We start from the raw sequence: 57380 nt of genomic DNA, 5'->3' as shown, positions 1-57380 counted from the left end.
CCTCGACGCCGTTGCCGCGGCGGAGGGCGTCCTGCGCGAGGTCCAGGCACTGGTCGAGGCCGTAACTGCCCCAGATCAGGTCTTCCTCGTACTTGTCCTCGTCGGGGTGGAGCGGGTCGCCCTCCGTCACCGCGTTGATCCGGCGGAGGTCGAACGGGTCCATCCCCAGCTTCTCAGCGAGAGCGTCCATCGCCGACTCGACCGCGAACACGACCTGCCCCAGCCCGTACCCGCGGAACGCGCCCGAGGGCGGGTTGTTCGTGTAGACCGCTTCGGCGTCGATCCACTTCGTCGGCACGCGGTACAGCGTCGTCGACTCGGCGCACGAGTGGAACAGCACCCCGATCGCGTGGTTGCCGTACGCGCCGGTGTCGCTGAGCACGTCGATCTTCATCGCGGTCAGGGTGCCCGCGGCATCCGCCCCCAGAGACACGCGGACGCGCATCGGATGCCGCAGCGACGCGCGCACGAACTGGTCGGTGCGCGAGAACTCGTACGCCACCGGGCGGCCGAGCTTCAGTACGGCCAGCGCCGTGAGGTCTTCGGTGAAGAGCTCCTGCTTGCCGCCGAAGCCGCCGCCGACCCGGTTCGCGAACACGCGGATGCGGTCGCGCTCGAGGCCGAAGACGTGCGCGAGTTCGTTGCGGGCGAGGAACGGCACTTGCGTCGACGAGCGGATCACCAGGCGGCCCTCGTCGTCGAGCCACCCGACGGATCCGTGCGTCTCGAGCGCCGCGTGGGTGACGCGCGACGAACGCCACTCGCCGGTCACCGTGGCGTGGCTCGCGGCGAGGGCTTCGTCGATGTCGCCGCCGTGGCCGGTGTGGAAGCCGGCGACGACGTTGCGTCCCGCCTCCATCACGCGCTCCTCGGGCGTGCGGTCGGGGTGCAGCAGCGGAGCGCCGGGGCGGCGCGCGTCCTCGGGATCGAAGACGGCGGGGAGCACGGCGTACTCCACGCGGACTGCGCGGCAGCCGGCATCCGCGGCCTCCGCCGTCTCCGCGACGACCGCCGCGACCCGCTGGCCGACGTGGCGGACGACGTCGTCCAGCATCCGCGTGTCGTCGGGGTCGTCGGTGCGGTGTTCGTGACGGCCGGTGGAGTAGAGGGTCTCGGGAACGTCGAGGTGGGTGAAGACCGCGACGACGCCGGGCAGCGCCAGCGCGGCGGTGGTGTCGATCGAGGTGATCCGGGCGTGGGCGTGGGGTGAGGTGACGACGCGCAGCACGAGCGGCGGGCCGCCGGGCACGGGCTCGTCGAAGGTGAACGGCTCCGTGCCCTGGACGATGCGGCGGGCGGCCTCGGGTACGACGGAGGTGCCGACGCGGCCGGCGTCTGCGATGCTGCCGTCCCGTGCTAGTGCGAGCGCGGGGTGGCCGTTCGGCGCGGTGGCGGGTCCCGTCTCGCGCACCGGGCCGAGCACGGACTCCCGGATCGCCTCACGGATCGGCCGGTATCCCGTGCAGCGGCACAGGTTCCCCTTCATACGGCGGTCGAGGTCGTCGAGATCGCTCTCGCAGAGCGTGGATGCCGTGACGCTCATGCCCGGGGTGCAGAACCCGCACTGGAACCCGAATCCGGATGCCAGCGCCTCCTGCACCGGGTGCAGTTCGTCGCCCGGTGCGAGCCCGGCGGCCGTGGTGATCGCGCGACCCTCGAGTCGCATCGCGGGGACGATGCACGAGTGCGTCGGCTCACCGTCGATGAGCACGGAGCACGCGCCGCAGTCACCCGCGTCGCACCCCTTTTTCACCTCGACGTGGCCGGTCTCACGCAGCAGCGTCCGGGCGCACTGGCCCGGACGGGGGTCGGCATCGACGGCGGATCCGTTGACCTCGAACCTCACGCGGTGCCCTCCTGGCGGACGTGTGTCGGGCGGGGCCGGTGCCGCGCTCCGGAGAAAGCGGTCCGCGGGGCGACGTCGGGGTGCGCGGCGAGCGCTTCCCGGCGCAGAACTCCCGAGCGTGGGACGGCACTGCGGAACCCGGCGTTCACGCGGCGCCCTCGTGCATGGTCTGCACGAACCCCGCGCGCAACCGCTCGGCGAGCACCACGCTCACCCCGCGGCGCCAATCGGCGCTGCCGAGCGGATCGGTGTAGAAATCGGTCGCGGATGCCACGGCATCCCGCAACTCTCCCGCTCCGGGCACCCGCGCGAACCGCAGCACGCGCGGCCGACGCACCGCGGCCGTGACGACGAACACCGCCGCGCCGTCGGGGTCGACGCGAGCGGTGACGACGGCGCCCGAGCGGCCGAGTTCGGCGAGGGCGATCTTCTGCAGCGCCACTCGGGAGGTCAGCGCCGCGAGCGGGACATCGAGGGCACGCAGCACCTCGCCGGGCTCCAGCGAGGTTGCGGCGTTGTCGATCACGAGGTCGGCGACGGCGATCCGGCGTTCGCCGCCGTCGGGGGTCCACACCAGGGCCGTGGCATCCAGGGTCGAGAGGAACGCGATCATCGCCCCGGCCGCGAACGCGCGGCAGACGTTGCCGCCGACCGTGGCGGTGTTCCAGATCTTGAACGACGCCAGCAGCGCGTCAGCAGCGGGGCGCGCGAGCGCGAGCGACGTCCATTCGGCGGGAGCCTCACGGTCGACCCACGCGAGCAGGCGCGCGATCGTGCACGTCGCGCCGATGCGGAGCCCGGCGTCGGTGACCTCGACGTCGGGCCAGCCGAGGGTCGTGAGGTCGACGAAGCCGGTGGTCGCGGGCTGCGGCTCGCTCATGAGCCACGTGCCCCCGGCCATCACGACCTCGCCCGGAGCCAGCGCGAGATCGTCGCGCGTCCGGGCGGCGCGGTAGGAGGTGACGGTGGTGATGTCCACGCTCAGCCCGCCAGGATCTCGCCCGACCACGCGCCGTCGGCGAGCCGGTAGTGCTGGCGCGTGCTCTGCCCCGCCGGGTCGCCCCGCCAGAACGTCAGCGTGAGGGGACGCAGCCGAAAGCCGACCCAGCGTTCCGGCGGGTCGAGGACGGGGTGCGCGGAGTCGAAGTCGGCCCAGACGCGTCGGCGCTCGTCGGTGGGGAGCTGGGCGTTGTCGAGCGTGTTCATCCACGCCAGCAGCTGCAGGTAGCGCGAACGCTGGGCGTACACAGCGGCGGCCTCGGGCGCGCTCACGCGTTCGACGATGCCGCGCACGACGAGCTGCCGTCCCACCTCGGGCCACGCGACCGACATCGCCGCGACCGGGTTGGCCGCGATCTCGGCGACCTTCGCGCTGGCGGAATCGGTGTGGAAGTACAGGCCCGTGGCATCCCGATCGCTCACGAGCACGTGACGCAGCGACGGCAGACCGTCGCGGCCGATCGTCGACAGGGCCGCGAGCGGGCGCAGTTCGCTGTCGTGCGGCGGGAGCCACCGCACCATCAGCGCGAGCGGGTCGGCGACGAGGGCGTCGGTCTCGTCGAGATCGGAGCCGAACGTGGTGCCTGCCGTGATCATGGCCACCTCCGGGTGTGCAGCGTGCACCGCCGAGCGTAGGGACCGCGCGTTTCGGCGATGTTGCCGCCATGAACATTCGCTGAAACACGCGCTCCGTACACTCCCGGGCGTGGGGCCACGGCGCCCCGGAACGGAGGCGCCCCGTGCAGGTCCTGCCCCTTCTCGATGCGTGCCCCAAGCGCATGGAATACGGTCCGTGCGGCGGCGTCGGCTTCGGCGGATCGTGCGAGATCGACGCTTCTCGCGCGTGCACGTTTTTGCCGCGGTCGACGGTGACGTGGGCCGGCGTCGACCGGGTCTCGGCACCGCCCCCCGGCCCTCGCACCGCCGCCGCCGCAGAGACCCTGGCCTCTCTCGGCACGCGCCCGTGGGTCGTGGCCGATCTTCCCGCGCGGGCGTTGAGCGTGGCATCCATCGATTCCTGCGCCGCGGTGCTCGCGGGAGAGGTGGATGCCGTCCTCGCCGGCGACGCGGGATCGGCGCGTGTGCAGTTTCCTCCGGCCTACCGGGCGTACCTGCTGCGGCGCGCGGGGCTGCGGGTGTGGACGGGGCTGAACATGCGAGACCGCAACCGCGTGGCGATCGAGGGGGAGCTGGCGGCCCTGGCCGTCGAGGGGGTGGCCGGGGTGCACTGCGTGACCGGCGACCACACCCGCACGGGGCACCGGCCCGATGCCGCACCCGTGTTCGACCTCGACTCGACCGAGGCGACCGCGCTTGCCCGGGCCGCGGGACACGTCGTTTCGGTCGCGGCGTCGCCGGTCGCGCCCCCGGTGGACCGCCGCGCGGCGCGGTTGCGCGAGAAGCTGCGCGCCGGCGCCGACGTCTGCTTCGTGAACCACGCCGGGGGAGCAGAACCGGTGCGGAGGTTCATCGACGAGGTCGGGGTTTCGGCGGCGTTCGTGCCGTGCGTGCCGGTCGTCGTCGACCACGCCTCGGCGGATCTGCTCGAGTCATTCACGACGCTCGTGCTGCCGGACGGGTTCCTGTCGCGCGTGCGCGAGGCGCGGGATCCGCGGGCCGAGGGCATCGCGCTGGCGGTCGCGCTCGCCGAGGAGATGCTCGCGATCCCGGGCGTCGTGGGGGTGAACCTGTCGGGCGGCCGGGAGGGCGCCGAAGAGTCCTTCGCCGAGGCCCAGGCGGAGGTCGCGCGGCGGCTGCGGTGATGCGGCGGCGCCGCGCAGAACACAACGAAGGAAGACTGCACGCGCGCGCGGGGCGCGGGGCGGAGTGCCGGCGTCCGGGGTGCGCAACTCCTGCGTTGTGTCCGCGGGGCGGGGGGATGCCGCGGACGCGGCGGGTTCTGCAGGAGTTGTGGCGGGGGTGGCGGTGACCGATCGGGGGTCGGGCCGGCGGGCGGGCTGGCGGCGCGCCGGCGGGCGGGGTGTGGCATTCGGGTTGCACAACTCCGGCATGCCGGGGCGAGGGAGCGGGGATGCCGTGGCGGCGGCGGGTTCTGCAGGAGTTGTGCCCGAGGTGGAGGCGGTGTCGCGGCGCGGGGTGTGGCATCCCGGCTGCATAACTCCGGCATCGGGGCCCCGAGATCCCGGGGATGCCGCGGGCACGGTTGGTTCTGCAGGAGTTGTGGCGGGGGTGGAGGTGACCGATCGGGGGTCGGGCCGGCGGGCGGGCTGTGGCATCCGGGTTGCATAACTCCGGCATCGGGGCCCCGAGATCCGGGGATGCCGCGGGCACGGTTGGTTCTGCAGGAGTTGTGCGGGTCGAAGCCGGGCGGGCGGCGCGCGGGTCGCGGGTCGAAGCCGGGCGGGCGGCCGCGCGCGTCGCGACCGGAGCCGCGGGTCAGGCCGGAGTGCGGGCCGCGGCGAAGCGGTTGATCCGGCGCAGCGTGAATCCCAGACGCTCGTAGGCGGCGATCGCGCCGACGTTGCTCGCCGCCGCGTGCATCATCGCCCGGTCGCCGCGCTGCTGGATGTGGAACGCGACGTCGAGGACGAGGCGCGAGGCCAGGCCCTGCCGGCGGTGGTCGGCGTCGACGGCGACGGCGCTGATCTCGGTCCAGCCGGTGGGGTGCAGCCGCTCGCCCGCCATCGCGACGAGCCGGCCCTCGCGACGGATGCCGATGTACCGGCCGAGTTCGTACGTGCGGGGCCGGAAGGGTCCGGGCTGATTCCGCTCGACGATCGCCATCATCTCGGCTGCATCGTCGGCGTCGAGTTCGATCGCCTCGTCATCCGGTCGCGTGCGCAGGGCGTCGGTTTCCACCAGCTGCACGCCCTCGCCCCCGCCGAGGAGCTCCCAGCCCGCGGGCAACTCGCCCTCGTAGCCCGACAGGCCCACCTCGGCGCCGGGGCCGACCAGCTCGCGCAACGCGTCCCACACGCCGGGGTCGTCCCACGTCCGGACGGCGACGAACGGTGCCACCTCTTCCGGGTACCGGCGCACGAGGTCGCCGCCGATGGCGAAGTCCGCGTGCGGACCCGCCAGCGAGTGCCACGCGGCGTTGTCGAGCACCGAGGCGTCCCGGTCGCGGGCATCGGTCGGGGCGAGGGGCGTCGAGGTCATGGCATCCGTTCGAGGTGGTCTACGCCGCTTTCAACGCCCACAGCGGTGTCGCATTCCCGCGGCGCTCGCCCCGTGGCGCGCGCGACCCGGTCCGAACTCCGGAGAAACCGTGGGAAGGGACTCCAGAACAGGTGGATGCCGGGCCTCGAGCGACATTTCTCAGGAGTTCGGTACGTCGGCGGCGCGGCCGGCGACCCGGTACCCCGGCGACCCGGCGCCCCGGTACCCCGCGTCAGTGCATGATCATGCCGCCGGTGACGTTGATCGCCTGGCCCGTGAGGTAGCCGCCGGCGTCCGAGGCGAGGAAGTGCGTCACCCCCGCGACGTCTTCCGGGATGCCGAGCCGACCCAGCGGCGATTTTGCGCTCCACGCGGCGACGTCTTCCGCGGAGCGGGTATCGGCGCCCATCTCGGTGAGCACGTACCCCGGGCACACGGCGTTGACGGTGACGCCGTGGCATCCCCACTCCTGCGCGCCCGCGCGCGTGAGCGCCACGACCGCGGCCTTCGACGCGGCGTAGTGCCCTTCGCCGCCGCCGCCGTGTTTGGCCGCCATGCTCGCGATGTTGACGATGGAGCCGCTGCGCGCCTCGAGCATGACCGGCGCGACCGCCTGCATCGTGACGAGGGTCGCCCGCGCATTGATGTCGAGCACGCGGTCCCAGTCGTCGACGGTGATGTCCAGCAGCGACACGTTCTGGAAGATCCCCGCGCAGTTCACGAGGACGTCGACGCCGCCGAGGGCCTCGATCGCCTCGCCGACCGCGCGGCGCGTGTCGAGCGGGTCGAGCAGATCGACCGGGAAGAAGGATGCCGATCCACCCGCGGGCGCGCGACGGTCGAGCACCGCGACGCGGGCGCCGTCGGCCGCGAAGCGCTCCACGATCGCGGCGCCGATGCCGCCGGATCCTCCGGTCACGATGACGCGCTGAGACATGGCACTCCTCCCCGAGCGTCGGGTGCGCCCGTTCGGCGTCACCGTACGCCCGGGCGCGAACGCCGCCGCGACGCCGGTGTTTCGGGGGCGTAACGCTCTCTCGTGCGGCGCCACGTCGTCGCCCCGGTGCCCCTACGCTCGGTCGCGGTCCCGGGCGGCGGCATCCGCGTGTCTTGGACACTCGACCACTCCACCCCGAGAGGAGCCCCGTGAGCGACGGCGTCCACCCCGCCATCACCGACCCCGACGTGCGCGCGCACCTCGCCCGGCTCGCCGCGCAGGCGGGCACGATCCCCTCGGGCGCGACGGATGCCGAGGGCGACGACGCCGCGCGGATTGCCGAGCTCCGCGCGAACCCGTCGTGGGTGCGGCTGCCCGACGACGAGGTCATCGAGTCGCTCGACACCGCGACCGGCGACCTGGCGCTGCGGATGTACCGGCCGCGCGCGGGACATCGCGGAACCCTCGTCTTCGCCCACGGCGGAGGGTGGGTCGCGGGCGACCTCGACAACAACGACGCCCTGTGCCGCGCACTCGCCGCCGCCACCGGCGCGCAGGTGCTGAGCGTCGGCTACCGGCTCGCGCCGGAGCATCCCTTCCCCGCCGGGCTCGACGACCTCGATCGCGCGCTGCGCTTCGCCGCCGACGGCGCGGGCGGTCTGGTCGAGGATCCCGCGGCTCTGGGCGTCGCCGGACACAGCGCGGGCGGCAACCTCGCCGCCGCGCTGGCGCTGCGCTCGCGCGAGGGCCGGGCTCCCGGCATCCGAGTCCAGGTGCTGCTGTGCCCCGTGCTCGACGCGCCCGACCCCGACCGCTCGAGCTACCGCGCCCACACCGAGAACCTGCCGCTGACCGCGAAGGGTATGCAGTGGTACTGGGGGCTGTACGTGCGGGATGCCGCCGCAGCGGGTGGGGTCGCACGGGAGCGTCGGTCCGATGCGCAGGTCGGGACCGCGGCGGTGCCCGTCGAAGCGGCGCCGCTGCGGGCCGCGGATCTCACCGGCTCCGCGCCGGCGGTGATCGTCGCGGCGGGCGTCGACCCGCTGTCCGATGAAGCGGAGGAGTACGCCGCGCGGTTGGCGGCATCCGGAACCCCCGTCGAGTTCGCGCGGCGGGAGGGCGTCCCGCACCTGTTCCTGGTGTTCCCGTCGACCCCGGCGCGCGACGCGGTGCTCGCGGGGATCGCGCCCGCGGTGCGGGCGGCGTTCGCCTGACCGCCCGGGGCGGCCGCGACGGGAGGAGATTTGGCGGCGGGAGGACGTTCGCGCGCGGAACGATCCTCCGCCGGCCGAAAATCCTCCCGCGCCCGCGTCGGTCCCTCTCCCGCCCCCGCAAACCACCCGCCGCACGCTCGGAACACCGCGGAAACACGCGATTGTTACCGTCATCAACATGTCGCTTCTGGTCACGAACGCACGTCTCATCACGGTCCCCGCGGGCACCGACGACCCCGGCTACATCGAGCGCGGATACATGCTCGTCCGCGACGGCCGCATCGCCGCGATCGGCGCCGGCGACCCCGATCCGGGGGTCACGGCCGACGAGATCCTCGACGTCGACGGCAAGTTCGTCGCCCCGGGCTTCGTCTCCTCCCACAGCCACCTGTTCACCAGCGGTTCCCGCGGTCTTGGCGTCGACCAAACGCTGTACGGCTGGTGCACGTCGATGTTCAGCGTCCTCAACAACGCCTCGCCCGACCAGATCTACTGGGCCACGCTGCACGGCTCGCTCGACTTCCTCGCCAACGGCGTGACCACCGCCTACAACTTCACCGACCCGCTGCTGCCGTGGGAGCCGATGGTCGACGGCAAGCGCTCCGACGGCGGGGGCGTTCTGCGCGATCACGCCTGGCACACCCGGCAGGCGGACGGATGCCTCGACGCGGGGCTCCGCTTCGTCGACTCCATCGCGCTCGATGCGACCGTCGGCACCGACGACGAGATCTTCGCCCGGTTCGAGGCATCCCTCGATCACATCCTCGCGATGGATCCGGACATCGCACTCGGCGCCTCGATCATGGGGCAGGTGCAGTGGTCGACGCGGCCGGATGCCGCCGAGATCGAGGTCGCGGTCATGGACCGCTTCGGCGTCACCAATCAGGCGCACTTCCTCGAGACGTATGAGGCGATCGAGCACCAGCAGACGAAGTTCCAGCTGTACAAGAACGCCGGGGCGCTCCGCCCCGGCATGATGTTCGGGCATTTCATCCAGACGACGCCCGAGATCATCCGGGATGCCGCCGAGGGCGGCGCCGCGATGTCGTGGCAGCCCGCGTCGAACGGGCGTCTGGCGTCGGGGATCGCGCACGTGCCCGAGATGCTGGACCTCGGCATGAAGGTCGGCATGGGCCTCGATGACCAGGCCTGCACCGACGTCGCCGACCCGTGGCAGAACATGCGCATGGGCATGTTCATGCAGCGCGCCCGCACCCACGACCCGCTGTCGATGATGCCCGAGCGCGTGCTGCGCCTGCACACCCTGGGCGGCGCCGAGATCATGGGCGTCGACGACCGCGTCGGCAGCCTCGAGGTGGGGAAGTTCGCCGACTTCGTGGTGGTCGACCCGCGGCTCCCCGACGTCGGCCCGCTGTGGAACCCCGTGCGCAGCTACGTTCTCGCGTGCGGCCTCCGCAACCTGAAGCAGGTCTACGTCGGCGGGAAGCTCGTGAACGAGAACGGTGTCTCGACCAACCCGCTCGCGGCCGAGGCTTCCGAGGCGCTGCACACGCAGCTGCCGGCGCTGGCGGACGAGTTCGGCATCATCCTGTAGGCCACTGGTCCCGCCCACCGCTCGAGAGCGTGCCGCCGGGCGGCGCGGCGCCGCAAATCGCCGAGACTGCATTCCACTGACAACTCCATTGCACGCTGCAGTGGGGATGTCAGGGAGATGCAGTCTCGCGGGCATACGGCGGCGGCCGGGCGTGCTCGCGCTCCGGGACGGAGCGTGCCAGCGTGGGCGCATGCGCACGACGATGGCCGGGCTCGACGTCCACACCTCCGCCGACGACCTCACGGGCCGCGAGGTCCTGCTGTGGCATCACGGCTCGCCGCAGACGCGGGCGATCCTGCCGCCTGTGAAGGCCGCCGCAGACGCCCACGGGCTCGCGGTCGTCTCGGTCGCCCGGCCCGCGTACGCCGGGTCGCCGCGGATCCCTGGCCGCAGCGTCGCCGACGTGGCCGAGGGGCTGCGCCCGGTCGTGGAGCGCTTGGGCGTGGCATCCGTCGTCTCGGTGGGTGCCTCGGGCGGTGGGCCGCACGCGATCGCGTGCGCCGCGGCGATGCCGGGGCTCGTCCGGCGCGTGGTAACGTTCGCCTCGCCGGCACCGTTCGACGGCAGTGACGCATGGTTCGCGGGAATGCAGGCCCCGCAGGCCCTGCGGGCGGCGACGCACGGCGAAGACGCGCGCCGCCGCTTCGCCGAGATCGACGAGTGGGACCCGGAGTCGTTCGTGGATGCCGACTACGCGGCGCTCGATGGAGACTGGGCGTCGCTCGGGGCAGACGTCGCGGCTTCCGCGCCGTACGGGATCGACGGGCTGATCGACGACGACCTCGCGTTCGCGCGACCGTGGGGGTTCGCGCTCGCCGAGGTCACGGCATCCGTTCTGCTCGTGCAGGGGGAGAGGGACCGCGTGATCCCGCCGCAGCACGCGCGGATGCTCGCCGCGGGGCTGCCGCACGCGACGCTCGACCTGCACCCCGACGACGGGCATGTCTCGGTGCTGCGGCACCTGGCGACGGCGCTCTGACGCGATCCCGGTTCGCGAGACCGCATCCGGCTGACATCCCCACTGCACGCTGCAATGGAGATGTCAGCCAGGTGCAGTCTCGAGACGCAGGCGCCGGCGCGGGCGCCGGCCGGTACCCGCCGCTCCCGGCCGCTCAGACGGGCGGCGGTGGCGCGAGCCGGTAGAGGATGCGCGGGCGGCCGCGGGCGCCGTACCGGTGCGCGAGGTCGATGACACCGGTGGCGACGAGGTGCTCGAGGTACCGCTGCGCGGTGGCGCGCGACAGCCCGCACGCGGCGGCGACGTCGGCCGCGGACACGAGGGTGACCGGGTCGAGCGCCGCCCGCACCCGCTCGAGGGTCACCGGGGCCAGACCCTTCGGCAGGGCGGACGCGGCGGCGCGGTCGGGCACGCGCACCGTGCCGGTCGTGAGGAGGCGGTCGATGTCACCCTGGCTGAGCGACCGGTCCCGATCGGCATCGGCTCGCGCACGCCGTTCCACACGGTAGGTCTCGAGGCGCTGGCGCAGCGTCTCTTCGGTGAACGGCTTCACGAGGTAGCCGATGACGTGGGCCGCGAGGGCTTGCCGCACCGTCACCTGATCCTGCGACGAGCTGATGACGAGCACGTCGAGACCCTCGGCGCCGAGGGTGCGGAGGCGATGCAGCACCTCGACGCCGCTGATGTCGGGCAGGCGCATGTCCAGCAGCACCAGGTCGACACCGCCGAGGGCCTGCGCCACGGCCGCCTCGCCACTGCCCGCCGACCCCACGACGGCGAACCCCGGAGCGCCCGCGACGTAGCGCCCGTGCAGGGCGCGAGCGGCGGCGTCGTCGTCGACGACGAGAACGCGGATCCGGTCGGTCATCGCGGCGCCGCCATCTCGAACTCGAAACGCGTCCCGCCCCACGCCGACCGCGTGACGAGGATCTCGCCATCGCGTTCGGCGACCGCGCGGCGCACGACGGCGAGACCGATCCCGCGGCCCGTGCCGAGGGGATCGGGCTTCGACGTGTAGCCGCGGGTGAACGCGCGCTCGACGTCGCGCGGGTCCAGACCCGGCCCGTCGTCGTCCACGGCCCCGTGCAGCACGTCGCCGACGAGGTCGAGGGTGCACCGTACGCGCGCGGCGCCCGCTTCGGCGGCGTTCCGGCACAGGTTGGTGAGCACGAGCACGACGGTCTCGTCGATCGGGGTGTCGCGGTCGATCCGGACCTCCAGGCGCGCTCCCCGCGCCGACACCTCGCTGCGGAGGGCCTCGATGCTGGCGCTGACGACAGAGGCATCCAGGCGGGTCTCCGACGGCTCGCGGGGCGCGAGGCCGGGCATCGCGTCGGAGATGTAGGTCAGGGCGTCGCGGGTGTCGCCGTGCGAGACGAGGCCATGCAGCACGTGCAGGCGGGTGCCGAACTCGTGCGCCTGCTCGCGTAGCGCCACCATGGTGCGCGCGGTCTGCTCCTGCTCGGCGGCCAGCGCGTCCAGTCGCCGGAAGCGCCGCTCGATCGCCGCGGCCAGCAGCGACGACGCGAGCGTCCCGACGACGAGAGCCCCGAGCGCCCACGGCAGCAGATCGCCGAGTGCCTCGTCGCGGTCCGCCAGGATGCTCGACTCCAGCACGCCGACGGCGACCATGCCGACCACGGCGTCCCCATCACGGACGGGAACCTTCGCTCGCAGCGAGCTGCCCGAGGGTCCGGTCTCGGTGCCGAGGAACGGCGTTCCGGCCAGCACGCTGGCGTTCGTCGTCTCGACCTGGAGACCGCGCTGCCCGCTCTCGGGGTGGGTGATGCGCACGCCCTCGTCGTCGGTGATCACGACGTAGAACACTCCGGCGGTGCGCTGCACCAGATCGGCGAGCGGCTGCAGTGTCGACGTGGCCTCCGCGAGATCGCCGGCGTCGGCCAGACGCGCGCTGGTGCCGACGGACGAGACGGATGCCACGGTGCGGCGCACATCGTCGAGCTCGGCGAGGCTCGCCGCGACGTCGTAGACCCGCTCGGCGGTGTCGTCGCGGATGTGGCGTTCCTGCGCCGACGCGGCGATGAGGGTCGTGAGCCCCACGGCGGTCAGCACGATGAGGCTCGGGAGCACGACGAGCGCGCGGCGGACCACTCGGGCGGGGACCGAGGGGGTGACGTCGGGCATGGCAGGGACATTCTCTCGCGCGCACTATGAGCACAATGCGACCGGGGGGTGCGGTGCGGCCCCCTCCTTGAGAGCGTCGTCACATTCTGCGAGACGACGACGTTCGCAAGGAGGAGCTGTGATGACGGAGCCTACGCCTCCCTCTGCCCCCGACCATGCGCCCCCGGCCGCCCGGCGCCGATGGATCCCCCGCGCCATGGGCGGTGCGGTCGCCGTGACGGCGATCGCGGTCGCCGCGTACGGATCGATCACTTCGGCCGCCGCCGGCGACGACATCCACGCGTCGATGACGATCATCGCGCCCGCTGCGGCCGGCGGCGGGTGGGACGGTGTCGCGCGCGAGCTGCAGCAAGCGCAGAAGGCGAACGGCCTGGTCAACAACGTGCAGGTCGTGAACATGCCGGGCGCCGGCGGCACGATCGCGCTCGGCAACGTCTCGGTGCTGAACGGGCAGGCGAACAACCTCCTCGTCGGCGGGACGGGACTCCTCGCCGCCACGGTGCAGTTCAACTCGGCCGCGACACTCGACGACGTCACCCCCCTGGCCGTCATGGTCGAGGAGTACGACGTGATCGTCGTGCCGGCGAACTCGCCCTTCCAGACGCTCGACGATCTGGTGCAGGCGTGGAAGTCCGACCCGCGTGCGCTCCCCTGGACCGGGGGCGGCTCGTTCGATCAGCTCGTCGTGGCCGATCTGGCGCTCGCCGCCGGCATCCCGCCCTCCGAGATGACCTACATCTCGTCGGACGGCGGGGGCGAAGCCATCCAGGCCCTGCTGAACGGCACCGCCCAGGCGGCCGCGGGCGGCTACCCCGACAACATCGACCAGATCGAGTCGGGACGCCTGCGGGCCCTGGCGCTCGTCGCCGACGAGCCACTCGAGGGGGTCGACATCCCGACGGCGGCCGCGCAGGGGTACGACGTCACCCTCACCAACTGGCGCATGCTCGCCGCCCCGAGCGGTCTGAGTGACGAGCAGGTCGGCGACTTGACCGACCTCGTCCTCGAGTCGACCGCGACCCCCGAATGGGCCGACGCCCGCGCCCGCTACCACTGGACCGAGCGCCTGATCACGGGCGATGACCTCACGACGTTCCTCGCCGAGGAACGCACCCGGATCGAGCGACTGTACGAGGAGATGGGCCTGTGATGCCGTCGAACAACCCGACCTCCGTCTCGGCGGTCGTGGGCAACAGGCTGCGGTTCCGCCGGGGTCGCGGAGCGGTGGGAATCGCCAAGACGCTCGCGATGCCGGCGGTGCTCGCGGCGTTCGCGACGTACCTCGTGTACGGCATCGTCACGATGAAGGTGCCGCCGTCCGCGGCCTTCCCCGGGCCGCAGTTCTTCCCCGGCATCATCGCGGCGGGCCTCTACGTCTTCGCGGTCATCCTCGGGATCGGCGCGCTGCGCGCGCTCGGCGAGAGCCCGGCGGATGCCGCGGAGCCGGGCGAACGGTCGGTCGGCGTCGACTGGCGATCGTTCGCGTGGGTCGTGGGGTCGTTCCTCGTCTTCGCGTTCCTGCTCGGCATCCTGGGCTGGATCGTCGCCGCGGCAGTGCTGTTCGCGGGGATCGCGCGCGGCTTCGGCCACACCCGGTGGCTGTTCGCGCTGTTCGTCGGCCTGACGATCAGCTCGCTCACTTACATCGCATTCGACATGGGGCTGGGGCTCTCCCTGCCCTCCGGCATCCTGGGATGGGCCTTCTGACATGGACGTTCTCGCTCTGCTCGGCGAAGGATTCGCCGGCGCCCTGACCTGGCAGAACCTCATCTGGGTGCTCGTGGGCTGCGTGCTCGGCACCGCGGTCGGCGTCATGCCCGGCCTCGGCTCGTCGATGGCGGTCGCGTTGCTGCTTCCCGTCACCTTCTCGCTCGACCCGACCGCAGCGTTCATCATGTTTTCGGGCGTGTACTTCGGCGGCCTGTTCGGCGACTCGATCACCGGCATCCTGTTGAACACCCCCGGGCAAGCCTCGGCGATCGCCTCGACGTTCGAGGGCCACAAGATGGCGCTGAACGGCCGTGCGGCCCAGGCCCTCGCCACCGCCGCGATCGGCGCCTTCATCGGCGGCATCGTCGCGTGCGTGCTCCTGGTCTTCTTCGCCCCGCTGCTGGCGGATCTGTCGAGCAGCTTCGGACCGGCGGAGTTCTTCGCGCTCGCGATCTTCGCCTTCGCCGCGACGTCGTCGGTCGTCACCGACAACGCCGTGAAGGGGCTCGCCTCCCTCTTCCTGGGCCTCGGGATCGCGGTCATCGGCGTCGACGGCGTCTCGGGCGCACCCCGGTTCACGATGGACTCGCCGAACCTCTTCGACGGCATCTCGCTCGTGACCGTGACCGTCGGCATCCTGGCCCTCGGCGAGGTCATCTACGTCGCTTCCCTCGAGCGCCACATCTCGAACAAGACGCTCATCCGCCCCACGGGTCGCCCGTGGCTGTCGCGGAAAGAGCTCACGGAGGCCACCCCGGCGTGGCTGCGCGGCACGGCGATCGGACTGCCGTTCGGCGTGATCCCCGCCGGCGGAGCCGAGATCCCGACCTTCCTCGCGTACGGCATCGAGAAGCGCCTCGACGCGCGGCGGAAGAAGCCGGTGTTCGGCACCGGCGCGATCCGGGGCCTCGCCGCTCCCGAGGCGGCGGGCAACTCGACGACCGGCATGGCCATGGGGTCGCTCTTGGCCCTCGGCCTGCCGATCTCGGCGACCGCGGCCATCATGCTCGCGGCGTTCCGGCAGTACGGCCTGCAGCCCGGTCCGCTCCTGTTCGAGCGGGCACCCGACCTGGTGTGGGCGCTGATCGCGAGCTTCTTCCTCGCGATGGTGGTGCTGCTGATCCTGAACTTGCCGTTCGCGATGCTGTGGGCCAAGCTCCTCGTCATCCCGCGCCCGTACCTGTACGCCGCGATCGCGGTCTTCTGCGGGCTGGGCATCTACGCCACCTCGGGTGCGACGTTCGACCTGCTCCTGCTGCTGGGCGTCGGGCTGCTCGGTTTCCTGCTGCGCACCAACGACTACCCGCTCGCGCCGCTCATCATCGGCATGGTGCTGGGACCGCTCGCCGAGACGAGCCTGCGGGATGCCGCGATGAGCGCCAACGGCGACCTCACCACGCTCGTGCAGAGCCCGATCGCGCTGGCGATCTACGCCGTCCTGGCCGTGGTGCTGGTGTTCGCGATCCGCAACCGCGTGATGGCCCGACGGGCGCCTGCCCGCGAGCTCGTCGACGCGTCCTGACGGGCGGCCGGGTTGGGGCGGCGCGTGCGAGCCGCGTCCTGGCGGTCGGCCGGGCCGGGGCGGCGCGTGCGAGCCGCGAGACTGCATCCGACTGACAACTCCACTGCAGCGCGCACCCCGGATGTCAGTCGGATGCAGTCTCGGCGGAGGTCGCGCCCGCCGCGTCAGCGACGCGACACCCGGAGCAGCGCCTCACCGATCGCGGCGATCGCGGCGGCGGCCGCCAGGGCCACCGCGATCGTGATCAGCGCGGTCGCGGGGCCCGTCGCATCCAGAGCCGATCCGGCGATCACGCCGCCGATCGGGACACCCAGCGACATCGCCGCCGTCGGGTAGGCGAGGGTCTCGGTCACGCGGCCTTCGGGGGCGCGGGCCGAGGCCACGAGGATCCCCGACACCATCACGGGCGAGACGGCGAGACCGAGGACGAGAATCGCCGCGAACAACACGGGCGCGGATCCCTGCGCCACCGGCAGCGCCAGCGCGACTACCGCGGCGAGCGCCGCGAAGCCGATGTAGCGCGCGATCGGCGACAGCCGCCACGCGCGGGCTCCCGTGATCACCGATCCCACCGCGATCGCCACGGCAAGGGCGCTGAAGGCCGGACCGGCGAGCCACGGGCGACCACCCACCTCCGCCCAGCCGACGAGAGTCACGTCGAAGGCGCCGAACACGCCCCCCAGGGCGATGCACGCCAGCGCGACGGGCACGACGCCGGCGGGCGGCCACACGAAACGGGGGCGACCTGCGGTGTCGGTCCGGGCGGGTTCGGTCCCGCGCTGCGAGGCGAGCCACACCCCGCCGACGAGCCCGAGCACGAGCGAGCCCAGCATCGCCACGGCCGGATCGATCGCCGCCGCGACGGCCGTGATCGCCGGCGGACCCGCGATGAACACCATCTGATCGGCGATCGTCTCCAGCGCCAGCGCGGGGGTGCGCTGCGACTCCGGCGCCAGCACCGTCCACCGCGCGCGGACGGCCGAGGTGAGGTCGGGTGTCGACGCCCCCGTCGCGAACGCGGCGACGAGCCACGTCCAGAACGGCGCACCCGTCAGCACGAGGGCGAGCAGAGCGGATGCCGACAGCACGAGGCATCCGAGCGAGATCAGGATGACGCGGGCCTGGCCGTGCCGGTCCATCCGCGACGACCATAGGGGCGCCGCGATCGCCATGCCGACGACGAGCGGCGCTACCACGACACCGGCCGAGCCGAAGCTGCCGGTCGCGGCCGAGACGAGCAGGATGATCCCGAGCGACAGCGTCGCCCGGGGGAAGCGCGCGAGGATGCCGGCCGCGACGAAGGACCGCGCCCCGGGCAGGCGCAGTACTTGCCCGTAGGCGCGGATGCCGGTCGCTTCGGCCGCGACGCTCATGCGGTGCCTCCCTGCGCTCGTGCACAACTCCTGCGGGTTCCGGGCCGCAATGGCCGTGGCGTGCCGAGGCGCCGGATGTGCAGGAGTTGTGCGGGGCCGGTGCCGGTGCCAGCGGCGCGGGCGGTGGCGGTGGCGCGGGCGGCGGTCGGGCGGCGTCGTGCACAACTCCTGCGGATTTCGGGCCGCAAGGGCCCTGGCGTGCCGTGGCGTCGGATGTGCAGGAGTTGTGCAGGGTCGGTGCCGGTGCCAGCGGCGGCGCGGGCGGTGGCGGGGGCGGCGGCGGCGGGGGCGGCGGTCGGGCGGCGTCGTGCACAACTCCTGCGGGTTCCGGGCCGCAAGGGCTCTGGCGTGCCGAGGCGCCGGATGTGCAGGAGTTGTGCAGGGGCAGGGGCGGGGGCGGTGGCGGCAGGCGTGCGGCGTCGTGCACAACTCCTGCGGATTTCGGGCCGCAAGGGCCCTGGCGTGCCGTGGCGTGGGGTGTGCAGGAGTTGTGCGGCGGCGGGGGCAGTAGGGGCGGTGCCGGCGGTGGCGCGGGCGGTGGCGACGGTGCCGGCAGTGGCGACGGTGCCGGCGGCGGGGGCGGGGGCGGTGGTCGCGCGGCGTCGTGCACAACTCCTGCACCTTCGCGCCGACGACGGTCCCGGCGTGCCGAGGCGTCGGATGTGCAGGAGTTGTGCGGGCCGGGCGCGCAGCCCGCTCACGCGGTGTAGTCGAATCGGCTGATCTCCTCGAGCGCCTCGACGACGAACGAGACGCTCTGCTCGAACAGCTCGGCGCCGTGGGCGGCGTTCGCGCCGGTCGGGTCGCCGAGCACGCCGGTGGGGCCGAAGTCATTCGAGAGCCACCCGAAGGTGACGGGCTTGCCGTTGAAGCCGATGTGCCGGAAGTCGCCGATGTGCGCGGGCACGGTCGCTTCGAACTGCGAGGCGTCGACGAGCTCGGGCCGCAAGTGCATGATCATGCTCGTCTCGCCGTGCCCGGCGTGGATGCCGGTGCCGTGCTCGTCCGGGCCGCCGTCGGTGCCGTCGAACGAGGGCACGCGCGCGGCGGGCATGAAGAACGTGCGCAGCCCGAAGCGGCGGCGCAGCTCGCGGTTCGCGACGTTCAGCAGCGCGACGTTACCGCCGTGGCCGTTGAGGAACACGAGCGTCCGGGCTCGCGTCGTCATCAGCGATCGGCCGATGTCGACGACCGTCTGCATCATCGTCTCGGGCGTGAGCCACAGCGTGCCCGGCGCCCACGAGTGCTCGTCCGACTTCGTGATCGACAGGGTCGGCAGCTGCCAGACGTCGAGGCCCATCGCCGCGGCCCGCGCGACGGCGGCCGTGGCCGAGGCCTCGGCGACGATGGCATCCGTCGCCAGGGGCAGGTGGGGACCGTGGTGTTCGATCGCGCCCGTGGGCAGCACGAGGATCGACTCAGAGGTGAGGGCCTCGGCGGCGGCGGGGCCGCTGAGCTCGGCGAGCAGCCGGCTCATCGGATCGCTCCCTTGCGCGGGCCCGCGTACGTCGGGTCGAGCTTTCCCGGGTTCAGCAGCCCGTGCGGGTCGGTCACGCGGGCGGTCTCGGCGGTCTGCTCGACGTTGAAGTCGACGTTCCACTGGTGCGGGTTGTGCACGCCCACGCCGATCGCGTTGAGCGCGGCGATGCCGGCGTACACCTCGTCTTCGCTCACGTAGGGCGCGGCGAGCATGCCGATCGGGTGCTCGCGCGTGGACTCGACGTGCAGCTTCCCCCCGGGGAACACCGCCTCGACGGCGTCGACGGCCTCGGTCAGCGGCATCCCGGCCACCTCGAGGTGGAACACCTCGTGCGGCTGGCTTTTCTGGTACCACTCGATCGGGTGGTTGTAGCTGAGCATCGACAGGCGGATGCTCGCCTGCGGCCCCTCGCGCACCGCCTCGACGCGGCCGCCCGCGCCCTCGATGATCGCGGTGACGGTGTCGATGAGCGACGCGTCGATGATCGTGCGCAGGCTCGAGCGGCCCGCGGGGATCGCCTCGTCGGCGGGGAGGGATGCCGAGATCTCGGGCCCGTCGCCCGAGACCAGGCGCGGAGCGGGCTCGAGGTTGCCGATGGTCTGCAGCACCGAGAGGGTGCCGGCGTAGTCGGGGAAGCTCGCCCACAGCCCGCGCCATTCGCGCAGCGGCTCCAGGCGTACGGTCGCGCGCACGATGACGCCCGCGGTGCCGTAGTTGTGCACGTACTTCTGCGCCTCGTCGCCCTCGACGTGGATGATGTCGGCGCTGCCGTCGGCGTGCACGACGTCGAGCGCGGCGACGAAGCCGCGGTCGTTCGAGCCGTGCTCGATCGAGCCGGTGCCGCCGGAACCGCCCGACAGGAAGCCGGCGAGAGTGGACTGCGCGGTCGAGGGGTACATCCAGAGGGCCTGGCCGGCGGCCCACGCGGCCTGCTCGAGCAGCACCATCGGGGTGCCCGCCTCGGCGGTGATGTAGCCGTCGCCGACCTCGACGATGGCCTTCGCGCGGGTGGTGTCGATGACCAGTCCGCCGTGCATCGGGATGCCCTGGCCGTAGTTGCCGGTGCCCTTGCCGCGCACGGTGACGGGAACGCCGTGGCGCGCGGCGGCAGCGACGGCGATCGCGATCTGCTCGGCATCCGCCGGGAACACGACGAGGTCCGCGAGGCCGAGGGGGAGCTTGGCCGCGATGATCGGCGACATCGGCGAGCCGTCGGTGCTGGCGCGCTCGCGCACACGCGGTTCGGTGCTGACGGCGGCGGGACCCAGCAGGTCGAGCAGCTCGTCCTCGAGGGAGAGGACACGGGTGGCGGTGTCGGTCATGGGTGTCTCCGGGTGACGCTGGTGGGTGGATGCCGGGGCGGGGTGGATGCCGGGGGTGGCTAATCGCCGAGACTGCATCTGGCTGACATCTGGGCTGCGGGCTGCAGTGGAGTTGTCGGCGGGATGCAGTCTCGCGAGCCGGGGCGAGGCGGGAGCCGGGGCGCGAGCCCGGGCGGGAGCCAAGGCAGCGAGCCAGGGCAGGGCGGGGCAGGAGCCCCCGGGCGGCCCGGTCCGCGCGAGGCGGGCCGGGCCGTCACGGTCAGAACGAGATCGAGGTGTCGATGAACTCGTTCGTGTACAGGTCGGCGGGGGTGTACCCGGCGGCCGGCGGGGTGCCGAGGTCGGTGTAGACCTTGCTGGCCTTGGTGAAGAAGTCCTCGAAGCGGGCGTCGTCGAAGTTGCCGTAGGTGGAGTCGGGGCCGTCGCCGACGAGGCCGAGGTCGACCTGCGTCTTGACCGAGTAGTCCGCCACGCCCTGCGTGTAGGTCCAGCCCGTGTCGTACTCCTCGACGAGCTTCAGGATGAGGTCGTTCGTCGCCTTGGGGTCCTGGTAGTACGCGACGCCGGCCTTCTGCAGGACGGGGACGAGCTTGGTGAGGCAGGGGCTCAGCGTGTCGAAGTCCGCGGACTTCACCGACATCGACGACTGGTAGGTCTGCCATCCCGAGTCGTGGATGAGGGCGAACTTCACGGGCTTGCCCCAGGCCGAGACCTCGTTCTGGTAGACGAACGGCTCCGCCGAGGCGAAGCCCTGCTGCATGTCCTTGCCGCCGGCGGCGACGAAGTTGGACGGGGTGCCGTCGTACGAGCCGTCGAGGACCGCGGGGCTCGCGAGCCCCGCGCTCTTGAGGTACTCGATGTAGGCCGAGCCGTCGAAGTAGCGCCACACGCCGCCGTTGCCCTCGAGGGCGGGCTTGACGTCCTGGATGGTCTTCACGTCGGGGTACGTCGCGGGGTCCCACATGACCATGGTCGGGCTGATGTCGAGCGGGGCCATGACGGCCTTGGTGGGGGTGGTGCCCGAGAGCTGGATCGCCTCGTCGGTGCTGACGTAGCCGAGGGTGATCTTGTCGTCCTGGTACATCTGGGCCGAGACGGTCTGGAAGCCGATCGCGGGACCGCCGGCGCGGATCTCGAGGTTCACGCCGGTGTACTCGCCGTCCGACATGAGCGGGCCGGTGACCGCCTTGGTGTTGGCGTCGATCGTGTAGTCGTCCTTGATCATCTCGTACAGGTGGCCGTGCTCGGCCTCCGGGTTCCAGTCGGTCTGGACGACGATCGTCGCGGGGCAGTCGGCCGAGAGGTCGACCGAGCCGATGGCGAGGTCGGAGCTGCTCGGCGCCGATTCCGCGGCGCTGCCGGCGCACGAGGTGAGCGTGAGGGCGATCGCGAACGCGCCGGTGACGGCGGTGCCGCGGACGAGGGTGCTGCGCTTCATGCTGTTTCGCTTTCTGTGACGGGTGGAGCTCTCGGGTGCGGAGGTGGTGCAGAAGGGGTCGGATGCCACGGCCGCGGGCACGCCCGAGGGCGCGATGCCGTGGCATCCGGTGTCTGGGGGTGGAACGGGGTGAGGGAGCGGGGTGGGCGTCAGCGGGCGGCTTCGTACCAGCGGCCGACGGCCACCTTGGACAGCCAGCCGAAGAAGGCGAAGATCGCCACGCCGAGGAGGCAGGCCGCGAGGATCGCGGCGAACAGCTCGGCGCTCTGCAGACGCGACTGGTAGTTGGAGATGAGCGAGCCGATGCCCGGCTCACCGCGGCGGAAGAAGTAGTCGCCGACGATCGCGCCGATGACCGAGAGTCCGGCCGAGGTGCGCATGCCGACGAAGATCGAGGGGAGCGCGGCGGGGAGGGTGAGCTTGGTCAGGACCGTCCACTTGTTGGCCTTCTGCAGGCGGAACAGCTCCTGCTGCGACTTGTCGACCGACTGCAGACCGAACAGGGTGTTCGAGACCATGGGGAACAGCGCGATCAGGACGCAGACGATGACGCGGGCGAGGAACTCGTAGCCGAACCAGAAACCCACGAGGGGCACGAGGGCGAGGATCGGGATGCACTGCAGGATCACCGCGTAGGCGTAGGTGCTGCGCTCGACCCAGCGCGCCAGCGACATCGCGATGGCCCAGCCGACGCCGATGACCATGGCGATCGCGAGGCCCGTGAGGGCGACGCCCGTGGTGCGGAACAGCGCGGTCCAGATGTCGACGCTGACCTGCGGGTCGAAGAAGCCCTTCGTGAACATCTCGTGCGGCATCGGAAGGAGGAAGCCCTTGCCCGTCGCCGTGAGGACGCCCGAGACGACGTACCAGGCGCCGACGAGGACGGCCAGGACCCCGAGCGGCGGTCCCGCGAGCAGCAGCGCGCGGGCGATGGGGCCGCGACCGCGGGGCGGAGCCTTCGGGGCCGCGTCGATCGGCGGGATGGGGGTGGATGCCGTGGGCTCGGACGTTTCGGAGACGACCGGCTCTGCAGAGGTGGTGCTCATGAGTGTCCTTCCCGGAGGGCGTGGGAGACCTCGCCGACGAGCTTGGCGAACTCGCCCGTGTAGCGGATCTCGGGGTCGCGAGGCATGTCGAAGGGGACCTCGAAAGTGTCGACGAGGTGACCGGGGCGACCCGACATCACGACGACCTTGGTGGAGAGGTAGACCGCTTCGGACACCGAGTGGGTGATGAAGAGGCCGCCGAACTTCTGCGCGACGAAGATCTTCAACAGCTCGTCGTTCAGGCGTTCGCGCGTGATCTCGTCGAGCGCACCGAACGGTTCGTCGAAGAGGAACAGCTCGGGGTCGAGCGTCAGCGAGCGGGCGAGCGACGCGCGCATCTTCATGCCGCCCGACATCTGCTTGGGCAGGTGCTTCTCGAAGCCCTTCAGGCCCACGAGGTCGATGGCCCACTGCGCCTTGGGCGTGCGCACCCGCTTGGGCTGCCAGTTCAGCTCGGCGAGCAGTTCGACGTTGGATTGCACGTCGCGCCAGGGCAGGAGCGTGGCGTCCTGGAAGACGTACCCGATGCGGTCGGTGTTGACCGTCGCCGTCCCCTCGCTGGCCGACTCGAGGCCGGAGGCGATGCGCAGCAGCGTCGACTTGCCGCAGCCCGAGGGGCCGACGACGCTGACGAACTCGCCGCGCTGCACGACGAGGTCGACTCCGGAGAGGGCGGTGGTGCCGTTGGGGAACGTCATGGCGACGTTCCGGAAGTCCAGTAGCGGCGCGGAGGGGCCCGCGAGCGTGGCTGCCGGGGAGGGGGAGGCGAGGGTCACGGAACGCTCACTTTCCGGTCGAGACGAGGGTCGGGAGTGCCGGTGCGGATGCGTCGGCGGTCGGTGCGGGTGGGGCGGTGGGGGCGGCGATGCGGGTGGAGACGGTCGTGCGGGCGACGACGCGTCCGCGGTGGAGGACGACGCGGTCGGCGGAGGCGAAGGCGACGGCCTCACCGAGCGAGTCGGCGCGGACGGCGACGAGGTCGGCGCGGGCGCCGGGGATCGGGCCGGCGAGGGGCAGGTTCATCACGTCGCGGGCGCCGGTGGTGACGGCCTCGACGGCGTCTTCGGGGGCGAGGTGCCCGGCGGCGACCAGCAACGAGGCGGTCTCGAGGTGGTCGCAGCGTCCCACGGGGTTGAACGGGTCGCGCACGTTGTCGGCGCCGGCGGCGACGCGGACGCCGGCCGCCTTGAGGCGCCCGATCGGCGCGATTCCGCGGGGCACCGCGTGAGCGGCATCCCACCCCTGCAGGTAGAGGTTGGTGATCGGCAGGGCGATGACGCCGATGTCGGCGGCGCGTACGGCCTCGGCGAGGGGGGCGAGATCTTCCGTGGGCATCATGCTGAGGCGGACGCAGTGCCCCGCGGTACGGGGACGGTGCCAGCCCGTGACGGCGCGGGCGTAGGCGGCGAGGGTGTCGGCACCGGCGAGGCTCTCGTCGGTGTGCAGGTCGAGTCCGACGTCGCGGCGCCGCGCGAGGGCGATGAGGCGCTCGAGGTCGGCGATCGGGTCGTCGGCGAGGTGCGGGGCGCCGCCGACCAGGTCGATGCCCGCGTCGAGCGCGGCCTCGAAGACCGCGTCGGGCACGGTCGGCCCGCCGAGCGCGACGAGCTCGATGTCCATGAGGCCGGCGAGTTCGTCCCGCAAGCGGACGAGGGCGCGGACTCCGGTCAGCGCGTCTTCTCCGCGCAGCAGGTCGACGTGGGTGCGGACGGCGGTGATCCCGGATGCCAGCATCCGCAGCGCCGTGGACCGCGCACGGTCGAGCGTGTCCTCCTCGTCGAGCGTCATCGCGAAGGCGTGCCAGCTCTCGATCGCGCGCTCGAGGTCGCCGAACGGCGGCCGGATGGCATCCCAGGACTGCGACTTGTCGAGGTGCGCGTGGGGTTCGGCGCCCGCCGCGGTGACGACGTAACCGGTGAGGTCGAGGGTCTCGCCGCTCGTCTCGGGCAGCGGGGAGCCGCTCGGGACCACAGCGACGACGGTGTCGCCGTCGATCGCGATGTCCACGAGCGCACCGGAAGCCAGTCGCGCGTTGTGGATCGCGGTGATCGAGACGGGTGGAGCGGCGGACACGAGGACCTCCGAAGAGTGAGGGGAAGGATGCCACGTCATCGAGGCGTGCCGTCGGGAGCGGCGTTCCAGTGTTGGTGTGACCAACATCTGCGGTGTTTCCGATGCTAGGAACCGGTCGTTTCCGCCGTATTTCCCGCTCGTGACCCTCTCGACAAACCTGGGACGCCCGGCGCCCGGTGTCGACTCCGCGCGCCGCGGGGTGCGGGCACCCTCAGCGATGCGCACAACCTCAGTTCCGTCCCCGGCTTTCGGACTGAGGTCGTGCACATCGCTGAGCCACCGCCGTCGGCCGCGCGATTCGACCGACGAGCAGCGTCACAGAGGCACGGACTCCACGGCGACGGGCGTCTCCTCGGCGGCGGGCGTCCGCCGCCCCTCGCGCCGCCGCGGCCGCAGCCCGGCCGCCGCGACCGCGAGCACCGACGTCGCCACGAGCGCGAACGCGGGAGCCACGGTCGTCCAGGGTGCCCGCTCGACGTAGTCGATGCCCTCCGACAGCAGCAGGCCCCACTCCGGCTGCGGCGGTTGCGCGCCGAGCCCGAGGAACCCGAGCGCGGCGAGGGCGAGGGCGACACCCGGCAGCCGCAGCATCCCATGCCGCAGGAGCGGCGGGATGACGGTCGGCACGACGTGCCGCGTCCAGATCTCGGTGCGCGACGCCCCCGACAGCGGCATCCATTTCACGTGCGGCGCCGCGAGAGCCTCGTCCAGGAGCGCGGCGGCGTGCGTCGTGAGCGGCGGCCACGTGACCCACAGCACGGCGAGCGCCGCCCCGCCCACCGAGGGGCCGAGCAGGGCCGCGACGATGACCCCCGCGAGGATCGGCGGGGTCGCGTTCGCGATCTCGGCGGGGCCGCGAGCGATCTCGCCCACGATCGCGAGCAGCAGCGCCACGACGATCGCGAGCAGCACGATGCCGAGCGAGGGCAGGAGCGTCCCGACGGTGCCGTGGGCGACGCGGGCCAGCAGGTCGCGGCCGCTCGCATCGGCCCCGAACGGCAGCGCGAGACTCGGCGGGCTCAGCCGCGCGTGCGCCAGGGCGTACGGGTCGCGCGGCAGGCCGGTCGCGAAGATGAGCAGCAGGATGCCGATCGCCACCGCCACCGTCACCCGTGCGGCGCGGCCGTCCCCGCGCGCTTCGGGAGGGGCGGCGAGGGCTCCCGGCGGCAGCGGTCCGCCGCGCAACGCCCGCCGGGCGGCCCCGGTGAGCAGCCCGACGGCCACCGCCGCGACCGCCATCAGCAGCACCCCGCCCTGCAGGGCGGGCAGGTCCTGCGCGTTGGCGGCGCCCAGCAGGTAGCGCCCGAGTCCGGGAATCGCGAAGACCTGTTCGACGGCGACCGCTCCGCCCAGCACGCCGATGATCACGAGGCCGGCCTGATCGACCACGGCGGCTCCCGCGCGGCGCAGGACGCCGGCCACGAGCACGCGGCGGGGTGCGCCGGCGAGCCGCCACACCTCGACCCACCGCTCCTCGGTGACCCCCGCGATCGCGTCGGCGAGCAGCCGCCCGAGCAGGCCGCCCGAGGGGATGCCGAGCGCCAGCGCCGGCAGGATCGCGGTGTCGAGTCCGCTCCAGCCGTACGGCGGCAGCCACCGCAGCTGGACGGCCACGACGACGAGCAGTGCGCTCGCGAGCAGGAACTCCGGGAGCGCCGTGAACGCGACGCCCACGGGCCCGGAGCCGCGGGAGGGTCGGTCCCGCACGATCCGGCCGATGGCGGGGGCGACGAGGGCCGCCGCCACCACGAGCGCCACGACCATCGAGAAGCCGGTGAGGGTGAGCGAGACGCCGAGAGCGTGCCATACGCCGGGGGCGATCTCCCCACCGCTCACCCAGGACCGGCCGAGGTCGCCCTGCAGCACGTTCGCCCACCAGCGCACGCTCGTCGCGATCGGGCCGCCCTCCAGGCCGAGCTCGGTGCGGATGGCATCCAGGGCTTCCGGGGTCGGCTCGAGCTCGGCGTATCTCGCGCGCAGGATGGATGCCGCGGGATCGCGCTGCGACAGCCAGGGCAGGGCCCCGGCGATCACGAGCAGCGCGATCCCGCTGAGCACGCGGGAGACGAGCCCGGCGATGTGGCTGTGGCGCACGGTCGTCAGTCCGCGAGGTGGGTCTTCGCGGTCACCAGCAGACGCTCGCGCGGATCGCGCGCCGCGTCGACGACCGACGTCGACTCGCCCTGGACGACGCGCTCGTGCAGCAGCGGCACGGCGGCATCCGTCGCCAGCACCCGGGCCTCGGCCGCCATCGTGGCGCGCTGACGGTCGGTGCCCGCCGCCGTCGCCGAGGCGGTGGACACGGCCCGGTCGACGTCGGCGGCGCAGAGCTGCGCGATCGAGAAGCCGCCCTCGCACGTGAAGTCCGACGCGAGGTACGCCACGGGGTCGCCCGAGTCGAGCACGGTCGCCCGCGACAGGATGAACGCGTCGAACTTCCCGTCGAGGGCGTCGGCCTCGATGAACTGGTACTCGCGCACGTCCTGCTGCACGACGAACCCTGCGGCCTCGAGCTGCTGCTCGAGGATCACCGCCACCTCGGGCAGCTCGGCGCGGTCGGTGAAGGTGCCGAGCGTGATCGGGATGCCGGACACCGCCGCCGCGGCGGGACGCGACGCCAACAGGTCGGTGTAGCCCGACTCGTCGCGGTAGTCCGCCGCCCACGTGAGCGCGGGGCCGAGCAGGCCTTCGGCCACGTCGGCGCGTCCCTCGTACACCGACGCCACGATCGCGGCGCGGTCGACGGCCGCGCGGGCCGCGGCGCGGACGGCCGGGTCGGCGAAGGGCCCGTTCGCGGTGTTCAGGTACAGCGTGTTGGTGCGGGGCATCGCGACCTCGTGCAGCAGGTTCTCGTCGATCGTCGCCGCCTGACCCGCGGGGATGGCCTCGACGATGTCGGCCGCTCCGGTGCGCAGGGCCGCCGCGCGCGCCGTCCCGTCCGGCACGAAGCGGACGTCGATGCCGGCAGCGAGGGCCGTGTCCCCCCAGTAGCCGTCGTAGCGGTCGAGGGTCGCGCCGACGATCCCGTCGACCGCGGTCAGCTCGAACGGCCCGGTCCCGGTGCCGACGGGGCTCACGCCGGTGTCGGTGTACGCGTCGTCGTCGAGGATCGCGAGCTGCGGGCTCGACAGCCGGTTCGGCAGCAGCGGGTCGGTCGTCCCGGTGGTCACCACGACGGCGTCCCCGTCGGCGACGACCGTCATGTCGACGCCGTTGAGGATGCGGGGCCGGGGACTCGCGTCGATCGCGTGCTGCAGCGCGTTCACGACGGAGTCGACCGTGAGGGCATCGCCGTTGTGGAAGGTCACCCCGGTGCGGATGTCGAAGCGCCACGTGGTGTCGTCGACCTGCTTCCACCCGGTGGCGAGAGCGGGCTCGGGGGTGCCGTCGGCGGCGAGGGTGACGAGCGTCTCGGCGGTCGACCAGCGCGACAGCTTGAACGCGTCGTCGCTCAGAGGGCTCAGGCCCGAGCGCGGCGGCTGCAGCATCGCGATCGAGATGCGCGCGTCGCCCCCCTCGGGAGCGGCCGACACGCCGGGTGAGAAGCACCCGCTCAGCAGGGGCAGCGCCGCGGGGACGAGGGCGAGGGCGAACAGGCGGTGGCGGCGCGGATATGCCGTCATGGTGGTTCCTTTCGGATGGAGGGTCGGGGGCGCTGCCGGGCAGCGCGGGATCACGCCGAGGGCGCGATCAGCGTCAGGGTGCGGTCGCAGCGTGCGGCGACGGCGGGGTCGTGCGTGACCAGGAGCAGTGCGGTCTCGGTCGAGCGGGCGAGGTCGACGAGGGCCTGTGACACGGCCGCGGTCCGAGAGGGGTCGAGGGCGCTGGTCGGTTCGTCGGCGACGAGGACCGCCGGGTCGACCGCGAGGGCGCGCGTGATCGCCGCGCGCTGCGCCTGCCCACCCGACACCTCCGACGGGCGCTGGTCGAGCAGGGAGCGATCGAGGTCGGCGAGCTCCGACGCCCGGTCGATGCGCCGGTCGACGTCGTGGCCGTCGGTGAGGCGGCGGACGGCGTCGGCGATCGAGCGGCGCAGCGTCCACCGCGGGACGAAGGCCGCCGCGGCATCCTGGGGCACCCCCTGCACGAGGTGGCGGTGGGCGCGCCCGGCGGGCCAGGCGCGTCCGGCCACGGTGACGGATCCGGATGCCGCGGCCCGCAGGCCCAGCACGATCTCGGCGAGCGTCGACTTGCCGGCCCCCGACCGGCCGACGACCGCGAGGGAGTGTCCGGGGGCGATGTCGAACGAGGTGGGGGAGAGGACCGGGCGGCCGCGCCCGTAGGCGGCGGTGACGGCCTCGACGACGAGGGCGCTCACGCCGCCACCAGCGCCCCGTCGGCCACCCGGATCCGAGCGGCGCCGAGTCGGTCGGCCACGGTCTCGTCATGCGTCGAGACGACGAGGGCCTGGTCGGTTCCGATCACGGTGGAGAAGAGGTCGAGCACGCGGTCGCGCGTGTCGTGGTCGAGGGCGCTCGTGGGTTCGTCGGCGAGCACGAGAGGAGCGCGCGAGAGCACCGCGAGGGCGATCGCGGCGCGCTGCGCCTGGCCGCCCGACAGCTCGGCGGGTCGCCGCCGGGCCGCGCGCGGATCGCCGAGGCCCACCGCCGCGAGCACCTCGCGCACGCGCTCCGCGGAGGTACGGGTGACGGTGCGCAGCTGCGTGCCCAGGGGGATGAGGGGGTGCAGGGCGTCCAGGCCGCGCTGCGGAACCATCGCGACACGCTCCGCGGCGGTGTCGCGCCGCCCGCTCGCGCTCAGGCCCGCGGCCAGGCGGCCGGAGAGCAGCCGGAGCAGCACGGTCTTGCCCGCCCCCGAGGGGCCGGTGACGGCGATGCGATCCCCCACGCGTACGGTGAGATGGTCCACGCGCAGCAGAACACGGCCGTCACCGGCCCGCACGACGGAGTCGGTGAGGGAGACGACCGGGGGGAGCGACGCGGGACCACTGTGCATAATGAGAATCATTCTCACCTATCCCGGAGTCCTGTGCCAAACCCGCCTGCCCGCACGCCCGTCCTGCTCGGGACGCAGTTGCTGTTCAACGTCGGCTTCTACGCCGTCGTGCCCTTCCTCGCGCTCGTCCTCACCGAGGATTTCGGGCTCGCCGCCGTCGCGGTCGGACTCGTCCTCGGGGTGCGCACGTTCATGCAGCAGGGCATGTTCCTCATCGGAGGGGTGCTCGCCGATCGCTTCGGCCCCCGCCGCGTCATCCTCTTCGGCTGCGCCGTACGCATCGCCGGTTTCGCGACGCTCGCGGGCTCGCTCCTGACCCCTGCGCCGGTCCTCGCGCTGTTCGTGCTCGGAACCGTGCTCACCGGCCTCGGCGGCGCGCTCTTCTCGCCCGGGCTCAACATCCTCATCGCGGAAGCCGAGGCTCGCCGTCCCGCTCCCGGCCCCCGCTCGCGGGCGTCGTTGTTCGCGTGGCTGAGCGTCACGGGTGAGCTCGGTGCCGTGATCGGCCCGCTCGTGGGTGCTGCGCTCCTGGGATGGGGGTTCGTCGTTGTGGCGCTGGGCGGAGCGGCGTTCTTCCTCGCGATCGGGGTGTTCCTCGCGGTCGCACTCCCGAGCACCCTCGCGGACCGTTCCGTCGACCGGCCACCCGGCCGGTGGTGGTCGCTGCGCGACCGCCGGTTCGTCGGCTTCTCGGCGCTGCACGCCGCCGACCTGCTGGCCTACAACCAGCTCTACCTCGCGCTGCCCCTGCAGCTGGCCCGGGTCCCGGATGCCGCGGCGGCGACCGCAGCGATGTTCGCCGGCGTCTCGGTGCTGACGCTCACGCTCCAGCTCCCGGTATCGAGGTGGGCCGCGCGCGTCGGGCCGGCGGTGGCGCTCCGGATCGGGTACGTGCTCTCGGCCGCGGGGTTCGCGGTCCTGGCCGTCGGCGTGTCGCTGCCGCTCGACGACGCCGCGCGCGTGGTGGCCGTCTTCGTCACCGCGGCGCTCGTGATCCTCGGACACATGACGACCCACCCGACGGCGCTCACGCTCGCTCCCCGCTTCGCCGCCGGGCGACCGACCGGGTCGTTCTTCGGCCTGCTCGCCACGTGTGGCGGGATCGCGGTGCTCCTGGGCAACCTCGTCGTCGGCGCGCTGTTCGCGTGGACGGCCGTTCCGAGCGCCGCGTGGCTGTTCCTCGCGGTGCCGCTCGTGGTCGCCGCGGCGATGGCGCCGCGATTGCTTCCGCGGACGGTCGATCAGGCTCCGGTCTCGAAAGCCACTCGCGCGACGCGGTAGACCTCGTCGACGCGCTCGACGTGCCGGTCGAAGTCGAGCGCGTCGGCGCTCGCGGCCGCTCCCGCGGTGACCGTCCGCCGCAGCTCCGCGTCGGTCGCGAGACGCCGGAGCGCGTCGGCGAACCCCGAAGGCGTGGCATCCCTCGAGACGGCGCCGTTCTCGCCGTCGACGATCAGGTCGCCGGCGGCCTCGGGGGTGGCGACGACGGGGCAGCCCAGCAGCAGGCTCTCGGCGATCACCAGACCGAACGTCTCGGGCCAGAGCGAGGGGAAGACCAGCGCGGTCGCCGAACGGATCAGCGCGCCCTTGGCCTCGGCATCCACCCACCCGACGTAACGGACGGTGTCGCTCTCGGCCGCCTCGACCCGGGGGCGTTCGGGACCGTCGCCCGCGATCACGAGGTCGGCGTCGAGCCGTGCCTCGGCCCACGCGCGCAGCAGCAGGTCGATGCCCTTGGGCTTCTGCAGTTTGCCGAGGAAGACGAACCGGGGGCGGTGCGGGGGAGTCCCCTCCGCGGGGAGGGGCGGTGCCGGCCATCCGTGGGGGACGACGAGGCACCGCGCGCGACCCGCCCGGAATCCGAGCTCGGCGTGCCGGCGTCGCGTCCGCTCGCTCGGGAACACCACGACGGTCGCCCGTCGCGCCGAGGTCGACACGATCCGGGCCCGAAGCCGCTGCACGAGACCGAGACGAGCGGGCAGCGCCCCCCGGCGCATCGTCGTGGATGCCGTGTCGACGAGGCAGTAGTCGTGGGCGGTGTGCACGACGGGGGCACGGCGTGCGCGCAGAACGCTCGCCCCCACCCCCTGGAACCGGTGGACGTGCACGACGTCGCGATCGTCCTGCACCCGGCGATAGGCGCGCGGGAGCAGCACACCGTGCACCGTGTCGACACCGTGGAAGACGGCCCGGACGAACGCCGAGGACCCGTGCCGGTCCGGCGCATACGGTCGCCACGTCGGGCGGACGGTGACCCTCACGCCGGCCGCGGCTGCGCGCGCGATGCTCTCGCCGTCCGCGACGGCCGTGATGATCGCGACATCGTGTCCGCGGGCCCGTTGCGCGGACGCGAGCGCGAAGAGATAGGCCTCCGCGCCACCCCAGGGGGTGACGAATGTGCTGTGGAGGTGGGTGATCCTCACGACGGTCTGTCTCCTCCCGAGCGGACCGGGGCCGCCGCCGCGACACACAGTAAGGGGCGGTGCGATGCGTCGTGCCGCCTTCGCCCCGGTGCCCCGCGCGCCGCCCGGGGCGTTCACGTGCGCTCTCGTCCCCCGGCTGCCATTGCTTCACCTGGCTCCGGCGGATCCGGATGCCGCGGCCTCGCCGCCGAGCGACCTGCACGCTGGTTCTTCGTGCCGACCGCGCGGCACGAAGGGGAGGGTGCATGCGGATCGTCTGTCTGTCGCCGGTCGTCCCGTACGACGGCATCCCGCACGCGGGCGGCCAGTACCTGCTGCGTCACCTCCGGACGCTGCGGGAACTGGGGCATCGCGTCACCGTCGTGTCGTTCGACGACCGCGACAACCGCGCCGCGGCGGACCACCTGGTGGATGCCGTCGATGTCGTGCTCGTGCCGGCATCGCGGCCGCGCCGCCCGTTCGCCCGCCGCCTCGTCGAGGGGATCGAGCGCCAGGAGCAGCGACTGTTCCCGGTGCGCCCGGTGGCCCGGCGGCGTCGCGCCCTCCGGCGCAGCCGCGCGGCGCGGGCGGTGCTCGCGGCGGCCGACGTCATCGAGTACCAGTGGACCGAGTCCGGGTGGTTCGGCGTGCGTCGCCGACCGACCGGCGCCCCGCGCCGCATCGTCGTCGCCCACGACGTCCTGCTGCAGAGTTACGAGCGCTTCCTCGCCGCCGCCCCGGGGCCGCCGTGGCATCCGCGGGTGCTTCTCGCGCGCTGGCGGCGGTGGAGCGTGCACCGCGACGAGCGTCGCGTCTACCGCCGCGCCGACGCCGTGCTCACCTTCAGCGCGAAGGACGCCGCTCTCGTGCACCGCGCCGCCGGAGCGCCGGTCCGCGCGGTCGTCGTCCGTCCGCCGCTCGCGGACGGGGTGGAGTCGTGCGTGCGCGGGGGCGATCCCGCCCCCACCGTGCTCTTCGTCGGGGCCTTCGATCGCTCGGTGAACTCCGAGGCGGCGGTGTGGACCATGACCGACATCGCGCCGTGGGTGCTCGAGGTGAACCCCTCCGTGCGCTTCGTGTTCGCCGGCGCGCGTCCGACCGACGAGATGCGCCGCATCGCCGCCACGCGTCCCGGCGCGTTCGTCGTCACGGGTCGCCTCGAGTCGCTCGACGTCGCGTACGCCGAGGCCGACGTCGTGCTCGTGCCGCTGCGGGCCGGAGCCGGGGTGAAGTTCAAGACCGTCGAGGCGATGCTCCGCGGCATCCCGGTGGTCTCGACGGGTGTCGGGATCGAGGGCATCGTCGGCGACGGCATCCGCGCGTACGCCGTCGCCGACGATGCCCGCGGCCTCGCAGCGGCGATCGTGCGCGCCTTGGCCGATCCCGTCGGCGCGCGCCGCGACGCCGCCCGCTCGCGCGACGCCGTCGCGGACGAATTCTCGGGGGCCGCCTTCCGGCGCGCCCTGACGGACGTGTACGGAGGACCGACACCGTGACCGACTCCCGCCCCACTGTCGCCGGCGCCACGGTGACGTACGGCTCCCGCCACGTCTCGTGCCTCGCCGTCGTCGCCCGCATGATCGACGCCGGGGTCGCCCCGGTCGTGATCATCGACAACGGCTCCACGCCCGTGTCGGCCGCCGCGCTCGACGCCGCTGCTGCGGCCGGCGCGGGGCGCATCGTCGTGCACCGGATGCCACGCAACGAAGGATCGGCGCCCGCGTTCGGTGCCGCGATCGCCCGCGCGCGCGATCTCGGCACCGATTACGTGTGGCTGCTCGACGACGACAACTTGCCCGAACCCGGGGCCCTCGACCGGCTCCTGGCGGCGGATCAGGCGCTGCGCGCCGCCGGCCACGACCTCACCGCGGTCGCGCCGCTCCGCGTTCCGGACGGCGAGCCGGCCACGATCGCCGAGGTCGTCGCGGCGGAGCGCGCGCGTGAGAGTCCCCGCGAGGCGGTCTCGTTCGCGGGGGTCGAGGCGGGTCTGTTCGCGCGGCGCTTCCTCGAGCGCGTCGGTCTGCGGCGCCCCCGTCGGCGAGTGGCGGGGACGGATCTCGCCTACGCGCCGTACGGCGGACTGCTCGCCCGGGCCGATGTCCTCCGCCGCATCGGCCTGCCGCGCGCCGACTTCGTGCTCTACGGCGACGACCTCGAGTACACCTCGCGCATCCGCGCGGGCGGCGGGCGCCTCGTCCTGGTCCCCGATGCGGTCGTGGTGGATCCTCGCGGCGAACGGTGGATGCCGCCGGGGTTCGAGGTGCGCGCGATGTTCCTGTCGACGAACCCCGCGCTGCTGTACTACTTCCTCCGCAATCGCCTCCACCGCGAGCTCGGCACGGGGCGACGGTGGAGCGTGCCCCGCGCCGCGAACGGCGCGCTGTTCCTCGCGCTGTGCCTCGCGTGCGCGGCCGCGACGCGGCGGTGGCGGCCGATGCGCGTCATCCGCCGCGCCGTCGCGGACGCGGTGTCCGGCCGCGCGGGCCGTCGGGTGGAGATCTAGCCGCTCTGGGGTGAGTCTGCGGGTGAGGCCGGGGTCACAGCTCCAGCGTGATGCGCGGGCACGCCGCGCGCGAGACGCACAGCATCATCGTGCGGTTCGCCTCCTGCTCCTCGGGTGACAGCACCGAGTCGCGGTGCTCGACCTCGCCGTCGATCACGGGGACCTCGCACGTGCCGCACGTGCCCACGCGGCAGCTCGAGGGCACGACCGCGCCGTACTCCTCGACGACCTCGAGGATCGACTTCTCGGGCGGGACCGTCACGGTCAGCCCCGACATCATGAGGTCGACTTCGAACGGCTCGGTCCACACCGGAGGACCCAGCACTTTCGCCTCGAAGCGCTCGACGTGGAGGCTCCCGCGCGGCCAGCCCGCCATCGTGGCATCCAGCGACTCCAACAGACGGGCGGGGCCGCACGCGTAGACCACCGCGCGCGACACCGGGGTACCCAGGCGGGACGCCAGATCGAGGCGTCGGCCCTCGTCCGTCGCGTAGACCTCGACACGGTCGCCGTACTGCTCGACGAGGTCGCCCGCGAAGGCCATCGTGCGCCGCGAGCGGCCCGCGTACAGCAGCGTCCACGGTGCCCCCGCAGCCTCGGCGGCTTCGATCATCGCGATGAGCGGCGTGATCCCGATACCGCCGGCGACGAACACGTACGACCGGCCCGCGGTCGGGGCGAAGAGGAAGTGGTTGGCCGGGCCCCGCACGCGCAGCGCGGTCCCCGGGTGGGCGTTCTCGTGCAGCCACACCGACCCCTCGCGCTCGCGCAGGACGCCGATCCGCCACGTGCCGCGGTCGGCGGGCGAGCCGCACAGCGAGTACTGCCGCTCCACGCCGCCGGGCAGGACGACGTCGATGTGCGCCCCGGGCGACCAGTGCGGAAGCGCGCCCCCGGCACGCTCGAGGTCGAGCACGACGATGCCGTCGGCCGCGTCCCGACGCGCGCGCACCGTCACCTCGAACGTCAGACCACCGCTCATGTCTCTCCTTCGACGGGCTCGGCGGGGGAGCCGTGCACCAGTTCCTTCACGATCAGCAGCCGGTAGGGCGTTCCGCCGGGCGAATGCCACCGGTGCGGGGTGCCCGAGCGGCAGTACACCGAGTCGCCGACGGCGAGCGTGGTCTCACCGAACGGGCCGAGCGAGATCACGATCGACCCCTCTAGCACGGTGAGGAACTCGTCCTCGTCGTGGACGTAGTGGTCGCCCGGTTCGGTGTTGGCCCCGGTGAACTCCATCGGTTCGAAGCGGCGCGGGCCCTCGGCGAGCATGCGCGCGCTGCCTTCGGCATACGGCCCGACGAGTCCCTCGTCGGCGCGCACGAACGTCGGATGCGCCTTCTCGTCGGGACGCGGCGGCTCGGAGGCGGCGATGAGTTCGACGCGGCTCGTGCCCAGTGCCCGGGCCAGCCGCTCCAGGCTCGCCATGCTCGGACGAGCGAGACCGCGCTCGAGCTGGCTGAGGAACGGATGCGACAGGGCGGCCGCTTCGGCGAGCTGGGTCAGGGTGAGTCCGCGCGCCTTGCGCAGACCGCGCAAGTGCGCGCCGAGGCGCTCATCGCCGGTGGTGGGATCGTCGGCGGGGATCGCGGGGGCCATGGTGGTCATCGTCCCACCCTCTCGAACAGTCGCGCGGTGATCTCGTCCTCGTCGGCGGAGACGAGTCGCCCGTCCTCGACGACGACGCGACCCGCGACGACCACCGTGCGCGGCCGCCGCCCGGGCGCGGCCCACAGCAAGCCCGCGACGCGATCGGCGACCCCGGCGTCCGCGACGCCCGTGACGTCCCACAGACACAGGTCCGCGGCCGACCCCGGTGTCAGGCGCCCGAGCTCGGGTCGTCCGAGGCCGTCCGCCGAGCCCGCCGTGGCCATCGCCAGCACGGCGGTGGCCGCCAGTTGCGGTCCCACGAGCGCCGAGACCTGCAGCGCGAGCCGGGCGTCGGCGAGCAGATGACCGGCGTCGTTGCTGCCGCCCCCGCTCGTCCCGAGTCCCACCGGGATGCCGGCATCCCGCAGCTTCGCGACGGGCGCGACGCCCCACCCCATCGGCACATCGCAGCCGGGGGCGTGGGTCGCGGTGACTCCGGCCGCGGCGATCCGGGCGATCTCGTCGTCGGTGACACCGCACAAGTGCGCGAGCGTCACGTCGGGGGCGAGCCAGCCCCAGTCCTCCAGCAGGTCGAGCGGACGTCGCCCGTACTTCTGCTGCGCGATCTCGACGTCCACGACCTCGTTCGCCTGCGTGCGCCGCCGCAGCCCGCGGCGCGCAGCCACCTCGGCGAGCAGGGTGAAGGTCTCGCGCGGGTCGCTGTGCACGCCCGCGGGCCCCACGGCGACCTGGAGCATCCCGTCGGGGGTCACGCCGGCGGGGCATCCGTCCACGAGCGCGGCCGCGATCGCCTCGGCCGAGAGGGCGGCTTCCTCCGGGTCGTCCCGCGCGGCTCCGCGTACGAACGCCAGCCGGGCGCCCAGACCGGCCGCGGCCTCCGCGGCGGCCCGCGCCATGCCGACCGTGTCGGCTCCGGACGGCCACGTGAGGTGGTGGTCGGCGACCGTGGTGACGCCGCTCAGCAGGGCTTCGGCGAGTCCTGCGCGCGCGGCGATCCCGGTGAGTCCGGGGTCTATACCCGCCGCGGCATATGCCGCCGCCATCGCGGGCAGCCACTCCCGCATCGGGATGCCACGGGTGCCCGGCAGCGTGCGGAACGCGGTCTGCAGCAGATGGTGGTGGGCGTTGACGAGACCCGGCGTGACGACGCACCCGGACGCGTCGATCACGGTCGCGTCGGCCGGGGCGGCGATGTCGACGATCCGCCCGTCGACGCACACCACGTCGCCGGTGCGAACGCGCCCCTCGGACTCGACGACGGCCACCGCGTCGCGGATCACGAGCGCCGTCATCGGGCCGGCACCGGTTCCGGGAGTGCACACGCCGCCGTCGTCGTGGTGTGCAGCGGTCCGTCCCCGGAACGCAAGGGTCGAGCGCTCCTGCCGGCGCGGGCCGCGACGATCTCGGCGACGACCGACAGCGCCGTCTCCTCGGGGGTCTGCGCCCCCAGGTCCAGGCCGAGGGGGGAGTGCAGCCGCGAGAGCTCGGCGTCCGTCACCCCCGACTGCGTCAGCAGCTCCGCGCGGCGTGCCACGGTCGCGCGCGAGCCCATCGCGCCGACGAACCCGACGGGCAGCCGCAGGGCCGCGCGCAGGGCGGGGACGTCGAGCCGCTCGTCGTGGGTGAGGACGCAGACGGCCGTGCGGTCGTCGGGGGCCTCGAGGGACGCGAGGTACTCGTGCGGCGGTGCCACGACGAGCTCGTCGGCCTCGGGGAAACGCTCCGGCGTGATCAGCAGGGCCCACGCGTCGCACACGGTCACCGCGAACCCGGCCGCCGCGCCCAGACGGCACAGCGCCGCCGCGTGCTCACCGGCGCCGAGCACGATGAGGCGGGGCCGGGCGGGGCGGTGCAGTCGCAACGGGATGCCGTCGTCGAGGGCGAGGTCCAGAGTGCTTTCGCGGCCGGCGGCCGCATCGATCAGGGCCGCGCGCACGCGGGGGTCGTCGCCGTCGATCGGGTAGGCGGCGACCTCGACCGCCCCGCCGCAGGCGAGGCCCGCGGCCACGACGGCGTCGTCGGGACCGACGAACCCGAAGCGTCCGCGACGCACCGACCCCGATCGCAACGCGTCGAGGCCGAGCATCACCGCGTCGCCCTCGACGCAGCCGCCCGAGATCGATCCGATCACCCGCGCGTCGGCCGTCACGGCCAGGGTGGCGCCGACTCCGCGCGGCGCACTGCGCACGACCCGGGTGACCGTGACCGCCGCGACGGGCACTCCCGACTCGAGAAGGGGCAGCAGTTCGGCGGCCAGTTCGAGCATGCTGGCGACCGTATCCGCGCCGTGTTTCGCGCACGCTACGCTGTCGTGACCATGCCCGCCGAGCCCTCGTCCGACGCCGCGGGGACGACGCACGAGGCCTCGCCCGCGGGCCTCGTGCTGGCCGCCGGAGCCGGTCGACGCTTCGGTGGACCCAAGGCGCTCGCGCGCGACCCCGATGGCATCCCGTGGGTCGAGAAGGCCGTCCGCGCGCTGCGCGACGGCGGCTGCGATCCGGTCGTCGTCGTCCTCGGCGCCGGCGCCGACGAGGCCGCGGGTCTCGTCCCGCACGGGGTCCGGATCGTGCGGGCCGCGGCATGGTCGAAGGGGGTCTCGGCGTCGCTGCGCGCGGGCTTGGAGGCCGTGGCATCCACGTCCGCTCCGGCCGTCGTCGTGGTGCCCGTCGACACCCCGGAGCTGCCCGCTGCGGCCGTCGCCCGCCTGGCGCGACGCGCGCGCCCGGGAGCCCTCGCGTCCGCGACCTACGCCGGAGCCCCCGGCCATCCCGTGCTGATCGGGCGCGCGCACTGGGACGCGCTCGCCGCCGGAGTTCGCGGTGACGTCGGTGCCCGCCCGTACCTCCGAGGGCACGGTGCGGCCGCCGTGGATTGCGGCGACCTCTGGTCGGGCGCGGACCGCGACGAGCGCTGACACCGGACGTCCGTTACGCGTTCGTTGCTTTCGGGAAGCGGGGAGGCCCTGGACAAACGCGCGGACCCGGGGATATGTTCACGGAGCCGTCATAATTACGACGGAGCCAGGAAGCCGGGACGAGGACGTGCCCGATCCGACGCCGCGGAGGGCGCCGGGCACGACCACGGGGGTCCCTGCAGTTCAGAGAGGAACGCAGATCACAATGCTGAAGAAAATCCTGACCGGTGCGGCCATCGCGGCGCTCGCCGTGAGCCTCGGAGCCTGTAGCTCCACGCGCCCCGCCGACGGTGGCGGAGACGCCGCCGGGGGCAGCGGCGAATGCAACGTCGGAATCGCGATGCCGACCCGCAGCCTCGAGCGCTGGATCAACGACGGTGAGCAGCTCCAGAAGAAGCTCACCGACGCGGGCTGCACCGTCGACCTGCAGTACGCCGACAACAAGACGGACCAGCAGATCAGCCAGATCCAGAACCAGATCTCGGGTGGCGCGAAGATCCTCGTGATTGCCGCGATCGACGGTTCGACGCTCGGCCCCGTTCTGGAAGAGGCCAAGTCGCAGAACGCCACCGTCATCGCCTACGACCGTCTCATCAACGGCAGCGAGAACGTCGACTACTACGCCACGTTCGACAACTACAAGGTCGGTACCCTCCAGGGGCAGTACATCGAGGAGCAGCTCGGACTGAAGGACGGCAAGGGCCCCTTCAACCTCGAGCCCTTCGCCGGCAGCCCCGACGACAACAACGCCAAGTTCTTCTTCGCCGGTGCCTGGGACGTTCTCCAGCCGTACGTCGAGAAGGGCCAGCTCGTCGTCCCGAGCGGCAAGTCGCCCGCCAACGACGACGCGTGGGCGAGCATCGGCATCCAGGGCTGGGCCTCCGACAAGGCGCAGGCCGAGATGGACAACCGCCTCTCGTCGTTCTACGGCGACGGCAAGAAGGTCAACGTCGTCCTGTCGCCCAACGACAGCCTCGCGATCGGCATCGAGGCATCCCTCAAGTCGGCCGGCTACACCGCCGGTGCGGACTACCCGATCATCACGGGTCAGGATGCCGACAAGGCCAACGTCAAGGCGATCCTCGATGGTCTCCAGTCCATGACGGTCTGGAAGGACACCCGCGCGCTCGGTGACCGCGTCTTCACGATGGTCCAGGAGATCAAGGACGGCAAGACGGTCGAGGTGAACGACACCGAGACCTACGACAACGGCAAGAAGGTCGTCCCGTCGTACCTCCTCACGCCGGAGGTCGTCGTCAAGGCCGACGTGCAGTCCAAGCTCATCGACTCGGGCTTCCTGAAGGCCTCCGACGTCGGGCTCTGATCCACTTCTGCGGCGGGGCGGGTTCGCCCGCCCCGCCGCTCTATCTGTCGCCGCGCGGCGACGGAGGGAGACACCATGACCGAACCGATCCTGCGCATGTCGGGGATCTCGAAGTCGTTCAACGGCATCCCGGCGCTCGCCGACGTCTCAGTCGACGTGCACCGCGGTGAAGTGCACGCGATCTGCGGCGAGAACGGTGCCGGCAAGTCGACGCTGATGAAGGTGCTGAGCGGGGTCTACCCGGCCGGCAGCTTCGAGGGCACGATCACCCTGGAGGGCCAGCCGGTCGCCTTCCGCTCGATCAACGACAGCGAGGCCGCCGGCATCGTCATCATCCACCAGGAGCTGGCCCTCAGCCCCTACCTCTCGATCGCCGAGAACATCTTCCTCGGCAACGAGAAGGCCAAGCGCGGCGTCATCGACTGGAACGCCACGAACGCCGCCGCCGCCGACCTGCTCAAGCGGGTGGGGCTCCGCGAGAACCCGGCTACCAAGATCTACGAGATCGGCGTCGGCAAGCAGCAGCTCGTCGAGATCGCGAAGGCGCTGGCCAAGGAGGTCAAGCTCCTGATCCTCGACGAGCCGACCGCCGCCCTCAACGACGACGACTCCGCGCACCTGCTCGACCTCATCGATCAGCTGCGCGACCAGGGGATCACCTGCATCATCATCAGCCACAAGCTGAAGGAGGTGCTGCGCATCGCCGACCGCATCACGATCATCCGCGACGGGCGCACCATCGAGACGATGGAGCGGGACGACCCCGAGACCGACGAGGGCCGCATCATCCGCGCGATGGTCGGTCGCGACCTCAACAGCTTGTTCCCGCCGCGCGAGCCCGACATCGGCGACGAGCTGTTCCGCGTCGAGCACTGGACCGTGCACCACCCCGTCGACACGGAGCGCGTGGTCATCGACGACGCCTCCTTCATGGTGCGCGCGGGCGAGATCGTCGGCTTCGCCGGTCTCATGGGCGCCGGTCGCACCGAGCTCGCCATGAGCATCTTCGGGCGCATGTACGGCACGGGCATCTCGGGCGAGGTGTACAAGAACGGGCAGCAGATCGACGTGCGCACCGTCGACGCGGCCATCAAGCAGGGCATCGCGTACGCCACCGAGGACCGCAAGCGGTACGGCCTCAATCTCATCGGCGACATCCAGGTCAACGTCTCGGCCGCAGCGCTGTCGCGCCTCGCGCGCCTCGGCGTCGTCGACCGCTACCGCGAGTACAAGGTCGCCGACTCGTACCGCTACAAGATGAACATCAAGGCGCCCAGCGTCGCCGCGATCACCGGACGTCTCTCCGGCGGGAACCAGCAGAAGGTCGTCCTGTCGAAGTGGATGTTCACGGGTCCCGACGTGCTCATCCTCGACGAGCCCACCCGTGGCATCGACGTCGGGGCCAAGTACGAGATCTACGGCATCATCAACGAACTCGCGGCCCAGGGAAAGGCCGTCATCGTCATCTCGTCGGAGCTGCCCGAGGTCATCGGCCTCTCCGACCGCATCTACACCATCTCCGAGGGGCGCATCACGGCCGAGGTCAGCCGTGCGGATGCCACCCAGGAGACGCTCATGCGGCACATGACCGCCGGAAGGAACTGACTGCAATGGCCACCGCATCCACCCAGACCGTCGAGGCTCCGACCCAACCCGGACCCCGGCGCCGCGGCCTGCTGGCGCGCATCAACTTCCGCCAGTTCGGCATCCTGGCCGCCCTGGTCATCATCATCGTGCTGTTCCAGGTGCTGACCGGCGGGCGCCTGCTCATGCCGGGCAACGTCAACAACCTCATCCAGCAGAACGCCTACGTCCTGATCCTCGCGATCGGCATGGTCATGGTGATCATCGCCGGCCACATCGACCTGTCGGTCGGATCCGTGGTGGCGATGGTCGGCGCGATCGCGGCGATCGCGATGAACCAATGGGGTCTGCCCTGGTTCATCGCGGTGATCCTCTCGCTCATCGTCGGCGCGATCGTCGGCGCGTGGCAGGGCTTCTGGGTCGCCTTCGTCGGGATACCGGCGTTCATCGTGACCCTCGCGGGCATGCTCCTCTTCCGCGGTCTCACGCTCGTGCTGCTCACCGGCGGCACGATCAGCGGTCTCCCCGACGGATTCACCGCGATCGGTGCCGGTTGGCTGCCGCCGCTGCTCGGCTACGTCGGCAACTGGGACAGCCTGACCCTCGTCCTCGGCGCGATCGCGAGCGTGCTCCTCATCGTGCAGCAGCTGCGCACCCGCGCCACGCTGCGTCGCCTCGAACTGCCTCGCGAGGTCGCGTGGTCCTTCTGGCTGAAGAACGCCATCGCCGTCGTGGCGATCATGGCCGTCGCGTTCACGATCGCCGCCTACAACGGCACCCCGATCGTGCTGATCATCCTCGCGGTGCTCGTGCTGGCGTACACGTTCGTGCTCAACCGCACGACCTTCGGTCGCCACATCTACGCCATGGGCGGCAACCTGTTCGCGGCCGTGATGAGCGGTGTGAAGACGAAGTGGGTCACGTTCTTCATCTTCGTCAACATGGGCGTGCTCGCCGGTCTCGCCGCCGTGGTCAGCACCGCCCGCGCCGGTGGTGCCGTGGCATCCGCCGGTCAGAACTACGAGCTGGATGCCATCGCGGCGGTGTTCATCGGTGGCGCCGCCGTCCAGGGTGGTATCGGAACGGTCGTCGGCGCCGTCGTCGGTGGTCTGGTGATGGGCGTGCTCAACATGGGCCTGTCCATTCTGAGCGTCGACGCGGCGTGGCAGATGGCGATCAAGGGCATCGTCCTGCTGCTGGCCGTGGCATTCGACATCTTCAACAAGCGACGCAACGGCGGTGTCTGATCGGGTGGGGAGCGCGGCGGTCGCGTCCGCTCCCCACGCCGGCGAAATCCGACGGGCGGGCAGTGCGAGAATGGCGGAGGTGCCCTCCTCATGACCCCTGCCGTGTTCGAGCCAGCGACGCCGCTCGCACCGCCCGCAGGTCGTACCACCAACGACCTGATCCGACAGCAGAACCTCGCGTCCGTGCTGTCGTTGCTCCACCTTCGGGGAGCGCTCTCACGCGCACAGCTCGGAGCCACGATCGGACTGAACCGGTCGACGGTCACGGGCCTGGTCATGGAACTGACCGAGCTAGGGCTCGTCCGCGAGGTCGCCGCCGGTGAACGCACGGGCAAGGTCGGTCGCCCCACCCTCGACATCGAGCCCGAGGATCACGTCTCGGCGCTGAGCGTGCGCGCCGAACCGCACGCGGTCACCGTGGCCCTGGTCGGGCTCGGGGGTGTGGTGCACGCGCGACTGCGCCACGACACCGCCAGCGCCCCCTCGCCCCGCCGGTTCGTCCAGATCGTCGCCTCGTCGGTCGAGGCGATGCGCGCCGACATCGACCGCCACTACCGCGTCGTCGGCGCGGGGCTCGCCGTGCCGGGGCTGGTGAACGCCAACGGCTCCGTCCTGGTGTCCCCGACGCTCGGGTGGAAGCGCGACCCGGTCGCCGCGCGGCTGAGCGACGAGCTCGGCATCGCCGTGTCGGCCGGCAACGACGCCAGCATCGGCGCGCTCGCCGAATCCCGCTTCGGCGTGGGGGTGGGGGTGTCGAACCTGCTCTACCTCGGCGGTGCGATGCACAGCATCGGGGGCGGCCTCATCATCGACGGCACGCTGCTGCGCGGGACCTCCGGCTACGCCGGCGAGCTCGGCCACACGGTGATCGATCCCCGGGGGCGCGCGTGCGTGTGCGGGCGGAAGGGCTGCCTCGAGGCCGAGGTGCGCCTCGACCTGCTCGAGCCGCTGCTCGGGCGTCGCAAGCTCGACGAGGACGAGCTCGACGTCGAGCTCGGCGTCGCCCGCGATCCCCGCGTCCTGGCCGAGGTGACCCGCCAGGTCGACGTGCTCTCGCTCGCCCTGACGAACTTCGTCAACGCCTTCAGCCCCGAGACGGTGGTGCTGTCGGGATACCTCGGCGCGCTGCTGTCGGTGAGCCGCGAGCGTCTGGCCGAGGCCGTGCGGGTGCATCCGCTCGGCGCCGAGGGGCGGACGATCCGCCTCGAGCGCGCCCACTTGCGCTCCCGACTCATGCTCATCGGTCCCGCGGAGCTCGCGTTCGCCGACCTGTTGGGCAATCCCGCCGGCTTCCGCGGCTGACACCGGCCCCCGGAGGACCGCGGGCGTGACGGCGCCGGCTCGACAGACCGCGTTCACCGGCGCGTCGATTCGCGGGGCTAGTCTCGCCACGGTGTTCGCCACCCGAGCGGACGCCGGGGGAGGGTCCGCGTGGATCTCGACGCTGACCGGGGACGTTCGTGGTTCTCGATGCTCGCCGTCGTCGTGGCGGTGCTGTTCGTCGGCATCGCCGTCGTGCTCGTCGTGTCGGCGCAGGCCGCCGGACGCGAGCGCCCGCTCGAGGACCGCACCGCCGCCGTCCCGGCTCCCGTCGAGATCGCGACGACGGTGAATCCGGATGCCTCGACCACCGCAGACGTCGGTGAGGCGCCGGAGGCGGATCCCGCTCCGGCCGCGGCCCCGTCGAGCGTCCGCCCCGTCGTCGCCGACCCGTCCTGGACGGCACGGACCGCCGCGGCCACCGGCATCCCGGAACGTGCACTGCGCGCCTACGCGTCGAGCGCGCTCACCGTGCAGAGCGAGCAGCCCGCGTGCGGTCTCGGCTGGAACACCCTCGCGGGGATCGGGGCGATCGAGTCCGCGCACGGCACGCATTCGGGCGGCGGCCTCGACGCCGCCGGGTATCCGCAGCCCGCGATCCGCGGCATCCCGCTCGACGGCAGCGCGAGCGCCGCGATCGCCGACACCGACGGTGGCGAATGGGACGGGGATGCCGTCTGGGATCGCGCCGTCGGACCGCTGCAGTTCATCCCGGCCACGTGGCAGCGGTGGGGTGCCGACGGCAACGGCGACGGACGTGCCGACCCGAACCAGATCGACGACGCCGCGCTCGCGGCCGGGCGCTACCTGTGCGCCGCCGGCGAGATGACGAGCGCGGCCGGCTGGCGGCGCGCGATCTTCTCGTACAACCACCTCGACAGCTATGTCGACGACGTCGCGGCGGCGGCCAACGCCTTCGCCGCGCGCGCCGCCGGCTGACGCCGGGTCAGCCGCGCAGCACCACGTTCTCGGGCTCCTCGCCCGCGAGGAAGTGGTCGATCTGGCGACGCACGAGACGCGCGATGCGGGGGCGCATCGCGCCGGTGGCTCCGCCCACGTGCGGGGCGATGAGCACGCCCTCCAGCGCCCACAGCGGGTGATCGGCGGGCAGCGGCTCGGGGTCGGTGACATCGAGCGCCGCGCGCAGCCGGCCGCGGCGCACGTGGTCGACCAGGGCGTCGGTGTCGATGACGGGACCGCGCCCGACGTTCACGACGAGCGCGCCGTCGGGCAGGGCCGAGAGTGCTTCGTCGTCGACGAGGTGATGCGTCTTGTCGCCGCCGGGCAGCGACACGATGAGCACGTCGGTGGCGGCGAGCACGTCGTACAGCTCGCCGAGGGGCAGCACCTCGACGTCGTCCTGCAGGCGACCGTGCGAGGCGACGCCGCGCAGCTGGACCTCGAAGGGCTTCAGGCGCGCGGCGATCGCGCGGCCGACGCCACCGAACCCGAGCAGGGTCACGCGCGCGTCGGCGAGTCCCGGCATCCACGTGCCCTTCCACTCGCCGCGGTCCTGGGCGCGCACGAAGTCCGGCAGGGCGCGCTGGGCGGCCAGGGTCAGAGCGACGGCGAGCTCGGCGGTGGCCGTCTCGTGCACGGTCGTGGCATTGGCGAACACGGTGCCGGCGGGAAGGCGGCCCTCGACGTTGTCGTAGCCGATCGACTGGCCCTGCACGAGCCGGGTCGTCACGTCGGCCAACCGGGCGATCACGCCGTCCATGGACATGTACGGGGGGACCACGATGTCGATGTGCGGGCGCGGTGCGGGCTCCTTCATGTCCCACACGAGCACCTCGACCCCCTCCGGGAGGGGCATCAGGTCATCACGCAGCTGCGAAGTGGGCACGGATACGACGAGCGAGGCGGTCACCCGCTCCACGCTACCGCTGCGTCCGCGGGGGCGGGCCGACGGCCGATGTGTACGCCGACCGGCACGTCGTACGCGAGGTACTCGGTCAGCAATGCGTCGGCATCCCGCTCGAAGAGACGTCGCGACAGGGCCGCGGCGAGCTTCGTGGCCCCGCCGACGAGCCCCGGGATCTGGTGGCTCAGCATTCCCTCGCTCAGGCGCGCGCCGTGGTTGAACATGTGGATGCGCGACAGCGCCGAGGCATCGGGGGCACTCCGGCTCACCAGGCCGAAGTCGCCGTCGAGGTACGGGAAGGCTGCGAGACCGGGGTTCTGCGCCACCTGCGCGGGGGTCAGACGGTCGCTCCACACGGTGGCATCCCCCGCGACCGCCGCGAGTTCGGGCCGCCGCGCCAGGTCGGCGACGATCCCCGTCGCAGCGATCACGAGGTCGTAGCGATGGATGCCGTGCGGCGTCGTCACGACGACCTCGCTGCCGTCCCACTCGACGCGCTGCCACGGCGACGACGTGCGGAACCGGAAGCCGTCGAAGGCGTGGGCGCGCCAGATCGCGTTCTGGGTCGCCGGCTGGTCGACGGCCGAGAGGTGCACGTTGAACGCCCACTTCTGCGCGTCGGTGAAGGAGCCGTAGTTCTCGATGAGTCCGGCGAACTCCATCCACCGGTAGGGGCTGACCTGGGGCATCGCGGGGCGGCGCATGTGCACGTCGACGGACGCCGCGCCGTGCTCGAGCGCCGTCGCAGCGTTGTCGAAAGCACCGGTGCCGGCGCCGAGGATGCCGATACGCGCGCCGTCGAGCGCGGCGAAGTCGATCGCGTCGTGGGTGTGGCGCACGCGCTCCCGCGGCAACGCGTCGAGCAGCGCGGGCACGTGCCGGCCGCCGGCCCCCTCGATGCCCGTCGCGAGTACGACGTGGCGGGCCAGCAGGATCCAGCTACCGTCCGGGCCGTCCAGCCCCACGCGGAGCGGGCCGTCCGGGGTCGTCGGGGTGATCGCGGTCACCGTGGTCGATCCGATGGTCGCGATCCCCGAGACCTCGCGGTACCACTGCAGGTATCCCTGCCATGCGACGGTCGGGAAGTACGCGATGTCGTGCCAGGCGGCCTCGCCGTACACCGCCTCGAACCAGGCACGCGGGCTCACGGCCGGGACGCCCCACGTGGGCCACGCGATGTCCTTCGGCGTCCGCAGCGTGTGCATCCGCGCGTAGGTGGTCCAGGGGCCGGTCGCGTGCGCCGGGGCCGCGTCCAGCACCACGACGTCGTCGACTCCGCGCCGGCGGAGCCCGCGGGCCAGCACGAGGCCGGCTTGGCCGGCACCGACGATGACGACCGGGTGCTCGCCGTCGCGCTCGCCGACCCACCCGCGGCCGTCGCCCGCACTGAGCGCCTCCTGGTGGGCGGCCTCCTGTTCGAGTGCGGCGAGGCGGGCGGTCGCGTCGGGGAGTGGTTCGAGCACGATCACTCGACGACGACGCGGACGCCGTACGCGTCGTCGAGCCGGAAGTTGTGGTGGTCCACGACGTTGGTGTCGTCGAGCTCGAGGTTGACGAAGTCCATGCTCGGCTCGGCGAAGAACGGACCCGCGTGCCACGTGCCCTTGAGCATCGTGATCGCGGTGCGGGGCGGGATGCGGAACGCGCGCAGGTCGTCGAGGCTCGGCTCCTCGATGCCCGCGGGAGCGACGGCGATCGTCCACTCCACGTCGCCGACGGCCATGAGGGTCTGGGTCGTGTCGAGGTGCCGCGTGACGCGGGTGAACTCGGGCGTCTTGTCGTCGAGGGCCATCAGGTAGAAGCGCGGGATGCCGCCCGACACGTCGAGCACGGCTTCTTCGGACGTGAAGGGCGTGCCATCGGCCATCGGGGTGAGCGCGACGCCGAAGGGGGCGAACCCTTCGGCGGTGACGGTCTCGGCGGTCAGGCGGTGGAGGGGCAGCGGCTCGGTCATGGTCCGACCGTACGCCTGTCAGACAAGTCATCGAACAACTTGTCTGACACGTTCACAACGTCGTTACGACCCCGAAACGCCCCGCTCGTGACGCACGCGCCGGATGAGGGCGTTGCGCAGCCCCGACGGGGCCGACACCTGCACTTCGCGCGACCAGTACCCGACGTCGTCGCCCGTCCCGTACCCGCAGTACGTCATCTCGACCACCGGGGCTCCGGGTGTCGTCGCCAGCAGCGCCGCGCGCTCGGCATCCAGACTCACCGCGTCGACCCACAGCGTCTCCCACGCGACCCGGATGCCGTTGGCCTCCTCGGCCAGCTCGAACACCGGTCGCCGCGGGTCGAGCTCGACCTCGCGCGCGAGCGGGACGAGATCTTCGGCCAGGGCGTAGGGCGCCCCGTCCACCCGCCACACCTTGACTGTCCGCAGCACGCGCGTGCCGTCCGGCAGGTCGTCGAAGCGGCCCGGATCGCCCGCGCGCAGCACGCGCACCTCGGATGCCGCGAGCTCGAGCAGCGGCTCGTATCCGGCGGAGCGAATGGACAGCGAGTGGTCGAACTGCTCGTCGATCCGCCGCCCGACGTCCGGCAGCCGCCGGTTCGGCGTCGTGCGCGTCCCCTGCGTGCGGTGGACGTATCCGCGTTCCTCCAGCCGTACGAGCGCCTCGCGCACCGAGGCGCGGCTGGCTCCGGTCAACTCGGCGAGCCGTGGCTCGGACGGGAGGGTGTCGAGGTCGCCGCTCCACAGTGCGAGGATCCGGTCGATCACGGCATCCTGGTCCGTCGCGCGCATGGGCCCCCTCGTTCGCGGCGAGCCCTCGGGGTCACTCGTGCGGACGCTGCAGCACCTCGACGGCATCCTCCCGGCTCGACACCCCCAGCTTGCCGTAGATCGAGCGCACCTGGGACTTCACGGTGTTCACCGACACGTTCCGCGCCCGCGCGATCTCGTGCATGCCGAGGCTCGATGTGAGCAGGTGCGCGAGCTCGCGCTCGGTGCTGGTGAGGGTGGCGAGGACGTCGGTGTCGGTGGATCGCGCGGCGATCGCCGGCAGCATCCGTCGCATCATCGCCACGGTCGGCGCGAGGTCCGCGTTGTGCGCGGCGACCAGATCGAGCAGGCGGTCGGTGTCGGCGAACGGGATCATGAGGAACGGCGTGACCGAGCCGCCGGTGCGCTGGATCAGCATCACCGCCGCCTCCATGCTCTGCACGGCGCGCTTCTCGCTGCCCAGACGCAGGAAGGCCACGGCCCTCCGTGTCAGCAGCGGCGTGAGGGTGCGCAGGCAGTGCTCGTCGTGCAGGGCGACGCACGCGTTCGTGGTCTCGATGACCTCGCGCTCGCGACCCATCTGCAACAGGGTCGCAGCGCGCTGCATCGGGAAGCACACCGCGTGCCCCGGGTGCGTGACGGCGTGCGACAGCACGGCCAGGGCCTCGTCGAACTCGCCCTGCGCGGTGAGCATGTCGGCGTGCAGGCCCAGCAGCAGTTCGCGGACGATCCGGAAGCTGCGGCTGCGACCGGAACCGTGCAGCATCTCCCAGGTCTTGGCCAGACCTTCGGTGATGTCGCGCTCGACGAACATCGTCGTGACCCGGATCATGCCGGCGCAGAAGGCCCAGTACGGATCTTCGGGCTGGGCGTGCTCGAGTTCGTCGGCGATCGCCCGCATGTGCGCGGTGTCGGCGCGGCTGACCGCGACCAGGCCGTCGCCCAGCAGCAGGCAGTGCGAGACGTCGGCGGACGCCCAGCCCTGATCGGCGAAGAGCTGCCGCCCTTCGGCGATCGCGTGCGCCGCGGCCGGGTACTCGGCGTTGAGGCCCAGGTTCAGTGCCTGCACGCTCAACGCGCGGTAGCGCTGCTCGGGCGTCTCGGCGAACAGCAGCGCCTCCGAGGCGTAATGTCCGCCGATCTGCGGCCAGCCGACGGCCGCGCAGTACTCCGCGACGCTCGCGAACAGCCCCGATCGCGCGGGGCCCGAGAGGGCGGTCGGGCGAGTGAGCCGCCCGGTGTCGAAGTACCGCGACACCAGTTCGATCCCGTCGCCGAGGGCATCGTTGCGGGCGCGCGCGACGAGCATCGCCGACAGCAGCATCGCGCGCGTGTCGGTCCACACCAGGGGTGCCGGTCCGGGCTCGGCCTCGGCCAAGAGGGACAGATGACGCGGCAACGGTTGACCGTGCCCCGGTTCCAGGCGCAGGGACGTGTGTGCCGCCGCCGCGCGGAGCGCCGCGCTCGGGCCAATGGAACCAGTGGAATCGCTCATGTGACCTCCGCCGGACGAGCGCGACCGCGCGGATGATGGTGCACAGCGATCGTGTCGTGGAATGACAGACACCCAGGACGGCGGTCGGACGCGGATTCGGGTTCGCGATCGGCCGCGGGAACGGCGGTCCCCCAAAGGCACGCCCCCCTTGCGAGGATATGCCAATCCATCCCCACGCGGGGGTCTTTGACGCCGAACGTATCGGTCGGCCGGTTCGCGTCAGGCGGCGGCGGCGACCACGGCGGAGATCGCCGAAGTGAAGAAGCCGAGGCCGTCGACACCCGAGCGCATGGCGGCCGGGGTGCCGGGGCCGAAGCCGGGCTCGACGGCGTGCTCGGGATGGGGCATGAGGCCCACGACGTTGCCGCGCTCGTTGGTGAGCCCGGCGATGTCGTCGAGCGAGCCGTTGGGGTTCACTCCGAGGTAGCGGAACGCGACGAGACCCTCGCCGTTGACGCGGGCCAGGGTCTCGGCATCCGCGATATATCCGCCGTCGGCATTCTTGAGCGGGATGACGATCTCGCCGCCTTCGTCGAACGCGTTGGTCCACGCGGTCGAGGCGTTCTCGACGCGCAGGCGCTGGTCGCGACGGATGAACTGCTGGTGCGCGTTGCGGATCAGGCCGCCGGGCAGCAGGTGCGCCTCGACGAGCATCTGGAAGCCGTTGCAGATGCCGAGGATCGGCATGCCCTGGGCAGCGGCATCCTTCACTTCGGACATGATCGGCGCGAACGCGGCGATGGCGCCGGCGCGCAGGTAGTCGCCGTAGCTGAAGCCGCCGGGGAGCACGAGGGCGTCGACGCCCCGGAGGTCGTGTTCGCCGTGCCACAGGGCGACGGGCTCGGCGCCGGCGAGACGGATCGCGCGCTGCGCGTCGCGATCGTCGAGCGAACCGGGGAAGGTGATGACCCCGATGCGCGTCGTCACTCGACGACCTCGATGTTCACGACGTCTTCGATGACCGCGTTCGAGAGCATCTCGTCGGCGAGCTCGCGCGCGCGGGCCAGGGTGGCCTCGTCGACCTCGCCCTCGACCGTGAGCTCGAAACGCTTACCGATGCGGACGTCCGTGAAGCGGTTCTCGCCCAGACGCGACAGAGCGCCGGCGACCGCCTTTCCCTGCGGGTCGAGAAGCTCGGCCTTGGGCATGACGTCGACGACGATGGTGGGCATTCCAGCTCCAGGTGTCGGAAAGGGCAGTGGATGCCATTCTACGGGGCTGTCCCCGCTCCTCCCGGACGTGTCTGGGGAGCGCTCTCTTGACAGCGTGGGAGCGATCCCATAGCGTCATCCCGATCGGTGAGAGCGCTCCCACGATTCAGAGGTCGAGGGGCGCCGCGCACAGGAGCACACCGATCACCCACCACGAAGGAGTGTCCAGTGAAATCACGTGCCCTGCGCCGTGCCGCCGTCGTCGCGGCCGTCGCCTCCACCTCCGCCCTCGTTCTGGCCGGTTGTTCCGGCAGCGGGGGCTCCGCCTCGGGCGGGAGCGACGGCGAGGTCACCCTCACCATCGCGACGTTCAACGACTTCGGCTACACCGACGCGCTCCTGCAGGAGTACATGGACGCGCACCCGAACGTGAAGATCGTCCACAACAAGGCCGCGACCAGCAACGAGGCCCGCGAGAACTACTTCCAGAAGCTCGGCAAGACCGGCCTCGCCGACATCGAGGCCATCGAGGTCGACTGGCTGCCCGAGGTCATGGAGTACGCCGACCTGCTGGCCCCCGTGCCCGACGACCTCAAGAGCCGCTGGCTCGACTACAAGGTCGAGGCCGCCACGAGCCCCGAGGGCAACCTCGTCGGCTACGGCACCGACATCGGCCCCGAGGGCGTCTGCTACCGCTCCGACCTGTTCGCGGCCGCGGGCCTCCCGACCGACCGTGCCGAGGTCGCCAAGCTCCTCCAGGGCGACTGGTCGACCTACTTCTCGGTCGGCGACCAGTACGTCGCCGCGACGGGCAAGGCGTTCTTCGACTCGGCCGGCGGCACCTACCAGGGTGCGATCAACCAGGTCGCCGCCGCCTACGAGGACCCCTCGAACGGCGAGATCACCGCCACCTCCAACCCTGAGGTGAAGAAGATCTACGACCAGGTCCTCAAGGCCAGCGCGACGCAGTCCGCACACCTGGGCCAGTGGTCCGACGACTGGTTCGCCGGTCTCTCCAACGGTGCCTTCGCCACGATGCTCTGCCCCGGCTGGATGCTCGGTGTCATCGAGGGCAACGCCCCCGACGTCACGGGCTGGGACATCGCCAACGTCTTCCCCGGCGGCGCGGGCAACTGGGGCGGGTCGTACCTGACCGTGCCCGGCAACGGCGCCAACGTGCAGGCCGCGCAGGAGCTCGCCGACTGGCTGACCGACCCCGAGACCCAGGTCAAGGCGTTCGAGAACGCCGGCACGTTCCCCAGCCAGACCGACGCCCTCAAGGCCGACGCGCTCCTGAGCAGCACGAACGCGTACTTCAACAACGCACCGGTCGGCGAGATGCTCTCCGAGCGCGCTCAGGCGGTGAAGGTGTCGCCGTACAAGGGCGCCTTCTACTTCCAGATCAACGACGCCATGCAGAAGGCGCTGACGCGTGTCGAAGACGGCACCCAGGACGCCTCCACCTCCTGGCAGCAGTGGGCAACCGAGGTCGACGCCCTGTCCTGACCCCAGCGAACGGATGCCAGGGGCTGCGGCTTCGGCCCCTGGCATCCGTCGCCCGTCCCCTTCTCGTTCTCGCGTGAGAGGTCAGAAATTGTCGCTTGCCCACATCCCAGGCGACACATTTTGACCCCTCACGCGGCAGAAACGGAGCACAGACCGTGACCAGCACACTCGAACGGCGCACCTCGACGGCTACGCCGTCATCGGGGGCGCGCGAGCCCCGGCGGGTGGGCTTCAGCAAGCGCCGCAGCGCGTGGGACCTGAAGCTCTCGCCCTACCTCTACATCTCGCCGTTCTTCATCCTGTTCGCGATCACGGGGCTGTTCCCCATCGCGTACACCGCGGTGATCTCTTTCATGGACTGGGATCTCGTCCGCAACTCGGGCGAGTTCATCGGCTTCGACCAGTACGCCTGGGTGCTCAGCCAGCCGAAGTTCTGGATCGCGCTGCGCAACACCTTCAGCATCTTCCTGCTCTCGAGCATCCCGCAGCTGATCCTCGCGATCTTCATCGCGGCGATGCTCGACCAGAACATCCGCGCCAAGACCTTCTGGCGCATGAGCGTGCTGATCCCTTACGTCATGGCGCCCGTGGCCGTCGCCCTCATCTTCAGCAACATGTTCGGCGACCAGTACGGCGTCGTGAACACCACGCTGCAGAGCCTCGGGCTACCGGCCATCCCGTGGCACTCCGACGCCTTCGCCAGCCACATCGCGATCGCCACGATGGTGAACTTCCGCTGGACCGGGTACAACACCCTCATCCTGCTCGCCGCGATGCAGGCCGTCCCCCGCGAGTACTACGAGGCCGCGACTGTCGACGGCGCGGGCAAGCCGCGGCAGTTCTTCTCGATCACGCTGCCGAGCCTGAAGCCCACCCTGATCTTCGTCATCATCACGTCCACCATCGGTGGTCTGCAGATCTTCGACGAGCCGCGGATGTACGACCAGTACGGCACCGGCGGCGCCGACAATCAGTGGCTCACGGTCACGCTGTGGCTCTACAACGTCGGTTGGGGGGAGTGGAACTTCGGCCGTGCGGCTGCGCTGGCCTGGATCCTGTTCCTCATCATCCTCGCCATCGGCGTGGTCAATCTGTTCATCACGCGCTCCCTCGTGCGCGACGAGGGCCGACGCGATACGCGGTCCCGTCGCGAGATGCGCGCCCAGGCGCGTGCCGCCAAGAAGGACCTGGAACGGGATGCCGAGACCTCGCGCCGTTCCGCCGCCGGAGAGGAGGCGGGTCGATGACCGCCGTCAACGCTGCACCCGTCCCGATCGCCGACCCCGACCTTCCGGCCAAGCCCCGCCGTCGTCCGCGCCCGGTGCGCGGCTCGCGGCCCGGGTGGGTCGTCTACACCGCACTCGGCGCGGTGCTGCTGGCCAGCGTCTTCCCCTTCTACTGGTCGCTGCTCATCGGCTCGGGGGACTCCTCGACGATCCGCGACGCCAACCGATCGTGGATCCCCGGCGGCAACTTCTTCGCCAACGCCGCCGCCGTCATGGGCGACCCGGCGGTCAACTTCTGGCCGGCGCTGCTGAACTCCATCATCAGCTCCGGGCTCATCGCGGCATCCGTGGTCTTCTTCTCCACCCTCGCGGGGTGGGCGTTCGCGAAGCTGAAGTTCCGCGGCGGACCGTGGCTGCTCGTCTTCGTCGTGGCCACGATGGCCGTGCCGACGCAGCTCGGTGTCGTGCCGCTGTACATCCTGTTCAGCGAGCTCGGGTGGACCGGGCAGCTCGGCGCGATCATCATTCCGGCGCTCACCAGCGCGTTCGGGGTGTTCTGGATGACGCAGTACCTCCGCCAGGCCGTGCCCGACGAACTCATCGAAGCGGCGCGCGTCGACGGCGCCAGCTCGTTCCGCACCTTCCTCACGGTGGGGGTGCCGGCCGCGCGGCCGGCGGCGGCGATGCTCGCCCTCTTCACGTTCGTGAGCGCCTGGAACAACTTCTTCTGGCCGTTCATCGTCCTGGACCGCCAGAACCCCACGCTGCCGGTGGCCCTGTCGCTGCTGCAGTCCAATTACTTCGTCGATTACTCGATCGTTCTGGCGGGCGTGCTCCTGTCGACGATCCCGCTGCTGCTGTTGTTCGTCTTCGCGGGCAAGCAGCTGGTCAGTGGCATCATGCAAGGGGCGGTCAAGGGATGACGCTTGCGCCCGCGGAAGGAACCCGATCCATGTCCCACACCCGAGCCTTTCCCGAGGGCTTCCTCTTCGGCGCGGCCACCGCGGCCTACCAGATCGAGGGCGCCGCGCTCGAGGACGGACGGAAGGCCTCGATCTGGGACACCTTCAGCCGCGTGCCCGACGCCGTCATCAACGGCGACAACGGTGACGTCGCCTGTGACCACTACCACCGGTACGGCGACGACGTGCAGCTCATGAAGCGCCTGGGCCTGCAGACCTACCGTTTCTCGACCTCGTGGTCGCGCGTGCGTCCCGACGGCGGCGCGCTCAACGCGAAGGGCGTCGACTTCTACGAGCGCCTCGTCGACGAGCTCTTGGATGCCGGCATCCTCCCGTGGCTGACCCTGTACCACTGGGATCTCCCGCAGGCGCTGGAGGATCGCGGCGGCTGGACCGTCCGCGAGACGAGCGACCGGTTCACCGAGTACGCGCTCGACATGCACGACGCCCTCGGCGACCGGGTGAACGTGTGGACGACGCTCAACGAGCCGTGGTGCTCGTCGTTCCTCAGCTACACCGCCGGTGCGCACGCGCCGGGGCACTACTCGCAGGCCGAGGGCATGCTCGCCGCCCACCACCTGCTGCTCGGCCACGGGCAGACGGTGCGGGAGCTCCGCGCGCGCGACGCGTCGCTCAACCTCGGGCTCACGCTCAACCTCACGGTGGCGGATGCCGTCGACCCGGCGAACCCCGCCGACCTCGATGCCGCGCGGCGCATCGACGGCCAGTTCAACCGGTGGTTCCTCGACCCGGTGTTCCGCGGCACCTACCCGGCCGACATCATCCAGGACTTCCGGAACGTGGATGCCGAGGCGGTGCGGCGCTGGCAGGACGCCGTGCGCCCGGGCGACCTCGAGGTCATTTCGACGCCCATCGACACGCTCGGTGTGAACTACTACCACGGCGAGTTCGTCGGCGGCACGCCGCCGCGCGTGAACCCGCCCGGGGGAGACGCCCCGACCGTGCGCCCGATCGCGTCGCCGTTCCCCGCGCACGAGAACCTGTACTGGCACGAGCGGGGCCTGCCGCGCACGACGATGGGCTGGGAGGTACAGCCCGAGGGGCTCACGCGCCTCCTCGCGCGCGTCAGCGACGAGTACTCGGCCGAGGCCGGCGTCGCCCTCTACGTCACCGAGAACGGTGCCGCCTACGACGACGTCCCGGGCGCGGAAGACGGCGAGACGCGCGTCCACGACACCGAGCGGGTGGAGTTCGTGGAGGCGCATCTCGCCGCCATCCTGGATGCCGTCGACCGCGGGGTCGACGTGCGCGGGTACTTCTACTGGTCGCTGCTGGACAACTTCGAGTGGGCCTGGGGCTACGAGAAGCGGTTCGGCATCGTCTACGTCGACTACGCGACGCAGGAGCGCTCCGTGAAGGACTCGGGGCTTGCGTACGCGCGGGTGATCGCGGAGCGGGCGCTGGTTAGCGAGCGAAGGGTGGTTGGGCTCGTCTGAGTCGTAGTTCGCACTCGGCCGCCGAGGGGCGGTAATCGGTAGCCAAGAGTTCCATCCCCGTAAGCCGACCCGCGGGACGGCGAGGTGAGCGCTGTCCCGCGGGGTCGGCTTACACCTGCGGTGTCGATCACGACCCGCACGTGCCACGAACTCAATGCCGAAGGGACTCAGCACACCCCCCTACGGGTGAAGCCGACCCAGCTGTTGGCCTCATTTTTTCCGACGCTGGCGATTCCGGTGGCTATTGTGGCACCGCTGTTGGCGGCGATGAGTTTCCCCTCAGGGGTGAGGAACCAGTCGGAGTAGACGTTGGTGGATCCGGCGGGGACGTTGATGGCGTCGCGGGGGGTGCTGTTGCCGCCGAAGTACCCGAATGATCCGTTGAGTCGGGTGAA

The 57380-nt window shown here is 72.1% G+C and carries 51 protein-coding genes (1 of these 51 running past the window's edge); 20 read left to right on the top strand and 31 right to left on the bottom strand.

The genetic code is table 11. The annotated features are described in order from the left end of the window. The 3 genes from AC3E6M_RS00255 to AC3E6M_RS00245 form a co-directional block, all read right to left on the bottom strand. Positions 1-1846 carry the 5' portion of a molybdopterin-dependent oxidoreductase gene (locus tag AC3E6M_RS00255; protein ID WP_138178180.1) on the bottom strand. Its footprint begins 947 nt before the window's first position, so 1846 of the gene's 2793 nt are visible here — the first part of the coding sequence; its start codon is at positions 1844-1846; its stop codon lies beyond the left edge, outside the window. Between the two features lie 145 nt (positions 1847-1991). Then, complete coding sequence (locus AC3E6M_RS00250; protein WP_138178176.1) at positions 1992-2825, bottom strand: FAD binding domain-containing protein; 834 nt, start codon at positions 2823-2825, stop codon at positions 1992-1994. 2 nt (positions 2826-2827) lie between these two features. Then, positions 2828-3442, bottom strand: coding sequence for a pyridoxine/pyridoxamine 5'-phosphate oxidase (locus AC3E6M_RS00245; RefSeq protein WP_138178173.1), 615 nt, complete (start codon positions 3440-3442; stop codon positions 2828-2830). Between the two features lie 143 nt (positions 3443-3585). On the opposite strand from AC3E6M_RS00245, the gene AC3E6M_RS00240 reads away from it, so the two are divergent. Beyond that, positions 3586-4608, top strand: a complete 1023-nt coding sequence (locus tag AC3E6M_RS00240; RefSeq protein WP_394529628.1) for a methylenetetrahydrofolate reductase — start codon at positions 3586-3588, stop codon at positions 4606-4608. A 634-nt stretch (positions 4609-5242) separates the two neighbouring features. Here the strand turns inward: AC3E6M_RS00240 and AC3E6M_RS00235 are convergent. After that, a complete protein-coding gene (locus AC3E6M_RS00235) occupies positions 5243-5965 on the bottom strand; it encodes a GNAT family N-acetyltransferase (protein ID WP_138177574.1) in 723 nt (240 codons plus the stop codon). 232 nt (positions 5966-6197) lie between these two features. Beyond that, on the bottom strand, positions 6198-6902 hold the full coding sequence (locus AC3E6M_RS00230) for an SDR family NAD(P)-dependent oxidoreductase (protein ID WP_138177572.1): 705 nt from the start codon (positions 6900-6902) through the stop codon (positions 6198-6200). 209 nt (positions 6903-7111) lie between these two features. On the opposite strand from AC3E6M_RS00230, the gene AC3E6M_RS00225 reads away from it, so the two are divergent. The 3 genes from AC3E6M_RS00225 (at position 7112) to AC3E6M_RS00215 (ending at position 10650) form a co-directional block, all read left to right on the top strand. After that, a complete protein-coding gene (locus tag AC3E6M_RS00225) occupies positions 7112-8116 on the top strand; it encodes an alpha/beta hydrolase (RefSeq protein ID WP_138177571.1) in 1005 nt (334 codons plus the stop codon). A gap of 178 nt (positions 8117-8294) precedes the next feature. Then, positions 8295-9671 (top strand): amidohydrolase family protein, encoded by a 1377-nt coding sequence (locus tag AC3E6M_RS00220; protein ID WP_138177569.1) that lies wholly within the window; start codon positions 8295-8297, stop codon positions 9669-9671. 190 nt (positions 9672-9861) lie between these two features. Next, positions 9862-10650, top strand: coding sequence for an alpha/beta fold hydrolase (locus AC3E6M_RS00215; protein WP_212743536.1), 789 nt, complete (start codon positions 9862-9864; stop codon positions 10648-10650). 133 nt (positions 10651-10783) lie between these two features. Here AC3E6M_RS00215 and AC3E6M_RS00210 read toward each other — a convergent pair whose 3' ends face one another. Both AC3E6M_RS00210 and AC3E6M_RS00205 read right to left on the bottom strand, forming a co-directional pair. Continuing rightward, on the bottom strand, positions 10784-11497 hold the full coding sequence (locus AC3E6M_RS00210) for a response regulator (RefSeq protein WP_490528736.1): 714 nt from the start codon (positions 11495-11497) through the stop codon (positions 10784-10786). Then, a complete protein-coding gene (locus AC3E6M_RS00205; protein WP_490528735.1) occupies positions 11494-12774 on the bottom strand; it encodes a sensor histidine kinase in 1281 nt (426 codons plus the stop codon). Before AC3E6M_RS00205 ends, AC3E6M_RS00210 begins: the two co-directional genes overlap by 4 nt. Positions 12775-12895: 121 nt before the next feature. Here AC3E6M_RS00205 and AC3E6M_RS00200 point away from each other — a divergent pair, with 121 nt between their 5' ends. The 3 genes from AC3E6M_RS00200 to AC3E6M_RS00190 are packed head-to-tail and all read left to right on the top strand — an operon-like array spanning position 12896 to position 16006. Further along, positions 12896-13924 carry a tripartite tricarboxylate transporter substrate binding protein gene (locus tag AC3E6M_RS00200; protein ID WP_171024374.1) on the top strand — a complete coding sequence of 343 codons (1029 nt, stop codon included), beginning with the start codon at positions 12896-12898 and terminating at the stop codon, positions 13922-13924. Continuing rightward, positions 13924-14481 (top strand): tripartite tricarboxylate transporter TctB family protein, encoded by a 558-nt coding sequence (locus AC3E6M_RS00195; RefSeq protein ID WP_138177561.1) that lies wholly within the window; start codon positions 13924-13926, stop codon positions 14479-14481. The genes AC3E6M_RS00200 and AC3E6M_RS00195 overlap by 1 nt, the downstream gene beginning before the upstream one ends. Position 14482: 1 nt before the next feature. After that, positions 14483-16006, top strand: a complete 1524-nt coding sequence (locus AC3E6M_RS00190) for a tripartite tricarboxylate transporter permease (protein ID WP_138177559.1) — start codon at positions 14483-14485, stop codon at positions 16004-16006. Positions 16007-16170: 164 nt separating this feature from the next. Here the strand turns inward: AC3E6M_RS00190 and AC3E6M_RS00185 are convergent, their stop codons facing one another. From AC3E6M_RS00185 to AC3E6M_RS00135, 11 genes are all read right to left on the bottom strand, one after another. Beyond that, positions 16171-17379, bottom strand: coding sequence for an MFS transporter (locus tag AC3E6M_RS00185; RefSeq protein ID WP_138177557.1), 1209 nt, complete (start codon positions 17377-17379; stop codon positions 16171-16173). 697 nt (positions 17380-18076) lie between these two features. Next, positions 18077-18856 carry a creatininase family protein gene (locus tag AC3E6M_RS00180; RefSeq protein WP_138178308.1) on the bottom strand — a complete coding sequence of 260 codons (780 nt, stop codon included), beginning with the start codon at positions 18854-18856 and terminating at the stop codon, positions 18077-18079. Next, positions 18853-20181, bottom strand: coding sequence for an FAD-binding oxidoreductase (locus tag AC3E6M_RS00175; RefSeq protein WP_138178310.1), 1329 nt, complete (start codon positions 20179-20181; stop codon positions 18853-18855). Before AC3E6M_RS00175 ends, AC3E6M_RS00180 begins: the two co-directional genes overlap by 4 nt. 259 nt (positions 20182-20440) lie before the next feature. Next, positions 20441-21619, bottom strand: a complete 1179-nt coding sequence (locus AC3E6M_RS00170; protein WP_490528734.1) for an ABC transporter substrate-binding protein — start codon at positions 21617-21619, stop codon at positions 20441-20443. A 149-nt stretch (positions 21620-21768) separates the two neighbouring features. After that, positions 21769-22665 (bottom strand): ABC transporter permease, encoded by an 897-nt coding sequence (locus AC3E6M_RS00165; protein ID WP_490528733.1) that lies wholly within the window; start codon positions 22663-22665, stop codon positions 21769-21771. Continuing rightward, the gene (locus AC3E6M_RS00160) at positions 22662-23441 is read right to left on the bottom strand and encodes an ABC transporter ATP-binding protein (RefSeq protein WP_138178252.1); all 780 of its coding nucleotides are present in this window, start codon (positions 23439-23441) and stop codon (positions 22662-22664) included. The genes AC3E6M_RS00165 and AC3E6M_RS00160 overlap by 4 nt, the downstream gene beginning before the upstream one ends. A gap of 7 nt (positions 23442-23448) precedes the next feature. Further along, positions 23449-24738 carry an amidohydrolase family protein gene (locus AC3E6M_RS00155; protein WP_490528732.1) on the bottom strand — a complete coding sequence of 430 codons (1290 nt, stop codon included), beginning with the start codon at positions 24736-24738 and terminating at the stop codon, positions 23449-23451. A 315-nt stretch (positions 24739-25053) separates the two neighbouring features. Further along, on the bottom strand, positions 25054-26832 hold the full coding sequence (locus AC3E6M_RS00150; RefSeq protein ID WP_138177982.1) for an ABC transporter permease subunit: 1779 nt from the start codon (positions 26830-26832) through the stop codon (positions 25054-25056). Positions 26833-26837: 5 nt separating this feature from the next. Beyond that, positions 26838-28361 carry an ABC transporter substrate-binding protein gene (locus AC3E6M_RS00145; protein WP_138177980.1) on the bottom strand — a complete coding sequence of 508 codons (1524 nt, stop codon included), beginning with the start codon at positions 28359-28361 and terminating at the stop codon, positions 26838-26840. 50 nt (positions 28362-28411) lie between these two features. After that, positions 28412-29056, bottom strand: a complete 645-nt coding sequence (locus AC3E6M_RS00140; protein ID WP_138177978.1) for an ABC transporter ATP-binding protein — start codon at positions 29054-29056, stop codon at positions 28412-28414. Continuing rightward, positions 29053-29694 carry an ATP-binding cassette domain-containing protein gene (locus AC3E6M_RS00135; protein WP_252371072.1) on the bottom strand — a complete coding sequence of 214 codons (642 nt, stop codon included), beginning with the start codon at positions 29692-29694 and terminating at the stop codon, positions 29053-29055. Before AC3E6M_RS00135 ends, AC3E6M_RS00140 begins: the two co-directional genes overlap by 4 nt. A 33-nt stretch (positions 29695-29727) precedes the next feature. Here AC3E6M_RS00135 and AC3E6M_RS00130 point away from each other — a divergent pair, with 33 nt between their 5' ends. Then, the gene (locus AC3E6M_RS00130; protein ID WP_171024396.1) at positions 29728-30975 is read left to right on the top strand and encodes an MFS transporter; all 1248 of its coding nucleotides are present in this window, start codon (positions 29728-29730) and stop codon (positions 30973-30975) included. Here the strand turns inward: AC3E6M_RS00130 and AC3E6M_RS00125 are convergent. After that, positions 30936-32117, bottom strand: coding sequence for a glycosyltransferase family 4 protein (locus tag AC3E6M_RS00125; RefSeq protein WP_394529632.1), 1182 nt, complete (start codon positions 32115-32117; stop codon positions 30936-30938). The two genes, AC3E6M_RS00130 and AC3E6M_RS00125, sit on opposite strands and share 40 nt — an antisense overlap. 245 nt (positions 32118-32362) lie before the next feature. Between AC3E6M_RS00125 and AC3E6M_RS00120 the strand changes: the two genes are divergently transcribed. Both AC3E6M_RS00120 and AC3E6M_RS00115 read left to right on the top strand, forming a co-directional pair. After that, the gene (locus AC3E6M_RS00120; RefSeq protein ID WP_171024296.1) at positions 32363-33592 is read left to right on the top strand and encodes a glycosyltransferase family 4 protein; all 1230 of its coding nucleotides are present in this window, start codon (positions 32363-32365) and stop codon (positions 33590-33592) included. Beyond that, on the top strand, positions 33589-34599 hold the full coding sequence (locus AC3E6M_RS00115; RefSeq protein ID WP_138175416.1) for a glycosyltransferase: 1011 nt from the start codon (positions 33589-33591) through the stop codon (positions 34597-34599). Before AC3E6M_RS00120 ends, AC3E6M_RS00115 begins: the two co-directional genes overlap by 4 nt. A gap of 34 nt (positions 34600-34633) precedes the next feature. Here AC3E6M_RS00115 and AC3E6M_RS00110 read toward each other — a convergent pair whose 3' ends face one another. From AC3E6M_RS00110 to AC3E6M_RS00095, 4 genes are read right to left on the bottom strand one after another with little or no spacing between them, the layout of a single operon-like run. After that, positions 34634-35581 (bottom strand): PDR/VanB family oxidoreductase, encoded by a 948-nt coding sequence (locus AC3E6M_RS00110; RefSeq protein WP_138175418.1) that lies wholly within the window; start codon positions 35579-35581, stop codon positions 34634-34636. After that, positions 35578-36207, bottom strand: coding sequence for a helix-turn-helix domain-containing protein (locus AC3E6M_RS00105; RefSeq protein WP_138175420.1), 630 nt, complete (start codon positions 36205-36207; stop codon positions 35578-35580). Before AC3E6M_RS00105 ends, AC3E6M_RS00110 begins: the two co-directional genes overlap by 4 nt. Then, positions 36204-37532 (bottom strand): amidohydrolase family protein, encoded by a 1329-nt coding sequence (locus AC3E6M_RS00100; protein WP_252370980.1) that lies wholly within the window; start codon positions 37530-37532, stop codon positions 36204-36206. Before AC3E6M_RS00100 ends, AC3E6M_RS00105 begins: the two co-directional genes overlap by 4 nt. Continuing rightward, entirely contained in the window at positions 37499-38476 is a 978-nt protein-coding gene (locus tag AC3E6M_RS00095; RefSeq protein ID WP_138175422.1) for an XdhC family protein, read from the bottom strand. Before AC3E6M_RS00095 ends, AC3E6M_RS00100 begins: the two co-directional genes overlap by 34 nt. A gap of 51 nt (positions 38477-38527) precedes the next feature. Between AC3E6M_RS00095 and AC3E6M_RS00090 the strand changes: the two genes are divergently transcribed. The 6 genes from AC3E6M_RS00090 to AC3E6M_RS00065 all read left to right on the top strand — a co-directional run bounded on the left by AC3E6M_RS00090 (position 38528) and on the right by AC3E6M_RS00065 (position 45538). After that, on the top strand, positions 38528-39124 hold the full coding sequence (locus AC3E6M_RS00090) for a nucleotidyltransferase family protein (protein WP_138175463.1): 597 nt from the start codon (positions 38528-38530) through the stop codon (positions 39122-39124). Between the two features lie 205 nt (positions 39125-39329). Continuing rightward, positions 39330-40448 (top strand): multiple monosaccharide ABC transporter substrate-binding protein, encoded by a 1119-nt coding sequence (gene chvE / locus AC3E6M_RS00085; RefSeq protein WP_138175424.1) that lies wholly within the window; start codon positions 39330-39332, stop codon positions 40446-40448. 75 nt (positions 40449-40523) lie between these two features. Continuing rightward, positions 40524-42053, top strand: coding sequence for a multiple monosaccharide ABC transporter ATP-binding protein (mmsA, locus tag AC3E6M_RS00080; protein WP_138175426.1), 1530 nt, complete (start codon positions 40524-40526; stop codon positions 42051-42053). A gap of 5 nt (positions 42054-42058) precedes the next feature. Beyond that, positions 42059-43279, top strand: a complete 1221-nt coding sequence (gene mmsB / locus AC3E6M_RS00075; protein WP_138175428.1) for a multiple monosaccharide ABC transporter permease — start codon at positions 42059-42061, stop codon at positions 43277-43279. Between the two features lie 90 nt (positions 43280-43369). Further along, positions 43370-44581, top strand: coding sequence for an ROK family protein (locus AC3E6M_RS00070; RefSeq protein ID WP_138175430.1), 1212 nt, complete (start codon positions 43370-43372; stop codon positions 44579-44581). 129 nt (positions 44582-44710) lie between these two features. Then, entirely contained in the window at positions 44711-45538 is an 828-nt protein-coding gene (locus tag AC3E6M_RS00065; protein ID WP_252370981.1) for a lytic transglycosylase domain-containing protein, read from the top strand. A gap of 7 nt (positions 45539-45545) precedes the next feature. Here AC3E6M_RS00065 and AC3E6M_RS00060 read toward each other — a convergent pair whose 3' ends face one another. The 7 genes from AC3E6M_RS00060 to purS form a co-directional block, all read right to left on the bottom strand. Further along, positions 45546-46469: a 2-hydroxyacid dehydrogenase gene (locus AC3E6M_RS00060; RefSeq protein ID WP_252370982.1), complete on the bottom strand. Its 924-nt coding sequence runs from the start codon at positions 46467-46469 to the stop codon at positions 45546-45548. Next, positions 46466-47926, bottom strand: coding sequence for an FAD-dependent oxidoreductase (locus AC3E6M_RS00055; RefSeq protein ID WP_171024297.1), 1461 nt, complete (start codon positions 47924-47926; stop codon positions 46466-46468). Before AC3E6M_RS00055 ends, AC3E6M_RS00060 begins: the two co-directional genes overlap by 4 nt. A 2-nt stretch (positions 47927-47928) precedes the next feature. Further along, positions 47929-48417 (bottom strand): ureidoglycolate lyase, encoded by a 489-nt coding sequence (locus AC3E6M_RS00050; protein ID WP_138175434.1) that lies wholly within the window; start codon positions 48415-48417, stop codon positions 47929-47931. 63 nt (positions 48418-48480) lie between these two features. After that, entirely contained in the window at positions 48481-49209 is a 729-nt protein-coding gene (locus AC3E6M_RS00045; protein WP_171024298.1) for a GntR family transcriptional regulator, read from the bottom strand. A 31-nt stretch (positions 49210-49240) separates the two neighbouring features. Next, positions 49241-50683, bottom strand: a complete 1443-nt coding sequence (locus AC3E6M_RS00040; protein ID WP_138175438.1) for a response regulator transcription factor — start codon at positions 50681-50683, stop codon at positions 49241-49243. Between the two features lie 219 nt (positions 50684-50902). After that, positions 50903-51610 (bottom strand): phosphoribosylformylglycinamidine synthase subunit PurQ, encoded by a 708-nt coding sequence (gene purQ, locus AC3E6M_RS00035; protein WP_490528731.1) that lies wholly within the window; start codon positions 51608-51610, stop codon positions 50903-50905. Beyond that, the gene (gene purS / locus AC3E6M_RS00030) at positions 51607-51855 is read right to left on the bottom strand and encodes a phosphoribosylformylglycinamidine synthase subunit PurS (protein WP_138175442.1); all 249 of its coding nucleotides are present in this window, start codon (positions 51853-51855) and stop codon (positions 51607-51609) included. The genes purQ and purS overlap by 4 nt, the downstream gene beginning before the upstream one ends. A gap of 207 nt (positions 51856-52062) precedes the next feature. Here purS and AC3E6M_RS00025 point away from each other — a divergent pair, with 207 nt between their 5' ends. The 4 genes from AC3E6M_RS00025 to AC3E6M_RS00010 all read left to right on the top strand — a co-directional run bounded on the left by AC3E6M_RS00025 (position 52063) and on the right by AC3E6M_RS00010 (position 56985). Further along, on the top strand, positions 52063-53340 hold the full coding sequence (locus AC3E6M_RS00025) for an ABC transporter substrate-binding protein (RefSeq protein ID WP_138175444.1): 1278 nt from the start codon (positions 52063-52065) through the stop codon (positions 53338-53340). A 155-nt stretch (positions 53341-53495) separates the two neighbouring features. Next, positions 53496-54587: a carbohydrate ABC transporter permease gene (locus tag AC3E6M_RS00020; RefSeq protein ID WP_138175446.1), complete on the top strand. Its 1092-nt coding sequence runs from the start codon at positions 53496-53498 to the stop codon at positions 54585-54587. Then, entirely contained in the window at positions 54584-55489 is a 906-nt protein-coding gene (locus AC3E6M_RS00015; RefSeq protein ID WP_138175449.1) for a carbohydrate ABC transporter permease, read from the top strand. Before AC3E6M_RS00020 ends, AC3E6M_RS00015 begins: the two co-directional genes overlap by 4 nt. Before the next feature lie 29 nt (positions 55490-55518). Continuing rightward, complete coding sequence (locus AC3E6M_RS00010; RefSeq protein WP_490528729.1) at positions 55519-56985, top strand: glycoside hydrolase family 1 protein; 1467 nt, start codon at positions 55519-55521, stop codon at positions 56983-56985. A 167-nt stretch (positions 56986-57152) separates the two neighbouring features. Here the strand turns inward: AC3E6M_RS00010 and AC3E6M_RS00005 are convergent. After that, positions 57153-57380 (bottom strand): hypothetical protein (locus AC3E6M_RS00005; RefSeq protein WP_490528728.1); only part of this gene is annotated, 228 nt, incomplete at its 5' end.

Source organism: Microbacterium sp. SCPM-O-B-15248 (M128), assembly GCF_058214835.1.
The sequence above is the reverse complement of the archived record's forward strand: the minus strand, read 5'-3'. Positions and strand labels throughout refer to the sequence as shown.

Coding starts and splice junctions, on each gene's coding strand:
- purS (WP_138175442.1), bottom strand. CDS start 51,855: ATGCCCACCATCGTCGTCGACGTCATGCCCAAGGCCGAGCTTCTCGAC.
- AC3E6M_RS00120 (WP_171024296.1), top strand. CDS start 32,363: ATGCGGATCGTCTGTCTGTCGCCGGTCGTCCCGTACGACGGCATCCCG.
- AC3E6M_RS00195 (WP_138177561.1), top strand. CDS start 13,924: ATGCCGTCGAACAACCCGACCTCCGTCTCGGCGGTCGTGGGCAACAGG.
- AC3E6M_RS00180 (WP_138178308.1), bottom strand. CDS start 18,856: ATGAGCCGGCTGCTCGCCGAGCTCAGCGGCCCCGCCGCCGCCGAGGCC.
- AC3E6M_RS00090 (WP_138175463.1), top strand. CDS start 38,528: ATGCCCGCCGAGCCCTCGTCCGACGCCGCGGGGACGACGCACGAGGCC.
- AC3E6M_RS00165 (WP_490528733.1), bottom strand. CDS start 22,665: ATGAGCACCACCTCTGCAGAGCCGGTCGTCTCCGAAACGTCCGAGCCC.
- AC3E6M_RS00200 (WP_171024374.1), top strand. CDS start 12,896: ATGACGGAGCCTACGCCTCCCTCTGCCCCCGACCATGCGCCCCCGGCC.
- AC3E6M_RS00190 (WP_138177559.1), top strand. CDS start 14,483: ATGGACGTTCTCGCTCTGCTCGGCGAAGGATTCGCCGGCGCCCTGACC.
- AC3E6M_RS00135 (WP_252371072.1), bottom strand. CDS start 29,694: ATGCACAGTGGTCCCGCGTCGCTCCCCCCGGTCGTCTCCCTCACCGAC.
- AC3E6M_RS00015 (WP_138175449.1), top strand. CDS start 54,584: ATGACCGCCGTCAACGCTGCACCCGTCCCGATCGCCGACCCCGACCTT.
- AC3E6M_RS00070 (WP_138175430.1), top strand. CDS start 43,370: ATGACCCCTGCCGTGTTCGAGCCAGCGACGCCGCTCGCACCGCCCGCA.
- AC3E6M_RS00040 (WP_138175438.1), bottom strand. CDS start 50,683: ATGAGCGATTCCACTGGTTCCATTGGCCCGAGCGCGGCGCTCCGCGCG.
- AC3E6M_RS00145 (WP_138177980.1), bottom strand. CDS start 28,361: ATGACGGCATATCCGCGCCGCCACCGCCTGTTCGCCCTCGCCCTCGTC.
- AC3E6M_RS00095 (WP_138175422.1), bottom strand. CDS start 38,476: ATGCTCGAACTGGCCGCCGAACTGCTGCCCCTTCTCGAGTCGGGAGTG.
- mmsA (WP_138175426.1), top strand. CDS start 40,524: ATGACCGAACCGATCCTGCGCATGTCGGGGATCTCGAAGTCGTTCAAC.
- AC3E6M_RS00175 (WP_138178310.1), bottom strand. CDS start 20,181: ATGACCGACACCGCCACCCGTGTCCTCTCCCTCGAGGACGAGCTGCTC.
- AC3E6M_RS00245 (WP_138178173.1), bottom strand. CDS start 3,442: ATGATCACGGCAGGCACCACGTTCGGCTCCGATCTCGACGAGACCGAC.
- AC3E6M_RS00010 (WP_490528729.1), top strand. CDS start 55,519: ATGTCCCACACCCGAGCCTTTCCCGAGGGCTTCCTCTTCGGCGCGGCC.
- AC3E6M_RS00050 (WP_138175434.1), bottom strand. CDS start 48,417: ATGACCGAGCCGCTGCCCCTCCACCGCCTGACCGCCGAGACCGTCACC.
- AC3E6M_RS00110 (WP_138175418.1), bottom strand. CDS start 35,581: ATGAGCGGTGGTCTGACGTTCGAGGTGACGGTGCGCGCGCGTCGGGAC.
- mmsB (WP_138175428.1), top strand. CDS start 42,059: ATGGCCACCGCATCCACCCAGACCGTCGAGGCTCCGACCCAACCCGGA.
- AC3E6M_RS00170 (WP_490528734.1), bottom strand. CDS start 21,619: ATGAAGCGCAGCACCCTCGTCCGCGGCACCGCCGTCACCGGCGCGTTC.
- chvE (WP_138175424.1), top strand. CDS start 39,330: ATGCTGAAGAAAATCCTGACCGGTGCGGCCATCGCGGCGCTCGCCGTG.
- AC3E6M_RS00220 (WP_138177569.1), top strand. CDS start 8,295: ATGTCGCTTCTGGTCACGAACGCACGTCTCATCACGGTCCCCGCGGGC.
- AC3E6M_RS00045 (WP_171024298.1), bottom strand. CDS start 49,209: ATGCGCGCGACGGACCAGGATGCCGTGATCGACCGGATCCTCGCACTG.
- AC3E6M_RS00215 (WP_212743536.1), top strand. CDS start 9,862: ATGCGCACGACGATGGCCGGGCTCGACGTCCACACCTCCGCCGACGAC.
- AC3E6M_RS00210 (WP_490528736.1), bottom strand. CDS start 11,497: ATGACCGACCGGATCCGCGTTCTCGTCGTCGACGACGACGCCGCCGCT.
- AC3E6M_RS00235 (WP_138177574.1), bottom strand. CDS start 5,965: ATGACCTCGACGCCCCTCGCCCCGACCGATGCCCGCGACCGGGACGCC.
- AC3E6M_RS00205 (WP_490528735.1), bottom strand. CDS start 12,774: ATGCCCGACGTCACCCCCTCGGTCCCCGCCCGAGTGGTCCGCCGCGCG.
- AC3E6M_RS00185 (WP_138177557.1), bottom strand. CDS start 17,379: ATGAGCGTCGCGGCCGAAGCGACCGGCATCCGCGCCTACGGGCAAGTA.
- AC3E6M_RS00230 (WP_138177572.1), bottom strand. CDS start 6,902: ATGTCTCAGCGCGTCATCGTGACCGGAGGATCCGGCGGCATCGGCGCC.
- AC3E6M_RS00105 (WP_138175420.1), bottom strand. CDS start 36,207: ATGACCACCATGGCCCCCGCGATCCCCGCCGACGATCCCACCACCGGC.